This window comes from Streptomyces chlorus (assembly GCF_042655885.1).
GTDB lineage: Bacteria > Actinomycetota > Actinomycetes > Streptomycetales > Streptomycetaceae > Streptomyces > Streptomyces chlorus.
Map to the genome: position 1 here is coordinate 1 of NZ_JBHSOA010000032.1, position 57,671 is coordinate 57,671.

43 protein-coding genes and 2 pseudogenes (1 of these 45 running past the window's edge) are annotated in these 57,671 nt (G+C 71.9%); 16 read left to right on the forward strand and 29 right to left on the reverse strand.

Features of this window, described 5'->3' with window-relative positions; all coding sequences use genetic code 11:
* Positions 1-386: 386 nt before the first annotated feature.
* Complete coding sequence (locus tag ACFPZI_RS15540; RefSeq protein WP_381363451.1) at positions 387-836, forward strand: PTS sugar transporter subunit IIA; 450 nt, start codon at positions 387-389, stop codon at positions 834-836.
* A 79-nt stretch (positions 837-915) separates the two neighbouring features.
* Positions 916-2,586 carry a phosphoenolpyruvate--protein phosphotransferase gene (gene ptsP / locus ACFPZI_RS15545; RefSeq protein WP_381363453.1) on the forward strand — a complete coding sequence of 557 codons (1,671 nt, stop codon included), beginning with the start codon at positions 916-918 and terminating at the stop codon, positions 2,584-2,586.
* A 137-nt stretch (positions 2,587-2,723) separates the two neighbouring features.
* On the opposite strand, the gene ACFPZI_RS15550 is transcribed toward ptsP, so the two are convergent.
* On the reverse strand, positions 2,724-3,611 hold the full coding sequence (locus tag ACFPZI_RS15550; RefSeq protein ID WP_381363454.1) for a hypothetical protein: 888 nt from the start codon (positions 3,609-3,611) through the stop codon (positions 2,724-2,726).
* 101 nt (positions 3,612-3,712) lie between these two features.
* Complete coding sequence (locus ACFPZI_RS15555) at positions 3,713-5,680, reverse strand: acetoacetate--CoA ligase (protein ID WP_381363456.1); 1,968 nt, start codon at positions 5,678-5,680, stop codon at positions 3,713-3,715.
* A 212-nt stretch (positions 5,681-5,892) separates the two neighbouring features.
* On the opposite strand from ACFPZI_RS15555, the gene ACFPZI_RS15560 reads away from it, so the two are divergent.
* Entirely contained in the window at positions 5,893-8,253 is a 2,361-nt protein-coding gene (locus ACFPZI_RS15560; RefSeq protein ID WP_381363458.1) for a glycoside hydrolase family 31 protein, read from the forward strand.
* Positions 8,254-8,314: 61 nt separating this feature from the next.
* On the opposite strand, the gene ACFPZI_RS15565 is transcribed toward ACFPZI_RS15560, so the two are convergent.
* Together ACFPZI_RS15565 and ACFPZI_RS15570 are read right to left on the reverse strand one after the other, a co-directional pair.
* Entirely contained in the window at positions 8,315-8,851 is a 537-nt protein-coding gene (locus ACFPZI_RS15565; protein ID WP_381363460.1) for an NUDIX domain-containing protein, read from the reverse strand.
* Positions 8,852-8,895: 44 nt separating this feature from the next.
* Positions 8,896-9,705: a M15 family metallopeptidase gene (locus ACFPZI_RS15570; protein WP_381363462.1), complete on the reverse strand. Its 810-nt coding sequence runs from the start codon at positions 9,703-9,705 to the stop codon at positions 8,896-8,898.
* Positions 9,706-9,815: 110 nt separating this feature from the next.
* Here ACFPZI_RS15570 and ACFPZI_RS15575 point away from each other — a divergent pair.
* Positions 9,816-9,991, forward strand: a pseudogene (locus ACFPZI_RS15575) (PhlB family protein); the annotation flags it as partial.
* 35 nt (positions 9,992-10,026) lie between these two features.
* Positions 10,027-10,216, forward strand: a pseudogene (locus ACFPZI_RS15580) (lipid-transfer protein); the annotation flags it as partial.
* 127 nt (positions 10,217-10,343) lie between these two features.
* Here ACFPZI_RS15580 and ACFPZI_RS15585 read toward each other — a convergent pair.
* From ACFPZI_RS15585 to ACFPZI_RS15605, 5 genes are read right to left on the reverse strand one after another with little or no spacing between them, the layout of a single operon-like run.
* The gene (locus ACFPZI_RS15585) at positions 10,344-10,949 is read right to left on the reverse strand and encodes a GTP-binding protein (RefSeq protein ID WP_381213474.1); all 606 of its coding nucleotides are present in this window, start codon (positions 10,947-10,949) and stop codon (positions 10,344-10,346) included.
* Complete coding sequence (locus ACFPZI_RS15590; RefSeq protein ID WP_381363464.1) at positions 10,930-14,625, reverse strand: hydantoinase B/oxoprolinase family protein; 3,696 nt, start codon at positions 14,623-14,625, stop codon at positions 10,930-10,932. The genes ACFPZI_RS15585 and ACFPZI_RS15590 overlap by 20 nt, the downstream gene beginning before the upstream one ends.
* 24 nt (positions 14,626-14,649) lie before the next feature.
* Entirely contained in the window at positions 14,650-15,045 is a 396-nt protein-coding gene (locus ACFPZI_RS15595) for a DUF742 domain-containing protein (protein WP_332426092.1), read from the reverse strand.
* A gap of 9 nt (positions 15,046-15,054) precedes the next feature.
* Positions 15,055-15,489 (reverse strand): roadblock/LC7 domain-containing protein, encoded by a 435-nt coding sequence (locus ACFPZI_RS15600; RefSeq protein WP_381363466.1) that lies wholly within the window; start codon positions 15,487-15,489, stop codon positions 15,055-15,057.
* Between the two features lie 12 nt (positions 15,490-15,501).
* Positions 15,502-18,477 (reverse strand): nitrate- and nitrite sensing domain-containing protein, encoded by a 2,976-nt coding sequence (locus tag ACFPZI_RS15605; RefSeq protein WP_381363608.1) that lies wholly within the window; start codon positions 18,475-18,477, stop codon positions 15,502-15,504.
* Positions 18,478-18,895: 418 nt separating this feature from the next.
* On the opposite strand from ACFPZI_RS15605, the gene ACFPZI_RS15610 reads away from it, so the two are divergent.
* The gene (locus ACFPZI_RS15610) at positions 18,896-19,414 is read left to right on the forward strand and encodes a hypothetical protein (protein ID WP_381363468.1); all 519 of its coding nucleotides are present in this window, start codon (positions 18,896-18,898) and stop codon (positions 19,412-19,414) included.
* 89 nt (positions 19,415-19,503) lie between these two features.
* Here ACFPZI_RS15610 and ACFPZI_RS15615 read toward each other — a convergent pair whose 3' ends face one another.
* The 9 genes from ACFPZI_RS15615 to ACFPZI_RS15655 form a co-directional block, all read right to left on the reverse strand.
* Positions 19,504-19,902: a hypothetical protein gene (locus ACFPZI_RS15615; protein ID WP_381363470.1), complete on the reverse strand. Its 399-nt coding sequence runs from the start codon at positions 19,900-19,902 to the stop codon at positions 19,504-19,506.
* Positions 19,903-20,215: 313 nt separating this feature from the next.
* The gene (locus ACFPZI_RS15620; RefSeq protein ID WP_381363472.1) at positions 20,216-24,865 is read right to left on the reverse strand and encodes a hypothetical protein; all 4,650 of its coding nucleotides are present in this window, start codon (positions 24,863-24,865) and stop codon (positions 20,216-20,218) included.
* Positions 24,866-24,987: 122 nt separating this feature from the next.
* Positions 24,988-25,869, reverse strand: a complete 882-nt coding sequence (locus ACFPZI_RS15625; RefSeq protein ID WP_381363609.1) for a hypothetical protein — start codon at positions 25,867-25,869, stop codon at positions 24,988-24,990.
* A gap of 160 nt (positions 25,870-26,029) precedes the next feature.
* Positions 26,030-27,556: a hypothetical protein gene (locus ACFPZI_RS15630; protein WP_381363473.1), complete on the reverse strand. Its 1,527-nt coding sequence runs from the start codon at positions 27,554-27,556 to the stop codon at positions 26,030-26,032.
* Positions 27,557-28,059: 503 nt separating this feature from the next.
* Positions 28,060-28,938, reverse strand: a complete 879-nt coding sequence (locus ACFPZI_RS15635) for an SGNH/GDSL hydrolase family protein (RefSeq protein ID WP_381363475.1) — start codon at positions 28,936-28,938, stop codon at positions 28,060-28,062.
* Positions 28,935-30,296: a glycosyltransferase gene (locus tag ACFPZI_RS15640; RefSeq protein ID WP_381363476.1), complete on the reverse strand. Its 1,362-nt coding sequence runs from the start codon at positions 30,294-30,296 to the stop codon at positions 28,935-28,937. The genes ACFPZI_RS15635 and ACFPZI_RS15640 overlap by 4 nt, the downstream gene beginning before the upstream one ends.
* A complete protein-coding gene (locus ACFPZI_RS15645) occupies positions 30,293-31,417 on the reverse strand; it encodes a glycosyltransferase family 4 protein (RefSeq protein ID WP_381363478.1) in 1,125 nt (374 codons plus the stop codon). The genes ACFPZI_RS15640 and ACFPZI_RS15645 overlap by 4 nt, the downstream gene beginning before the upstream one ends.
* A 161-nt stretch (positions 31,418-31,578) precedes the next feature.
* Positions 31,579-32,997 (reverse strand): HEAT repeat domain-containing protein, encoded by a 1,419-nt coding sequence (locus ACFPZI_RS15650; protein WP_381363480.1) that lies wholly within the window; start codon positions 32,995-32,997, stop codon positions 31,579-31,581.
* 364 nt (positions 32,998-33,361) lie between these two features.
* The gene (locus tag ACFPZI_RS15655; protein WP_381363482.1) at positions 33,362-33,754 is read right to left on the reverse strand and encodes an ankyrin repeat domain-containing protein; all 393 of its coding nucleotides are present in this window, start codon (positions 33,752-33,754) and stop codon (positions 33,362-33,364) included.
* A gap of 314 nt (positions 33,755-34,068) precedes the next feature.
* On the opposite strand from ACFPZI_RS15655, the gene ACFPZI_RS15660 reads away from it, so the two are divergent.
* Positions 34,069-34,263, forward strand: coding sequence for a hypothetical protein (locus ACFPZI_RS15660; RefSeq protein WP_381363483.1), 195 nt, complete (start codon positions 34,069-34,071; stop codon positions 34,261-34,263).
* A gap of 52 nt (positions 34,264-34,315) precedes the next feature.
* On the forward strand, positions 34,316-36,046 hold the full coding sequence (locus ACFPZI_RS15665; RefSeq protein WP_381363484.1) for a hypothetical protein: 1,731 nt from the start codon (positions 34,316-34,318) through the stop codon (positions 36,044-36,046).
* 62 nt (positions 36,047-36,108) lie between these two features.
* Here the strand turns inward: ACFPZI_RS15665 and ACFPZI_RS15670 are convergent, their stop codons facing one another.
* The gene (locus ACFPZI_RS15670; RefSeq protein ID WP_381363486.1) at positions 36,109-37,608 is read right to left on the reverse strand and encodes an SCO1417 family PLP biosynthesis transcription factor; all 1,500 of its coding nucleotides are present in this window, start codon (positions 37,606-37,608) and stop codon (positions 36,109-36,111) included.
* Between the two features lie 98 nt (positions 37,609-37,706).
* On the opposite strand from ACFPZI_RS15670, the gene yczE reads away from it, so the two are divergent.
* The 4 genes from yczE (at position 37,707) to ACFPZI_RS15690 (ending at position 41,174) form a co-directional block, all read left to right on the forward strand.
* Complete coding sequence (gene yczE / locus ACFPZI_RS15675) at positions 37,707-38,372, forward strand: membrane protein YczE (protein ID WP_381363487.1); 666 nt, start codon at positions 37,707-37,709, stop codon at positions 38,370-38,372.
* Complete coding sequence (locus ACFPZI_RS15680) at positions 38,369-39,136, forward strand: glycerophosphodiester phosphodiesterase family protein (protein ID WP_381363489.1); 768 nt, start codon at positions 38,369-38,371, stop codon at positions 39,134-39,136. Before yczE ends, ACFPZI_RS15680 begins: the two co-directional genes overlap by 4 nt.
* A gap of 47 nt (positions 39,137-39,183) precedes the next feature.
* Positions 39,184-40,533: an MFS transporter gene (locus ACFPZI_RS15685; protein ID WP_381363490.1), complete on the forward strand. Its 1,350-nt coding sequence runs from the start codon at positions 39,184-39,186 to the stop codon at positions 40,531-40,533.
* Between the two features lie 266 nt (positions 40,534-40,799).
* Positions 40,800-41,174, forward strand: a complete 375-nt coding sequence (locus ACFPZI_RS15690) for an RNA polymerase-binding protein RbpA (RefSeq protein WP_003977404.1) — start codon at positions 40,800-40,802, stop codon at positions 41,172-41,174.
* A 162-nt stretch (positions 41,175-41,336) separates the two neighbouring features.
* Here the strand turns inward: ACFPZI_RS15690 and fxsA are convergent, their stop codons facing one another.
* The 4 genes from fxsA to ACFPZI_RS15710 all read right to left on the reverse strand — a co-directional run bounded on the left by fxsA (position 41,337) and on the right by ACFPZI_RS15710 (position 45,631).
* The gene (gene fxsA / locus ACFPZI_RS15695) at positions 41,337-41,918 is read right to left on the reverse strand and encodes an FxsA family membrane protein (RefSeq protein ID WP_381363492.1); all 582 of its coding nucleotides are present in this window, start codon (positions 41,916-41,918) and stop codon (positions 41,337-41,339) included.
* A gap of 107 nt (positions 41,919-42,025) precedes the next feature.
* Positions 42,026-42,913, reverse strand: a complete 888-nt coding sequence (locus tag ACFPZI_RS15700) for a polyprenol monophosphomannose synthase (RefSeq protein WP_381363493.1) — start codon at positions 42,911-42,913, stop codon at positions 42,026-42,028.
* A 532-nt stretch (positions 42,914-43,445) separates the two neighbouring features.
* Positions 43,446-45,077, reverse strand: a complete 1,632-nt coding sequence (locus tag ACFPZI_RS15705; RefSeq protein ID WP_381363495.1) for an amidohydrolase — start codon at positions 45,075-45,077, stop codon at positions 43,446-43,448.
* 113 nt (positions 45,078-45,190) lie between these two features.
* Entirely contained in the window at positions 45,191-45,631 is a 441-nt protein-coding gene (locus ACFPZI_RS15710; protein WP_381363496.1) for an Lrp/AsnC family transcriptional regulator, read from the reverse strand.
* Between the two features lie 266 nt (positions 45,632-45,897).
* Between ACFPZI_RS15710 and ACFPZI_RS15715 the strand changes: the two genes are divergently transcribed.
* Entirely contained in the window at positions 45,898-46,332 is a 435-nt protein-coding gene (locus ACFPZI_RS15715; RefSeq protein ID WP_381363498.1) for a hypothetical protein, read from the forward strand.
* Positions 46,333-46,836: 504 nt separating this feature from the next.
* Here the strand turns inward: ACFPZI_RS15715 and ACFPZI_RS15720 are convergent.
* A complete protein-coding gene (locus ACFPZI_RS15720; RefSeq protein WP_381363500.1) occupies positions 46,837-48,012 on the reverse strand; it encodes an acyl-CoA dehydrogenase family protein in 1,176 nt (391 codons plus the stop codon).
* Between the two features lie 328 nt (positions 48,013-48,340).
* Here ACFPZI_RS15720 and ACFPZI_RS15725 point away from each other — a divergent pair, with 328 nt between their 5' ends.
* Positions 48,341-49,576 carry a glycoside hydrolase family 18 protein gene (locus ACFPZI_RS15725; RefSeq protein WP_381363501.1) on the forward strand — a complete coding sequence of 412 codons (1,236 nt, stop codon included), beginning with the start codon at positions 48,341-48,343 and terminating at the stop codon, positions 49,574-49,576.
* 68 nt (positions 49,577-49,644) lie between these two features.
* On the opposite strand, the gene ACFPZI_RS15730 is transcribed toward ACFPZI_RS15725, so the two are convergent.
* The 3 genes from ACFPZI_RS15730 to ACFPZI_RS15740 form a co-directional block, all read right to left on the reverse strand.
* The gene (locus tag ACFPZI_RS15730; protein ID WP_381363503.1) at positions 49,645-50,301 is read right to left on the reverse strand and encodes a TetR/AcrR family transcriptional regulator; all 657 of its coding nucleotides are present in this window, start codon (positions 50,299-50,301) and stop codon (positions 49,645-49,647) included.
* A 116-nt stretch (positions 50,302-50,417) separates the two neighbouring features.
* Positions 50,418-50,576, reverse strand: coding sequence for an SCO1431 family membrane protein (locus tag ACFPZI_RS15735; RefSeq protein ID WP_381363505.1), 159 nt, complete (start codon positions 50,574-50,576; stop codon positions 50,418-50,420).
* Positions 50,577-51,019: 443 nt separating this feature from the next.
* Positions 51,020-52,405, reverse strand: coding sequence for a peptidase C39 family protein (locus ACFPZI_RS15740; RefSeq protein ID WP_381363507.1), 1,386 nt, complete (start codon positions 52,403-52,405; stop codon positions 51,020-51,022).
* A 367-nt stretch (positions 52,406-52,772) separates the two neighbouring features.
* Here ACFPZI_RS15740 and ACFPZI_RS15745 point away from each other — a divergent pair, with 367 nt between their 5' ends.
* Together ACFPZI_RS15745 and ACFPZI_RS15750 are read left to right on the forward strand one after the other, a co-directional pair.
* Positions 52,773-53,393: a hypothetical protein gene (locus ACFPZI_RS15745; RefSeq protein ID WP_381363509.1), complete on the forward strand. Its 621-nt coding sequence runs from the start codon at positions 52,773-52,775 to the stop codon at positions 53,391-53,393.
* Positions 53,394-53,823: 430 nt separating this feature from the next.
* Complete coding sequence (locus ACFPZI_RS15750) at positions 53,824-55,695, forward strand: AAA family ATPase (protein ID WP_381363511.1); 1,872 nt, start codon at positions 53,824-53,826, stop codon at positions 55,693-55,695.
* A 97-nt stretch (positions 55,696-55,792) separates the two neighbouring features.
* Here the strand turns inward: ACFPZI_RS15750 and ACFPZI_RS15755 are convergent, their stop codons facing one another.
* Entirely contained in the window at positions 55,793-56,989 is a 1,197-nt protein-coding gene (locus ACFPZI_RS15755; protein WP_381363513.1) for a hemolysin family protein, read from the reverse strand.
* Positions 56,986-57,671, reverse strand: partial view of a hemolysin family protein gene (locus ACFPZI_RS15760; protein WP_381363515.1) — the 3' portion only. The gene runs 658 nt beyond the window's last position; the window shows 686 of its 1,344 coding nt (coding positions 659-1,344); its start codon lies beyond the right edge, outside the window — the gene reads right to left on this strand; the stop codon is at positions 56,986-56,988. Before ACFPZI_RS15760 ends, ACFPZI_RS15755 begins: the two co-directional genes overlap by 4 nt.

Below are 57,671 nucleotides of genomic sequence, written 5' to 3' on the forward strand. Positions count from 1 at the left end.
TCAAGGAACGGACGCTTCCTTTGTACTCACCCTCTCGGGCTTTCCTCCGGGCGCTTCCCTTCGATGTTTCCAACACTATCAGCGTTTCTCCTGCTCCCTGACCACTGTCCTGCGAACACGCAGAAGCTGACCCCGGGATAGGATCTGACGAGTTGGATTTGCTGCGAGGTAGTGACGCGAGATCACGCCGTCCAGCCCCAGGCAGGTTGTCGACTGTACACGGGGCTGCGGATCGGGTGCAAATCAATAAGAAGAAGTGGTCTAGACCTCCAATCGGTCCTCTCGCACGGAACCGGTACTACCTATGCCATACGCTGCATCGCAGTGCGCCGTCCGAGACCGACAGTGACGGGCCCCTACCGATCTCCACCCCTGGGAGGCTTCCCATGACCACCGTGACATCCCCGCTCGCAGGACGGGCGATCGGACTCGGCTCCGTGCCCGATCCCGTCTTCTCCGGGTCCATGGTCGGCCCGGGTATGGCGATCGACCCCATACGGGAGCCCTCCACTGCTGTCTCCCCCGTCGACGGTGTCGTGGTCTCTCTGCACCCGCACGCGTTCGTCGTGGTCGACGAGAGCGGTCACGGCGTGCTCACCCATCTCGGCATCGACACCGTGCAGCTCAACGGTGACGGCTTCGAACTGCTCGTCAATAAGGGCGACACCGTGACCCGCGGTCAAGGTGTCGTGCGCTGGGACCCTGCCGCAGTCGAGGCCTCCGGCAAGTCCCCGGTGTGCCCGGTCGTGGCCTTGGACGCCACGGTGGAGGCACTCTCCGAACTGCGCGACGACGGCGAGGTGAAGGCCGGCGAACCCCTCTTCCTCTGGAAGTGACGCCGGTGCCGTCACTCGACGGCAAGCAGGTCAACCCACACGGCGGCGGATACCGCCGCAACTACCGGAGACAGGTGAGATGGAGACAACGCTGCGAGGCGTCGGTGTGAGCCATGGTGTGGCGATCGGCGAGGTTCGACACATGGGAACGGCGGTCCTCGAGCCCCCGGCCAGGCAGATCCCGGCTGAGGAGGCGGAGCGTGAACAGGGGCGCGCCCGCAAGGCCGTGGAGGCAGTGGCGGCCGATCTGATGGCGCGCGGCAACCTGGCGGGCGGCGAAGCCCAGGCGGTACTCGAGGCCCAGGCCATGATGGCCCAGGACCCCGAGCTGATGACGGACGTGGAACGTCGTATCGCCGAAAGCAGCACCGCCGAGCGCGCGGTGTACGACGCGTTCGCCGCGTACCGCGAACTGCTGGCCGCTGCCGGTGAGTATCTTGCGGGCCGCGTGGCCGACCTCGACGACGTGCGGAACCGTATCGTCGCCCGGCTGCTCGGGGTTCCGATGCCAGGTGTCCCGGACAGCGACGAGCCCTATGTCCTCGTGGCCCGTGATCTCGCACCGGCGGACACAGCGCTGCTGGACCCGACCCTGGTGCTCGGTTTCGTGACCGAGGAGGGGGGACCCACCAGCCACAGCGCGATCCTGGCTCGGGCGCTCGGTGTGCCGGCCGTGGTGGCCCTGCCCGGTGCCGGTGAGCTCGCCGAAGGGACACTGATCGCCGTCGACGGCAGCACCGGTGAGATCTTCGTGAACCCGAGCGAGGAGAAGAAGGGACAGCTCGAGGCCGCGGCAGCCGAGCGCCGGGCGGCGCTCGGCACGTCGACCGGGCCCGGTGCGACCTCCGACGGTCACACGGTGCCGTTGCTGGCGAACATCGGCGGTCCGGCGGATGTGCCGGCCGCGGTCGAGGCGGGCGCGGAGGGCGTCGGTCTCTTCCGTACCGAGTTCCTCTTCCTCGACGACAGCAAGAACGCTCCCTCCGAGGAGAAGCAGGTCGAGGCCTACCGTCAGGTGCTCGAGGCGTTCCCCGAGGGCCGTGTGGTGGTGCGGGTGCTGGACGCGGGCGCGGACAAGCCGCTGGACTTCCTCACCCCGGCGGACGAGCCGAACCCGGCACTGGGCGTGCGCGGTCTGCGGTCGCTGCTCGAACACCCCGAGGTGCTGCGAACCCAGCTGTCGGCGCTGGTCAAGGCTGCGGAGGGGCTGTCCGTCCACCTTGAGGTGATGGCCCCGATGGTGGCGGACCGCGCCGATGCCAAGGCCTTCGCCGACGCGTGCCGTGAGGCGGGTCTGCACGCGAAGTTCGGTGCGATGGTCGAGATTCCGTCGGCCGCGCTGCGGGCGCGCTCGATCCTGCAAGAGGTGGAGTTCCTGTCACTGGGGACGAACGACCTCGCGCAGTACACGTTCGCCGCGGACCGTCAGGTGGGTGCGGTGTCCCGGCTGCAGGACCCGTGGCAGCCCGCGCTGCTCGACCTGGTGGCGCTGTCGGCGGAAGCCGCGAAGGCCGAGGGCAAGAGCTGTGGTGTCTGCGGTGAGGCCGCCTCCGACCCGCTGCTCGCTTCGGTGCTGACCGGTCTGGGTGTCACCTCCCTCTCCATGGGTGCGGCGTCCATTCCCTTTGTGCGGGCAGCGCTGGCGAAGTTCACTCTGGCGCAGTGCGAGCGGGCCGCGGCGGCGGCCCGTGCGACGGACAGTGCCGAGGAGGCCCGCAGGGCCGCTCAGGCGGTGCTGTCGGGCGAGTAGTAGGGCAAGAGCGGGACGCGTCTCGGGCTCACTGACGACCGCCGCCGCTGTTCCCGGAGGGGCGCTCCGCTCAAGGGGCGCCCCTCCCTGGTTTCCGTTCTCCTTCTCCGTTCTGCGTTCCCCTTTCCGTTCGGGGCTCAGTGGTGGTGGGTCGGGTTCGGGTCCTCCCCGAGGTCGGGCGGCTCGCAGTAGTCGACGTTGGACTCGGGCGGGATGAGATCTCCCGATTCGACGTCGGTGCAGTAGGCGTCGAAGACCTCCCCCGCAGTGAGGGGCTCGAGGCCATGGGCGCGCAACCGCCAGCCGTGGATGCGGTCGGGGGTGCCCAGGGCGGTGGTCCGCATGACGAGCCCGCCCGGACTGTCGGTGGCGAGACCGACGGCCAGCACCGTGGTGAATTCGAGGATCTCGGCGTCGTCCAGTTCCAGGCGTCCGCCGTTGTCGTCGGCGTGGAGGACGGCGAGCAGGGTCTCGGGTGGTCCGGAGACGCTGCAGACGAGGTGCCGGCTCCCGGGACCTGCCGTGTCGAGGATGCGGACGATCAGCTGGGAGGCGCGGGCGAAGGCCTCGCGGCCCAGGTCCTCGCCGCACGAGGGGCAGGCGCCGAGACGGGCGAGGAGCATGGTTGCGTACTCCCAGGTCGCCTGGCGGACGCCCTCGTCGACGAGGGCGGGCAGGAGGTCGGTCAGAGGCTGTCCCTCATAGGGGACGGTGGCTCCGGTGACCGCGAGTTCGGCCGTGAAGCGGGTGCGGCTGGTGTGGCTGTCCGGGTCGAGGCCGCGTTGTGCGCAGAACTCCGTGTACTCCTCGGGGTCGAAGAGGGCCAGTGTGGTGTGGCTGCCCTGCAGGACACGTGCCCTGAGGACGGCCTCCACGTGTTCGAGGTATGTTCCGTGATCGTCGAAGATGAAGCTTCGGTAGTGCCGCATGGCGCGGAAGTCGTGCTCGTCGGTCAGCAGCCCGATGGTGCCCGCGATCTCGCGGCGCAGGACGCGTCGCATGGTTCGGTGGTCGGTGTACGTCATGTTTCCCCCTGCACAGTCGATCAATGCTCACTCACGGTAACCGTGGGCACTGACAAAGGCGTCCGGGCCGGACGGCTGCGGACCGGGCGGGCAGGGTGAGGTCAGGCGCGTTTGCGGGCCAGGTCCTCGTAGAACGTGAGCAGATCCAGATTGTCGACGGAGCCGGCGTTGACCGCCTTCTCCAGCGGTGTGCCCTGGAGAAGGCGCTTGACCGGGACCTCGATGCGTTTGCCGGTCAGGGTGTGCGGGACGCCGGGTACCTCAATGATCTCGTCGGGGACGTGGCGCGGGGACAGTTCTTCGCGGATGGTCCGCTGGATACGGCCCTTCAGTCCCTCGTCGAGCACGGCGCCCGGTGCCAGGTGGACGAACAGGGGCATCCAGTAGCCGCCGTCGGGCTGTTCGATGCCGATGACGAGGGATTCCTTGATCTCGGGAAGGCGCTCGACGGCCTCGTAGATGTCCGCCGACCCCATGCGGACGCCCTGACGGTTGAGCGTGGAGTCGGAACGGCCGTGAATGACGACGGAACCTCGGGAGGTAAGGGTGATCCAGTCGCCGTGCCGCCAGACGCCGGGGTAGGTGTCGAAGTAGCTGTCGTTGTAGCGGCTGCCATCGGGGTCGTTCCAGAAGTGGATCGGCATGGACGGCATTGGATTGGTGACCACGAGCTCGCCGACCTCGTCGGTCAAGGGCCTGCCGCTCGGGTCCCAGGACTGCAGGTCCGTACCGAGGCAGGGTGCCTGCAGCTCGCCGACGTGGACGGGGAGGGTGGGTACGGCGCCGGCGAAGCAGGAGCACACGTCCGTACCGCCGCTGACGGAGGCGATCCACAGGTCGTCGCGCACCTCGTCGTGCAGCCAGCGGAAGCCGTCGGGCGGCAGGGGAGAGCCGGTGGTGGCGACGCACTGCACCGCTGAGAGGTCGAAGTCGCGCGAGGGGTGCACGTCCGCCTTGCGGCAGGCCATGACGTATGCGGCGGAGGTGCCGTAGAGGGTGGCGCCGGTGCGTTCGGCGATCCGCCACTGGGCGCCTGTGTCCGGGTAGCCGGGGCTGCCGTCGTACAGGACGATCGTCGTCCCGGTGAGCAGGCCGGAGACGAGGAAGTTCCACATCATCCAGCCGGTCGACGTGTACCAGAAGAAGCGGTCCTCCGGGCCCAGGTCGCAGTGGAGTCCGAGCTGCTTGAGGTGTTCGACCAGGATGCCGCCCTGGGACTGGACGATCGCCTTCGGCAGTCCGGTGGTGCCGGAGGAGTAGAGCACCCACAGGGGGTGTTCGAAGGGCACCTGCTCGAAGACCGGTTCGGTGTCCGCGGAGGTGAGGGTCTGCCAGTCGAGTGTCCCGTCCGGGGCGTCGGTGCCGAGTAGGGGGATGTGTACGACGGCGCGCAAGGTGGGCAGTTCACGGCGCAGTTCGGCGACGACGTCGCGGCGGTCGTGCTCCTTGCCGCCGTAGCGGTAGCCGTCGACGGTGAACAGGACGACCGGTTCGACCTGCTGGAAGCGGTCGAGCACACTGCGGGCGCCGAAGTCGGGCGCGCAGGAGGTCCACACGCCGCCCACGGCCGCGGTGGCCAGGAAGGCGACGACGGCCTGCGGGATGTTGGGCAGGTAGCCGCTGACGCGGTCGCCGGGGCGTACGCCGAGGGCGCGCAATTCGGCTGCCAGGGAGCCGACCTGGCGGCGCAACTCGGCCCAGGTGACGGGCCTCGGGTCGTGGGTCTCGTCGACGTGCAGGAGCGCCGGTTCGTCCGCGCGGGTCGCGGTCGCGCGGAGGGCGTGTTCGGCGTAGTTGAGGGTGGCACCGGGGAACCACTGGGCGCCGGGCATCGAACGGTCGCCCAGCACGCGCGCGTAAGGGGTCGAGAAGCGGACGTCGAACCACTCCGTGACGGCCTTCCAGAAGGTTTCCGGCTCGTCCACGGACCAGCGGTGCAGCTCCGCGTAGCCACCCTCGGCGGGGGCGCCGTGGTGCTCGGCCGCCCACGCGTGGAACATGGTGATCCGGGCACGGGCGATGCGTTCCGGATCTGGCTGCCAGAGCGGCTGGGGGTTCACGGTCGACATGGGCGGCTCCCGGACTGTGCGCGTCGTGTGCGTCCTGCGCGCACGGGCTGGGGGGTGCGCGTGACGCGGCTGACAGGGACGATGCCACGTGATCGTCTTCCGTACCAGGGCGTGGCCCACATAGTCCCGGTCGTGAAGATGTGGTCCGATCATGAGTGAACGGCAGTTGAACGACACACGTGCGAGGTGCGGGCAGTGGCAGGGTGAGCACCATGGACGGTCGTGACCTGGTGCGTTCGGTGAGATCGGTCGGCTCGATGGGGACGGCACAGGGTTTGCGTACCGTACGAGCAGCGTGGCGCAGGCGGCGGGCCGATGCCACCGGGCTGCCACCGCGCGGGGCGGAGCGCGCGCGCACTCCCGGGCCGGTACGGGAGGTGGAACCCGGGCCCGGGGGCGGGGTCGTCCGGTTCGGCCGTTCCGAGCTGCGGATCCGCGTCGCCGTGAACGGGGCCGTCTTCTGGGGCTGGGACGGGGCGGCTCCGGAGCCGTCGTACGCGCTGGCAGGGCGCTGTCCCGACCCGGATCCGCGGGCGGTGCTGGAGCCGGACACCAACGGCGGCTGGCGGGTGGTCGCCGAGCGGGTGACGGTCACCGTCTCGTGGCACGGCGCGGTGGAGGTGCTCACTCCGGGGGGCGTGGTGCTGCGTCGGGAGCTGCCGCCGCGGTGGTGGGAGCCGGTGGCAGGGGGTACGGCGCGCTGGATGCAGCGGTCTGAGGTGCGTGCCGACGCCCGGTTCTTCGGGCTCGGGGAACGGGCCTCGGGGCCGAGGCTGCGGGACGGCACCTACCGGCTGTGGAACACGGGTCCCGGTCTCGGTTTCGAGCCCGGCGACGATCCGCTTCCCCTCACGATGCCGGTGCAGCTGGTGCTGGCCGACGCGGGCACGCATCTCGCGTTCCACGACTGTTCGTGGGACGGCACCGTCACGCTGCGGGAAGGCGTGGAGGGTGCCGGCTCCGGGCACGACCGGGCGGGGACCAGCGAGCTGCGGATGGACGGGGGGCCGCTGCGCTGCTGGGTGATGGTGGGGACTCCCGCGCGGGTGCTGCTCGCCTGGGCGTCACTGACCGGTGCGCCCGCGCTGCCGCCCGCGTGGGCCCTCGGCCATCATCACGTGCGGTGGGGTGACGGCAGTGAGCGGGAAGTGCGGCGGGTCGTCGCCGGCTATCAGGAGCACGGGCTGCCGCTCGACGCCGTCCACCTCGGTAGCGGCCACCACGACGCCCACCAGGGGTTCACCGTGGACCAGGAGCGGTTCCCCAAGCTGCCGGCCCTCGCCGACGAGCTGCGGCGGGACGGGGTCCGGCTGGTGTCGGTCGTCGGTCCGGCGGTCCCTGCCGGGGAGGGCAACGCCGTGTACGACGCGGGGGCGGCCCGGGACGCGTTCGTTCGGGACGCCTCGGGAGATGTCGTCCAGGGTGTGTCCTGGCCCGGGGGCGTGGTCTTCCCCGACTTCACGCACCCGCGCGTGCGCGCCTGGTGGGGCGGTCTGTACGCGGAGCGGCTGGAGCAGGGGTTCGCGGGCTTCTGGCACGACATGAACGAGCCGACGTCGTTCGCCGCGTTCGGGGAGCCGACGCTCCCCCGCTCGGCCCGTCACGCCCTGGACGGGCGGGACGGTGATCATCGTGAGGCGCACAACGTGTACGCGTTGTGCATGGCCAGGGCGGCCCACGAGGGGCTGCGGGCGCTACTGCCCGAGGAGCGGCCGTTCCTGTTCTCACGCTCGGGGTGGGCCGGCATGCAGCGCTACGGCGGGAGCTTGTCGGGGGAAGTGGCCACGGGCTGGCCCGGGCTGCGGGCGTCACTGGCCCTGGTCCTGGGGCTCGGGCTGTGTGGTGTCCCGTACGCGGGGCCGGACATCGGCGGCACCGGCGGGAACCCATCTCCCGAGCTGTATCTGCGGTGGCTCCAGCTGGGCGTCCATCTGCCGCTGCTCCGCACCCGCGCGGGGGCGGGGCACAGGGAGCCGTGGGAGTTCGGTGCCGAGGTGCTGGTGCACGCGCGCACGGCTCTCGTCGAGCGCCGGCGGCTGCAGCCGTACCTCGTGACTCTGGCGCATCTGGCCCGACGTACCGGTGCTCCCTATGCGCGACCGCTGTGGTGGTCGGCGCCGGAGGAGCGTGCGCTGCGCGACTGCGAGGACGCCTTCCTTCTGGGCGACAGCCTGCTGGTGGCGCCGGTGCTGGTTCCGGGTGCGGAACGGCGTACGGTGCGGTTGCCCGGCGGGCGCTGGTACGAGACGGCGACGGGTCGGGCGTTCGACGGGCCTGCCCAGGTACTGGTCGACGCGCCCCTGGACCGCATTCCGGTGTTCGCTCGCGCGGGCGCCGTCATTCCCGTGTACGGGGAGGACGGCGGGCTGGAACTGGAGGTGTGGGCGCCGGCCAGGGGGCAGACCGGTGGCGGGACGGTCGTCGCGGACGCCGGCGACGGCTGGGAGGAGCCGGGCATTGAGCGGTACACCGCCCGCTGGGCGGGGTCCCGGATCGTCGTCGAGCGGGAGGGCGAGCACGGCACCGGCGGTCTGCCCCACCCGGTGCGTGTCCGCGGGCTCGGGCCGAACTGAGCGGGGCGGGGAAGAGCCCGGCCCCTGCGTGCCCGTGGGCCGGCCGGGCTGAGCCGTGGGGTCAGATGTACCGGCCCTCGAACCAGGCCCGCACGGCACGTGTGTGCAGCGGGAAAGCAAGTTCCTCCGCGCGGCGCAGCAGGTGCCAGCCCTCCGTCTCGTCCGTGGCGTCCGACGACGGCAGCCCTTCCGCGGGACGTTCCGGGAGCAGCCCGAACAGCAGCAGGTGTCCGTCGGGCGAGCTCATGGCCTCGGCGAGCCGTACGTCCCGGCTCGCCGCGTCGATGCCGGTCTCCTCCTGGAGTTCGCGGACGACGGCCTGGCGCCAGTCCTCCCGGTCGTCGATGTAACCGCCGGGCAGGGCCGTGCCTCCGCGCGCGGGGGCGATGGTCCGGGTGATGACGACCAGGGCGGTGCCCTTCGGGTCGTACACGGGCTGGAGGGCGACCGCGACCGGCAGCGGGTTGCGATAGGCGACGGTGCCGCATGCCGGGCAGGTGCGGGGCCGGCCGGAGACGCCCTCGCCGAAGGGCGTGCCGCAGCTCGAGCAGTGGGAGTCCGGCACAGGATCGGGGCCGGGGGTTTGGGTTCTGGGCACGCGCGGACTGTAACCGATCAGGGCGAGGGCGTCTCCGGGGCCGTTCAGCGGTGGCCTGCGAGCGGCCTCCGGGACACCGGGAAGTCGAAGTAGGTGTCCGGATGGGCCTCCGGCTTGAAGGTGTAATGCCACCATTCCTCGGCCAGGTTCACGAAGCCGAGACTCTTCAGGGTGCTTTTGAGGAGCACCCGGTTGGCCCGCTGTTCTCCCTGTATGCGGGGGTCAAGGGTGTGGCTGAGGGTGTCGAAGCAGTCGTAACCGGTGCCCATGTCGACGGAGTTGTCGGGGAACCGCTCGTCCTGGCCCGCGAAGCAGGGTGTGAGATGTTCTCCGGGGCGGTACGGGCGGGTCGGCGTGGCGGGGAGCCGTACGACGGTGAGGTCCACGGTCGAGCCGCGGCTGTGGCCGGACTTCTCGGCGATGTAACCGTCGGCGAACAGCCGGGACTTGTCGACGTTCGGGTAGAACTCGGCCTTCATCGCCTGGTCGTCGGGGTCCTTGGCCCAGCGTACGAAGTGGTCCACGGCGCGTTGGGGCCGGTAGCAGTCGTACACCTTCAGGGAGTAGCCCCTGGGCAGCAGCTTCCGCTGAGCCTCGTGGAGGGCTCGGGCCGCGGGGCGGGTGAGGATGCACAGCGGCTCCCGGTAGCCGTCGATGCGCTCGCCCACGAAGTTGTGCAGGGTGAAGTAGCGGACCTCCTGGATGATCGTCGGATCCACACTGCTCAGCGCCACGAAGTCCTTCGGGGCCCTGGGCTCCGGCGTCGCCGGGGCGGACGCTGCGGGGGCGGTCGTCGCTGTCAGCGCGGCGAGTGTGGTGACCAGAGCGCATACCGCGGCGGAGAGTTGTGTCATGTCTCCTGCATCTATCAGGAGGCGGGTTCAACGGGGAAGCACCCTGCCCTTGTTCGCTCATCCGTGGCACGCTCCTGACCATCCGTCAGGAATGCTGGACGAGGGTGATGGAGGTGCCGTTGTCGCGCCGCGGCCGGGTGTGGTCGTACACAGTCGCCCGGTACCGGCCTCCGTCACCGTCGCCGAGTCGGCGGTGGGCATGGAGGTGGAGGTCGTCGCCGGCGTACTCCGTGAGGACGGGGAGACGACCTGGACGATCTGGCAGTTCAAACCCACGGGGGTGACCGGGCGACGGGAGAGGTGGCGGTGCTCGGCGCCGGTATGCACCTGTGGGGCAAGTGGGGCGTGGCTTCGTCGAGTACGGCGTGGCGGCGGCCCCCGCGGCGCTCGCCGACACCGGCTGCAGTGGCGGGACATCGACTCGGTGGTGGACGCGGACACCGTGCGTGCCGGCTGTCCGGGGTATGCGGCCGGGGCGACGTTCGCGAAGGCGCTGGGCCGACAGGGGGCCGGCCGGTCACGCTGTCCCTGGCCACGGTGCTGTGCACACCGGACAGTGTGACGGACGACCGACAGGTCGCCGTCTGTCTCGCCCCACTGAAGAAGGCGGCGAAGTCCTTGGACGGGGCGAGCCGGGTTCAGGTGGTGACGGCCTGGCGGCGCTGCGCTGCCTGTGCCATGGCGTGCTGGACGACACCGATGAGGACCGTCTTGACCGACTCCCGGTCCCGGGCGTCACCCATCAGGAGCGGCACGTCCGGGTCGAGATCGAGGGCCCGGCGGATGTCATCGGCCGGGTGGCGTACGGCTCCCTCGAAGCAGTTGACGCCGACGAGAAACGGTATGGAGCGCCGCTCGAAGTAGTCGATGGCCGCGAAGCAGTCCTCCAGCCGCCGGGTGTCGGCAAGGACGACGGCACCGAGGGCTCCCTCGGCGAGCTCGTCCCACATGAACCAGAACCGCTCCTGGCCGGGCGTGCCGAAGAGGTACAGCACCAGGTCCTCGCGGAGCGTGATGCGGCCGAAGTCCATGGCCACGGTGGTGGTGTTCTTGGCCTCCACCCCGCTGAGGTCGTCGACCGGGCGCCCCGCCTCGGTGAGCAGTTCCTCGGTGCGCAGCGGCCTGATCTCGCTGACCGCGCCGACGAGCGTGGTCTTGCCCACGCCGAAGCCGCCGGCCACCAGGATCTTGAGCGTGACGGGCTCGACCGGGGGCTTGCCGCGCTCAGAACGCCCGAAGATCATCGTACTTTTCTCCTGCTCGGTGGGGGTCGGGCGGTGGACCGTAGCCGCCACCGCCGGGGGTCTCGATGACCAGCACGTCGTCGGGGCGGACGTCCGCCGAGTCGCTGCCGTCCAGTGCGGTGACGGTGCCGTCCGCGCGGTCGATCCGGTTGGCGCCGGGCGCGCCGGGCGCGCCGCCCGCCATGCCGTACGGGGGGATCCTGCGGTGCTGGGACAGCGTGGAGACGGTCATGGGTTCCAGGAAGCGGATGCGGCGGACCGCGCCGTCCCCGCCGCGCCATCGGCCTGCTCCGCCACTGCCCGCGCGTACGGCGAACTCGTCGATGCGGACGGGCAGGCGCCACTCCAGGACCTCGGGGTCGGTGAGGCGCGAGTTGGTCATGTGGGTCTGTACGACGGACGCGCCGGGAAAGCCCTCTCCCGCGCCCGAGCCGGAGGCGACGGTCTCGTAGTACTGATGGCGGGCGTTGCCGAAGGTGACGTTGTTCATGGTGCCGGAGCCCTCGGCCTGGACACCGAGCGCCGCGTAGAGGGCGCCGGTGATGCTCTGGGAGGTCTCCACGTTGCCCGCGACGACGGCGGCCGGTGGCTGGGGCGCCAGCATGGAGCCGGGCGGCACGATGATCCGCAGCGGCCGCAGGCAGCCGTCGTTGAGCGGGATGTCGTCGGCCACCAGGGTGCGGAAGACGTACAGGACGGCCGCGTTGACGACCGAGAAGGGGGCGTTGAAGTTGGTGGGCAACTGCGGTGTGGTGCCCGTGAAGTCGATGGTGGCGGAGCGGTCCGCGCGGTTCACGCGTACGCGCACGCGGATGACGGCCCCGGAGTCGGTCTCGTAGGCGTACTCGCCGTCGTCGAGGGCGTCGATGACGCGGCGCACCGATTCCTCGGCATTGTCCTGGACGTGCCGCATGTAGGCCTGGACCACGTCGAGGCCGAAGTTCTCGATCATCCGGCCGACCTCGTCGACGCCCTTCTGGTTGGCGGCGATCTGGGCCCGCAGGTCGGCGAGGTTGGTCTGCGGGTTGCGGGAGGGGTACCGCGCGTCGGTCAGGAGGCGGTGGGTCTCCTCCTCGCGGAACCGTCCGTTCTCGGCGAGCAGCCAGTTGTCGAAGAGGATGCCTTCCTCGTCGATGGTGCGGCTGTCGGCGGGCATGGAACCCGGGGCGATGCCGCCGATCTCGGCGTGGTGGCCGCGTGAGGCGACGTAGAAGAGAACACTTCGGTCACCCTGCGTGGTGTCGGCGGGCCCGGTGCCGAAGACCGGGGTGATCACGGTGACGTCGGGGAGGTGGGTGCCGCCGTGGTAGGGGTCGTTCACGGCGTAGGTGTCACCCGGGCGCGTGGTGGAGCCGCGCCGCCGGATGACCTCCTTGACACCGATGCCCATCGAGCCCAGGTGGACGGGAATGTGAGGGGCGTTGGCCACCAGGTTTCCGTCCGGGTCGAAGAGGGCGCAGGAGAAGTCCAGGCGCTCCTTGATGTTGACGGACTGGGCGGTGGACTCGAGGCGGGCGCCCATCTGTTCGGCGATGGACATGAAGAGGTTGTTGAAGACCTCGAGCAGAACCGGGTCGGCTTCCTGGTCGGATTCGGTGTCGGATTCGGTGTCGAGATCGGAACTCTGCGTAACCGCGACGCGTTCCATGACCACATGCCCGTCATCGTTCGGAGCGGCCCGCCAGCCTTCGTCGACGACGGTCGTGGAGCCGGCCTCGGTGATGATCGCCGGTCCGGTGACCGTCTCCCCGGGGGGAAGGTGCTCTCTGCGGTGGAGGGGGACGTCGCGCCAGGTGCCGCCGGTGTGGAGGCGGACGGGGCACGGGGCGGACGGGCGGCCTTCGTAAGGGGCGAGGGCGGAGAGATCGGGGGGTTCGGTGATGCCGGTGGCTTCGACGGAGAGGGCTTCGACGACGATCGGACGGTCGAGCGTGAAGGAGTACGTGGCGCGATGACGTTCTTCGAAGGCGCGGCGCATGGCGGTGGGGTCGTTCAGTTCGACGGTGAGGGTGGTGTCGGTGCCGTCGTAGCGGAGCTGTGCCCGGCGGGTGACCTCGATCCGGTCCTCGGGGATGTCCTCGGCAAGGAGTTCGGCGCGGGCCGCCGCTTCCAGGTCGTCGGCGATCCGGTGGATGCCGGGCATCGCGGCGGACTCCAGGGGTGCCTCGGCGGAGCGTTCGCGCATGGCCGTGGTGTCGGCGAGGCCCATACCGAGTGCGGAGAGGACTCCCGCCATGGGCGGCACGAGGACGGTGCGAATGCCGAGGGAGTCGGCGACCATGCACGCGTGCTGTCCGCCCGCACCGCCGAAGGTGGTGAGGGCGTAGCGGGTGATGTCGTGGCCCTTCTGGACGGAGATCCGCTTCACCGCGGCGGCGATGTTGGCGACGGCGATCCGCAGGTAGCCCTCGGCGACCTGCTCCGGGGTGCGGTCGTCGCCGGTCTGCTCGCGGATCTCGCGCGCGAGGCCGGTGAAGCGGTCGCGGACGAGTCCGGCGTCGAGGGGCTGGTCGCCGTTCGGGCCGAACAACGCCGGGAAGTGGTCGGGCTGGATGCGTCCGAGCATGACGTTGGCGTCGGTGACGGCGAGCGGTCCGCCGGCCCGGTAGCAGGCGGGGCCGGGGTCGGCGCCCGCCGAGTCCGGCCCCACGCGGTAGCGGGAGCCGTCGAAGTGGAGGACCGAGCCGCCGCCGGCGGCGACGGTGTGGATGTCGAGCATGGGCGCGCGCAGCCGTACGCCGGAGATCTGTGTGGTGAAGACGCGTTCGTAGTCCCCCGCGAAGTGGGACACGTCGGTGGAGGTGCCGCCCATGTCGAAGCCGATGACCTGGTCGAAGCCGGCGAGCTGCGACATACGGGCCATCCCGACGATGCCGCCGGCCGGCCCGGACAGGACGGCGTCCTTGCCCCGGAACTGCGCGGCTTCGGCGAGGCCGCCGTTGGACTGCATGAACATCAGCCGCACGCCGTCGAGTGCGTCGGCCACCTGCCGGACGTAACGGCGCAGTACGGGCGAGAGGTAGGCGTCGACGACGGCCGTGTCACCGCGCGGAACGAGCCGCATCAGCGGGCTGACCTCGCTGGACAGCGAGATCTGCGGGAAGCCGATGCGGGCCGCGAGTTCCCCGACCGCCTGTTCGTGGGCGGGGTGGAGGTGGCTGTGCATGCAGACCACGGCAACGGCCCGGATGCCGTCGTCGTGGGCCCGGCGCAGCGGCCCGCCGAGGGCGTCCAGGTCGGGGACGCGCAGGACGGTGCCGTCGGCGGCGACACGTTCGTCCACTTCGACGACCCGTTCATACAGCAGCTCGGGCAGTTCGATGCGGCGGGCGAAGATGGCGGGGCGGTTCTGGTAGGCGATGCGCAGGGCGTCGCGGAAGCCGCGGGTGACGACCAGGAGGGTGCGTTCGCCGGTGCGCTCCAGGAGGGCGTTGGTGGCGACCGTGGTTCCCATGCGTACGGACTCGACGGGCTCGCGGGAGCCGGCCAGCAGTTCGCGGACACCCGCGACCGCCGCGTCGGCGGTGGGTTCCGCCCCACCGGGAGGACGACCGGGCCGGTCGAGGGCCGGGTTGTCCGACAGCAGTTTGCGTGTGAGGAGCCGTCCGTCGGGTCGACGGGCGACGATGTCGGTGAAGGTGCCGCCTCGGTCGACCCAGAACTGCCAGCCTGTCACGTCAGTACTCCGCTTCCGCGCCGCTCACAGCGCCCGGAGGCCGTTGATCACATCGCGCAGAATACTCTCGTCCGGCAGTTCGGCAGGGGGAACAGGCCGGTTCACGTGGACGGATTCGAGGTCGACGAGATCGCCGACGAGGACGCGTACCACTCCGATCGGCAGGTCGAGTTCCGCCGCGAGTTCGGCGACCGTCTGCGGAGTGTCACGGCACAGTTCGACGATGTCCACGTGTTCCGGGGAAAGTGTGGGGTCCGTCTCCGGATCGTCCGCGTCGGGTTCGGTGACGACCACCGCGATCAGGTCGAGGCGATGCTGGGCCGCACTCGAAGTGCGGCCCCGCGTCATGGCATACGGACGGACGACCGGTCCGGCCTCGTCGTCGAACCAGTGGCTTCTTCCCTCACCGTCAGCACTCATGTCGTCCCACTACCCACCCGGGGGCAGATCGGTACGCGGTTCGGTTCCCAGATGCGGACCCACCCGCTTCACGAGGAGGGTCATCTCGTAGGCGACCTGCCCGACATCCGAGTCGACGTCGGCGAGAACGGCGAGGCAGCTGCCGTCCCCGGCGGCCGTGACGAACAGGAACGCCTCGTCGAGTTCGACGATGGTCTGGCGGACACTGCCTGCCTCGAAGTGGCGGCCCACCCCCTTGGCGAGGCTGTGGAACCCGGAGGCGACGGCGGCCAGATGCTCGCTGTCCTCGCGGGTCAGCTCCTGGGAGGCCCCCGTGGCGAGGCCGTCGCCGGAGAGCACGAGGGCCTTTCGGATACGCGCGACGCGGGCCACCAGGTCGTCGAGGAGCCAGTTGAGCTCCCCCTTGCCGTCGTCGGCGTGGCCGGTCGTGTGCGGTGCGGTCATCGACCGTCCCCCTTAGTCGTTCCTGGTCGTTCCTCGTGGTGCTGTCCCGCCGGGGGCGCCTTCGCCCTCGGCGTTCTCCTCACGACCGCGCTGCCAGCCGCGCTGAAGCGAGGCCATGCGGCTGCGTACTTCCTCCGCGTCCCGTTCGACGGGCTGGGATCTCTCCTCGTTCCGTCGTGGCGCGCTCCGTTTGAGCTGGGGGGCGAGGCTGGCCTGCCGTACGCGCCGGGGCAGCGATGCGGTGTCGGCCGGGCCGGCGCCCGTGTCCTGCGGGGCGCTGCCGGAGCCTGGCTCCGCCGCGGAGTGTTCCTGGCGGGCGGCCGGCGCGATCGTGGAGTGTCCGGAGCCGCCCGGAGGGTCACCGGCGGCCGGGGCGGGTGGGCCGTCGTCCCGGGCGGAGCCCTGGGCCGACTGTTCCGCGGGCCGGTCGTCGGCGCGTGCACCGATCCGGGGACGGGAGGCCGCGCCCCGCCTGCGGGCGGGCAGGGGAGGCGGTTTCCCCTCGTCGGGCGGTCCCGGTTCCCGGTGCGGGGAGGGTTGCCCACCGCGGCGGCGAGTCGGCAGCATGGGCGCAGGTTCCTGCTCAGGGCGGGCGGACGACGTGCCGGTGTCCTGGTCCGGCCGCTCCCGGCGGACGTGCTCGTCGCCGACAGGACGTCCGTGCGAGCTGACCAGCTTGGGCGTTCCCCTGCGGGGCGGCGGGACCGGGGCACCCGCCCGGCCGCGCATGCCCAGGTCCGGTCCGTCCGTGTCCAGGCCCGGTCCGTCGTCGTTGGCCTTACCGATGCCGGTGGCCTGTGGGTGGGGCTCATGGCGGCGGCCCGGCCGCTCGTCCTTGGTGCGGGACGGGGAACGTCGGTGACCGAACAGGCCGCCGTGCTCGTCGTCCTCGTCCCCCGGCGCGCCCGGATAGTCGTCGAGGGCGTCCAGGTCGACAGGGGCCTCGAGTTCGACCGGACCGTTCAGGAGCGAGGCGGGCAGTCCGGGCAGCTGGACGGGCGCCTGGGAGAGCGCGAGACGGCGGCTGTCCTCCGGTTCCCTGTCCTTGGCGCGCCGGGGCCGGTCGAGGCGGAAGCCGACGCCGTTGGTGTCCGGGACGTCGTCGGTGAGGAGTACGTCCGGGATGAAGACGACCGCGGTGGTGCCGCCGTAGGGAGACGGCTGCAGGGAGACCCGGACGTTCTGCCGCTGTGCGAGTCGGCTGACCACGAACAGTCCGAGCCGGTCGGTGTCGGAGAGCTCGAACTCCGGTGTCTCGGCGAGCCGCAGGTTGGCGTCGAGCAGCGCCTCGGCTGCCATGCCGAGACCGCGGTCGTGGATCTCCAGGGTGAAGCCGTTGGCGACGCGCTCCCCCAGGACCTGAACGGCGGTATGCGGCGGGGAGAACACCGTGGCGTTCTCTAAGAGTTCGGCCACCAGGTGGGTCAGGTCGGCGACGGCGGGGCCGGTGACGGCGACCCGCGGCAGCCGGCGGACCTCGATGCGCTCGTAGTCCTCGACCTCGGCGACGGCCGCGCGCACGACGTCCATGAGCTGGACGGGTTTGCGCCACTGCCGGGAGGGCGCGGCGCCGGAAAGGATCACCAGGCCCTCGGCGTGCCGACGCATGCGGGTGGTGAGGTGGTCGAGGCGGAACAGGTCGGCGAGTTCCTCGGTGTCCTCGGTCCTGCGTTCCATGGTGTCCAGCAGGGTGAGCTGTTTGTGCAACAGGACCTGACTACGACGGGCGAGGTTGACGAAGACATCCGAGACCCCGGAGCGCAGTTCGGACTGTTTGACGGCCGCCTCCACGGCTGCGCGCTGCAGGGTGTTGAGGGCCCGGCCGACCTCGCCGATCTCGCTCCTGTCGTACTCCAGGCGCGGGACCTCGGTCTCGACGTCCACCTGTTCCCCCGCCGAGAGGCGGCGCATCACGCTGGGCAGTCGCACACCGGACGCCTCGTGGGCCTCCAGGCGCAGCTGCCGCAGGTCGCGGATGAGGCCGCGGCCGACGCGCACGGACAGGAAGAGCGAGACGAGCAGGGCGATCAGTCCGAGGAGGCCGGCGACGACGGCCTGGGTGATGACGCCCATGGCGACGGGTCGAACGCGGTCCTGGTAGCGGTCGGTGGCCTGGTAGTTGAGGGTACCGAGCTCGGCGAGCACATTGTCGGCGGCGGTGTCCCAGCTCTTGGCGGTGACGGAACGGGGCGTGTCGGATTCGGAGTTGATGACCGCCTGCTCAGCGGAGCGCAGCGGGGCGGTGGAGGCGTTCTCCCAGAACCACTCGTAGCGCTCGCGTTCCGTCGACGGCAGCGCAGGCAGGCTGATGTCGTACATCAGCCTGCGCTGGGCGACCAGGTCGGAGACGTCACGGGTCTCGTCGCGGGTGAGCTTGCCGACCACCAGGGCGGAGCCGAGCAGGGCGTCCTCTCGGGAGAGGAGTTCATGGGCGCGGCTGAGGTTGAGGAGGGCGCGGCCCTGCTGGTCCATCTCCACGTTGTCGATGCCGTCGAGGGAGGTCAGGAGGGTGTAGCAGGAGTCCACGAGAAGGTTGTACTGGTTGAGGGCCTCGAAGCGGTTCATCGTGCCCTGCTCGATGCTGGCGCGCAGGGAGTCGATGCCGTCGAACGCGTCCAGGACAGCGGTGAGCCGGTCCTCGCCGCCCGTGCTCAGCCCGTCGCGGACGTCGGGGTTGTCCGCGTTCTTGTGGACCTTGGCGATGGCGCCGTCGGTGGCCGTGCGAGTGGTGCGGAGCGCAGAGAGCGTGTCCGAGGCCCGCGGATCGGCGAGATGGACGAGGGTCTGGCGGCGTTCCTGCTGGAGGACGCGGACGGTTTCCTCGATCGGGTAGCCGATGTCCTCGACCGCGGCGGAGACCCGAAACAGCTGAGTGACCGTCCGTCCCGTGAATACCGTGGCGAAGCCCCAGATCGCCGTCAGGGACACCAGCGGCACGAGAAGCAGCGCCACGATCTTCCGGCGGATGGACTTCCCGCGAAAGCGCATGGACTCCCCCAGCTCGACCCCCACCGGCAGGGGGTACGCATGTACGTCACCAAACGGCGCGAGCCTACTACTGGCTCACAGGTAACTCGAAGACTCTTCCGGAGGCAGAGCTTCCGTACGGGCCCGGGAGGATGAGGAGTTGTCCGCTCATTGGGGGAGATTGCCTCCCCGAAACCGGTGGCGGCCTGGAAGCCCGTTCCGGCGGGCACACACGGTTATTTGGCCGGAATTTTTCGCCGATGGGGAATCTTCATAACCCGCCGCTCGTCCTTCTCTGCAGGAAATGGGGGCGGAATCGGCCCCAGGAGCCGCACCCTGCACCCGGGCGGTGTAAAACAGCGCAAGCCGGGCAGCCACAGGAGAATCGGGTCTTCGGACAGGGATGAGCGGTCCGCCGACGGTGGGGAGCAACACGGTGATGAGCACGGCGCAGCGGCAGGAGGCGTCCGGGAAGGACGTGGCCGCACAGGGCACGGCACGGCGGGACACCGATGCGCGGGACCGCGATATTCGGAGTGAGCGGGAACCCGCTCAGGAGCGGCCCTACTACCGGCCGTTGTGGAGAGAGGAGCCAGCGAAGCGGCGCAGGCTGCCCGACCCGGTGCGGACGGCAGCCGTGCGAGCGGTGCTCATCATCTCGGTGACGCTGATACAGGCCATGGTGGCGTTCCTGTGCACCTTGGCCGGGTCGTGGCTGGCATTCCCCATGGTGCTCAGCAGCGTCGCCAGCACCGTGGTCGCCACCTGGGCCGCGCTCGACGTCTGGGTAACGCGCCAGGTGTGGAATCAGCGCAACGGCGTGGTGTCGGCACCGAGCAGCACCGCCCGTGCCCTGCGGCGCGAGCGGCGCAGGGCACGACGGCAGGCCCAGGCCGCGGAGCGGGCCCAGAGGCGCATACGCCGACAGGGCGGGAGGGGGCAGTTGTCGCATCCTTGAGGGAGCCGAGGTCGTCGAGCGGGCGAGCACTGACCTGTGAACACGAACGGGCGGGCCCGAGGGCCCGCCCGTTCGCCGGCTTGTGCCGGTCAGGCCCTGGCGTACTCCCAGCCGCCGCAACTGTACGGGGTGCCGCTGGATGTGTCCTGGAGACAGGCGCGGATCTGCAGGGTGGTGCCCTCCGCGAAGGACAGGTTCCATTTCCCGACGGTGGCATAGCCGCCACCGTGGTAGTAGGAGTGGGTGGCGGAGCTGGAGTTGTAGCGCCATTGGGCGGCGACGCCGTGGCCGTCGCTCTTCATGTCGAGGGCGGAGAGGATCTCGCCGTCCGCGGCGAACTCGGTCTTCGCGCTCGGCGAGGTGATGGAGTTGTAGGCGCTGTAGACGGAGCCGGCGGCATGTGCCGGGGCGGTACCCAGGGCGAGCGCCGAAGCGGAGGCCGCAGCTATCCCGAGGACAGTCGTCAGACGACGGTAAGTCGTGCGCAAGGCAGAGTCCCTCTCTTCGGACAACTGATCGATCCTGAACTTACCGCAGGGAAAAGCGGGTTGATAGCCGGATTTCTCCGTGCCCGGCGGTGCGGCAGGAAACGGGAAGGTCGTTGGACCGTTACAGGTCATCTCGCTGTGCGATCGGCTCGCCCGACAGGCGAGCCGACCACGTCCGCCTTCGGCTGTGGTCGGCGGCACGGGTATCCGGCTCCGACGCCGCTACGAAACGCAAGAGCAAGCACGTTCTCCCTGTCACAAGCACCGGCTGCACCCGCGCCGCGGAGCCGCATATCGACACAGTCCCGCGCCCCTAGGGGGTTGCAGGTACCGGCCGTTTGAACATCCGGGTGGCCGTGATCTCGCTGTGCACGGCTTCCTCGTCGGAGGTCTCCCGCGGCAGGCCCGGCCTCAAGTGCTCCTCGACACTGATGTACTTGAGGCCCGCTCGCAGGTCGGCGTCGTTCCGCAGACGGATGACCAGGGGGAACTCCGCGAGTGCCGTCGTGTCGAACAGGCCCGTGGTGTAGAGGAGTTGCACACCGAGCGCGTCGGCCACGGCCCTCTGGAGCTCCAGCAGGTAGGTGGCGTTGGCGCGGCCGATGGGGTTGTCGAGGAACAGGGTGCCGGCGTGCCGGTGCCGGTCGCGGCCCCGGTCGTTGGAGCGCAGCGCGGCCATCGTGCAGTACAGGGCGATGGCCGCGGTGAGCAGCTGTCCTCCGGAGAACACGTCGCCCATCTGTCCGACGGGAACCCGCTCGGCGCGCAGCACGGCGTCCGGTTTGAGGATCTCGACGGCGATGCCCCTCGGCCGGAGGGCGGCGGCGACTCCGCGCAACAGCAGGGACATGCCGTCGCGGCGCAGGTCGGAGTTCTTGCGGACGGCTGCGCGGGTCGCCTCGTCGACGACCTCGCCGAGCCGCTCGGTGAGGGTCGCCTGGTCGGGTTCCTCGAAGCGGATACGCAGGAATTCCTGCCCGGACCACTCGCCGAGCCCTTCGGGCAGCCGCGACAGCCGCTGCGCGGAGCGCAGAGTGGCGAGGGCCGATTCGACGAGCCCTCTGAGCCGGTCCACGATCGAGTCGCGGTTGCGTTCCAGCTGTTCCAATTCGTCGGTGAGGACCCGGAGCCGGGGCGCGAAGGCGTCCGCCCACTTCTGGGCGTGCTCGGGCAGCGCCGAGGCGGGCAGCTCACGGATCTGCTGCCGGGCGGGGGTGCGAACCTGCTCGTAGCGTGTGGAGTTGGCGTGCCTGACAAGAATGTCGCTCGCCTCGCGCACCGTGGACTCGGCAGCGGACAGGTCGGCGGCGCAGCCGCGGAGTGACCTGCGGGCCTCCGCGGCGGACCGGCGGGCCTCCTCCGGGCTGCCGGGATAGGGCTCTGGCTGCTCCGGTTCCTCCTCGGAGGTGTGTTCCCGCAGCAGGTCGCGGAGCATGGCGGCGATCTCGTCGAAGCCCTCGGCCGCGTCCTCGGCGCCGCGGTGCGCGCCGAGGAGATCGCCGTGGATCTCCCTGGCGCTGTCCAGCTCCTCCGTCCGGGAGGCCAGTTCGGCCGTGACGGTGCGTAGCAGCGCCTGTGCGTGCTCGGCGTCGCGCGACACCATCTCCTCGGGGAGCGCGGTGTGCTGCCCACCGTCCACGGGCGCCAGTCGCTCGGCCTCGCCGCGCAGCCGCCCGAGCTGCTCGCTCGCGCTCGACATCCTGGTCTCCAGGAGCTGCACCAGTTCCTCGGCGCGGGCGGCGGCGGCCTGCCGGCTGGGACCGTCCGAGCCGTCGGGTGACTCGAGCAGCTGCTCCGCGCGGTTGCGGACCTTGTTGCTCAGCCGGTCCAGCTCCGCGCGGGCCGCGCTCTCGTCGCTCTCCGCACGGACCTGCTCGGCGCGCAGGTCGGCACCGACTCCGACCTTCTCGTACACCTGGGACGCGGCACGGTACGCCTCGCGCAGAGCGGGCAGGGAGATCCGCGGCGGCTCAGTGCCGGCCCCGGGCACGTCGTCGGGTACATCGTCGGGGGCGCCCGCGATCTCGGAGCGCTCGGCGCGCAGCGCACGCGCGGTGCGCCGGGCATCGTCGGCTGCCCGCTGCGCGCCGCGCCGGTCCTCGTCGGCGGTCCGCGCGCGCTCCAGGCAGGCCTGGGCGCGGGCCTCGGCCTCGGCGGCGTCGTCGGCCAGTTCGCGAAGTTTGGCCTGCCAGCCTGCCCGTTCGCGGAGCCGGAAGGCGAGTCCCGCGAGGGCGTCGGCGGCGCGCCGGGCTTTCTGCGCGGTCTCCTGGAGCTCGTCACGTACCCGGGCGGCCTCGGCCGCGGCCTCCTCGGCCTCCGCCCGCACGTCGCGTGCCTCGGCCAGCTCCGCCTCGGACTCCTGGGCGAAGGCGCGGGCATCATGCGCCGCACGGGCCAGTTCGGTGAGCCGGCCGACCGGGCAGCCGGTGCGCCAGGAGGTGAGCCGCGCGGTCAGTTCGCGGTCCTTGGCGAGCCGTGCCGCGAGCGCCCGGATCTCCTCGTCGCGTGCGGTCGCACGGGCGCGCAGTGTCTGCCGTTCCTCGTCGGCGGCGTGTTCGTCGTGCATGGCCGGGTTCGGCGGTACGAGGAAGACGTCGCCGGTGTCCGCGCCCGATGCCGGGGTCGGCGCGAGGAGGGCGGCAGCCGTGCCGACGGCGACCGCGGAGCGGGGCAGCAGGGCGGCGTCGCTCAGGGCCGCGCGGGCGCGGGTGTGGGAGTCCGGGTCGGTGATGACCACGCCGTCGACCAGTTCCGGGCGGGCGGCCAGCACGCGCGCGTGGTCGGCGGGGTCGACGGCCTGGGCGAGGTAGCGCCAGCCGGGCAGGGCGGGAATGCCGTGCTCGCCGAGGAACTCGACCGTGGCCAGCACGTCCGGCCCGGGCGGCAGCAGTCCCCCGTCGCCGAGGGCGCCGAGGATGCGGGCGTCGTCGGCGGCGGCGGTACGCAGTTCGAACAGCTGGCGTTCGGCGGAGGAGACCGCTTCCTCGAGCAGTTCGCGCAGGTCGTCGGTGAAACGGTCCAGTTCCGTGGCGGTGAGGGTGCCTTCGGTGGCGGGGCCGCCGCCCGGTCCGGCGTCCGTGTCGGGGCGGGGCCACGGAACGGAGGGGCGGGACTTCGTTCCGGGCAGACCGAGGAGCTCGGCCGGCCGTTCCTCCGCGGCGAGGGCCTGTGCGGTGCGCAGCTCGCCCTCGTGGGCGCGGCCGGCCGCCGTGGCCGCGTCCGCCGCGCGGGCGGCGGTGAGTTCCGCACGGGCCTCGGCGGCGGCGGCTTCGCGCGCGTGCTCGGTCGCCCGGTGGGACGTCTCACGGGCCGCGTCCCAGGCGGTGACCGCGGTCTTCTCCGCGTCGCTGGCCGCGAGCGCGGCGCGGGCCGGGTCGGCGTCGGGGGCTCTGTCGTCGATCCAGCCGGCCCGGACGGCCTCTGTGGTCTCCTGCTCGACCTCGGCGAGCCGCTGCCTGAGGTGGCCGATCTCGCTGCGGGCGCGCTGTGTCTCGGTGGCGGCGGCGGTGGCGTCGCGGTGGGCGGTGTCGCTGACCTCCTGGAGGGCGGCGGACCGCTCCTCCTCCTCGTTGGCGAGGTTCTCGGCGTTCCGCGCGGCCGTGTGCAGGGCGCGTACGAGGTCGACGGCGGCCTTGGCACGGGCGGCGAGCGCGGGCGCCGCGTCCCGCTCGGCCTCCTGGATCGCGGCGGAGACCCTGGCGGCCCTGTCGGCGGCGGCGCGGTGGCGCAACGCCACCTCGGCAGCCTGCCAGGCCGCGTACAGGGTGCGGGCGTCGGCGAGTTCGCGCTTCTGGGCGGCGGCGGACTTCTCGGCCGCCGCCAGCGCCAGGGAGGCGTGCCGGTAGGCGATCTCCGCGGAGATCAGCGCGCTGTGCTCGCGGGCCGTCCCGGCCCGGGTGACGGCGTCGGCGGCGGCGGTGACCCGGTGGGCGAGCTCGGCGGCGCGGACGCGTTCCTGGCGGCCGCGCGCGGAGAGCCTGCGGGCCAGGGTGCGGGTGCGACGCTCGGCCGCGGTGTGGATCTCCCGTGCCCGGGTACGGGCGCCGGTGGCTTCGACGATCCGGCCGAGCAGTTCGACGGACCCGGCGGTGAAGTCCCGCTCGGCGATCAGCTCGGCGCGCCGGCCCAGTTTGTTGCCGAAGCCGCCGACCAGGTCGGCGAGTCCGTCGGTGTCACGGGTGTCGGTGACGGCACGCAGCAGCAGGTCGGTGAAGTCGGAGTCCTTCTTGACCGCGAAGAGGCCGGCGGCCTCGCCCTCGTCGGCGTTCATCTCCCGCTGGTAGCGGAAGAGTTCGGGGTCGAGTCCCAGGTCGCCGAGGTGCTCGGTCCAGCGCTCGTGGGTCTCCTCCCAGTACACCTCCAGGTGCGGATACGTCCTGCCCGCCTCCGTGAGCGCGTCCCGGAAGCCCTTCATGGTGCGGCGGCGGCCCCGCGCGCCGGACTGGCCGTCGGCGGGCAGCCGTACGGCGGTGGCCTCGGCGACGGGAAGGTTGTCCAGGCTGAGCCCCGGACCGGGTCGCAGCGAGTACCAGGCCTCGGCGAACTTCCTCGGGTCGTTGGAGACCTGGCGCCCACGCCATTCGCTGACCTTGCCGACGACGACGCACTCGCCGGTCAGCACATGCTGCCACTCCAGGGCCACATGGCCGCAGTCGTCGGCCAGCAGGAATTTGCGCAGCACGCCGGAGCTGGCGCCGCCGAGGGTATTGCGGTGGCCCGGGAGCATCACGGAGAAGATCAGTTTCAGCAGAACGGACTTGCCGCCGCCGTTCTCCAGGAAGAGCACCCCGGCGGGCGCGGGCCGACGGGGCGGGCCGACGGGCTCCTCCGCGAAGAACTCCGCCTGCGTCGGCGCGGGTTGCGGCACGGTCTCGCCGACACCGCGCAGGTCAAGCACGGTGTCGGCGTAGCGCGCACCGGCGGGCCCGATGGAGTAGAGGCGGACCCGGGACAGCTCGTACATGGCGGACTCTCGAATGTCTTCGGCAGGTCGGGGTGGTTCGGGACAGAGAGGGAACGGGAAGGGGGATGTGGAGGGGACAGCGGGTTCGGACAGCGGACGTGGCACAGTAGTGCTGGGGCGGCTCAGGTGGAGTGGAAGGGCAGACCGGCGTCGGCCACCAGGTCCAGGTCCTCTCCACTGTCCGCGGGCAGCAGGGTCGGGGTGCCGTCGGTGACCGGGACGACGCCCAGCTCCAGCAGTTCGGCCAGGGCCGCGCTGCCGGCCAGGTCGCACACCTGGAGCTGGTAGCGGGCCGTGGTGCGGTAGGTGCCGCCGTTGTCGTCGCCGGTGCGTTGCAGGAAGCCGGAGTCGGTGAGAAAGGTGACGGCCTTGGCGACGATGCCGGTGGTCGAGCCCGCGAGCCTGCGGGCGTCCTTGGTGGCGCCGGTCGCGCTGCGTCTCGCCCAGATCCGCCAGGCCGTCTCCAGCCCGGGGGCGTCGCTGGCCGGGTCGGTGTTCTCGCCCTGTTCCGCGGCCCGCTCCTCGAGCCGGTGGCAGGTCTGGCGCACGAAGGCGTCGACGCCGTTGACGGTGACCCGCCCGATGTAGCCGTCGTCGGCGAGGTCCTCGGGGCGCGGGAACGCCATGACGGCGACGGCGAGGTGCGCGAGTCCGTGCAGGAACCTGTCTCCGCCGTCGGCGGAAGTACGCCGCGCGTAGTCGCCCATACGGACGGCGAACACCGAGTCCTCGGCGGCGGTCACGGCCATTCCGGCACGCGGGGACACCTCCAGGACGATCAGCCCGAGGCCCGTGGCCACGGCGTCGGCGAGCCGCGCGAACGGCGGGTCCTCGCGGTAGCGGCGCAGCAGGTCCGCGTACTCCTGGTCGCGGGCCGGCTGGAGCTTGGGCTGAAGGCCGAAAGCGACGAGCCTCGCCGCGTCGGCGGCGTCGGCGGGGGTGACGGCGCCGCTTGCCGGTGCGACGGCGGGCTCCGCCTCGCTCCACTCGGCATACTCGGTCACGGACACGGTTCCTCCTCGCACGGGACAACGACGGGGGCGGCAGGGACGGCGGGCAGGGCGGTGACGGCGCCGCGGACCGTATGGGCAGTGCGGGCAGTGCGGGCGGCTGCCCCGGGGCCGCCGGCCGCGGCCGGCTCCCGGGTCCCCGGCGGAAGGCTCATCACGCCGCCTCCGTCCGGTCCGCCGCCATCCCCGCCGCGTCCAGCAAGGCCGTGCCGACGACGAGGTCGGCGCCGCCGAACTCGGGGTCGTCCAGCTCGACGCCGTCGTCCACCGCGAAGAGCAGCCGCCGCTCGCCCTGGCGGTAGGCGGTGCCCACCGGAGGGCTGGCCGCATGGACCGCCAGCAGTGCCACCAGGTACGGCAGTTCGGAGTCCTGGCGGCGTGCCTCTGCGAGCAGTCCGGACAGCCGGCGGGGCGCGTCGGCCGGCAGTTCCAGCAGCGTGGTCGCGGCTGCCAGCTGCTCCTCGGTGAAGCGGCTGTCGTCCGGTGTGGCGATCAGATCGGGTTCCGGCATCTCGGCGCCCAGGTGCTCCCGCTCCACCGGCGGGGTCAGCAGGATGTCGACGAGATCGGCGACCCGGACGGACACCGGCGTACGCAGCCCGGTGCCGCGGGCGAAGAAGGTGTCCGTGACCCGGACCGCCTGCTCCAGGGGCAGCGGAAGCAGCGGCGCCAGGAGGTGCCCGTAGAGGTCCGTGCCCGAGGAGGACGCGGGGGTGGCGAAGGCCTGTCGGTCCTGTTCGGCACGGAACAGCGGGCCGGCCTCCAGCAGCCGGGACTGCAGCTGGGTGTGCCTGCGGATGCAGTCCTTGACGATGTCCACCAGCTCGGCGGCCCTGCGCTTGTGCTCCGGCTCCTCCGACTCGTCGCGGGCCCTGCGGATGTTGGTGAGGATCGCGTTCTCGTGGCGGTAGCGGTCCGCGACGTGGTCCAGGGCCTCGGCGATCATGTCCGGGATGGCAGTGAGCCAGTCCACCGCGCGCACATTGCGCCGGGTGGCGTCCAGGGCGCGGCGCAGGGATTCGGAGTACTGCACGGTCCGGTAGCGGGCCTGCTCAGCGGCGAGCTGGGCGTCGGCGAGTCTGCCCCGGCTGATGAGCACCTCGAGCTTGACCTCGGCGGCGATCTGGGCACTGGTGACGTCGGTGTCCAGGGCGCCGACCAGGACGTTGACCGCCTCGTCCGTGGTGCGGAGGTAGACGGTGCCGCCCGGGCCGGGGACCTCCTCGATCAGCTTGAAGTCGTAGTCGCGGCGGACGTAGGCGCCGTCCGCGCCGAACACGCCGTACACCGCGCGGAAGCCGCGGTCGACGCTGCCGACGTTGATCAGGTTCTCCAGGACCCAGCGGGCCACCCGCTCGTGCTCATCGGCGGGCCGGCGCGGGGCCTGGGCGGCGATGCGCGGGAGGAGCCGGGCCACTATCTGGTCGTGGTCGGCGCCCGTGTCGAAGTCCATGTTCAGCGTCACCAGGTCGATGGCCGCCAGGGCGATCTCCGCCATGCCGTACACCGAGTACTCGCCGGCCAGGTTGGCCTTGCGCGCGTCGAGGTCGTGCAACGGCGCGGTGCAGGCGAGCGCGCGCAGCCGCCGGGCCAGCCCCTCGTCGGCCGCCGGGCCCAGCGCGGGCCGCTGCCCCGCGCTGAGCTGGGGCGGAGCGCTGTCCGTCGATGCTGGTGAAGTCACGGTGCACAGACTAGGTCCTCGGTCTGACAACAACCCAAACGACGCAGATGTGTCACGCTGTCGCGGTTGTCACACACCCTGTTCCTCCTCCCCAGCCTGCGCCGGTGCACCTGTGCCCTGCGCTCGAGCGAGTCGTCGAGGTATCCCGTCGGCAGCGCCCCGGCCTGCTCCCGCTCCCCGGACCGCAGAACCCGAAGGGTGTCTGCATTACGCGCCATATGCGGTTCGTGGAGTCGGCGGAACTCGCCCATCCCATGGAAAGCGAGCCCCGGTTCGGCGAACACACCGCGCATCAGTTCGTTCATGCGGTCGCCGCCGGCCGGCGCCACCAGTTCCCGGTGGAAGTGGATGCCGGCCGTGCCCACTCCGTCCCGGTCGCCCTCACGCGCCTTCCGCGCCGCCCCGGAGAATGCGTCGGGCCGGTGGGCGGCTCCGGGAGCCCTCGTACGACGGCGCACGCGACGAGACGGCGGGTGCGGTGGGTGTCCTCGACGTCCTCCGCTTCACTGCGGTAGGGCGCCGCTGAACCCCTGCGAGGTGCCCGGCCGTTGCTCCCCCGCCGACAGCGCGGCCAGTGCCGCCGACACCGATGCGGAGGCCCGCAGGTCGAGCCGGATGCTCGTGCCCCGCGCGCGGTGCCGCAATTCGTCGGCGGCGAGCGCGAGAAGCTGGGGCAGCAGGTCGGTGCACCGGCGGGCCACCCATCCGGTGCCGGCGGTGGCCATCCACCACAGGTTCGCCCCCGGGGTGGGCGCTGCGGACTGCGGCTCGGGCGAGGGCGCCGGTCCGGTCACGAGGCCGCGTTCCACCAGCAGCGCGTGGAACCTCACGGCCAGTTGACGGTGCCCCCGCTCGCCGGGATGCATCCGGTCCACGCTCCACATCGCGCGGTCGGTGACCCAGTCGCCCTCGCCGGCGTGCAGGTGCACCGCGTCGTACCGGTCGGACAGCGCGTGGACGACGGTATTGACCGCACGCTGCCGCCGGGCCAGCGGCCTGGCCAGTACCCCGGGCAGGCCCATGACGCCGCCGGGGTCGGGCAGGCACGCGGTGAGCAGCACGGCACCCTGGGCGGTGCAGGCCTCGTACACCCGGTCCAGCCGTCTGGCCACGGCGTGGATGTCGAAGCTCTGGCGCAGGGTGTCGTTGACCCCGACGACGACCGAGACCAGGTCGGGCCCCAGATTCAGTGCCACGGGCAGCTGCGCTTCGAGCACGTCGTGCGTCTGCGCCCCGCTCCTCGCGAGGTTGGTGAACCGCGCGGGCTCCTCGCCGAGCGACCCGGCGAGCAGCGCGGCCCAGCCCCGCCATCCGCCGTCGGTGCGATCCCCCACGCCCTCGGTCAGCGAGTCCCCGAGGGCCACGAAACGCACGGGTCTCACAGCGGGCCTCCCGGCAGCACCGCGGGTACGTGCCGGCCCGGCGCCATGCCCTCCCGCGCGCCCTCCCGGACGCCTTCCCCCGCGCTCTCCCGCGCGTCGTCCCGTACGGCTGCCTGCCGCGGGGCCTCGTGGGCGTCGAGGAATGCCGCCACCGCCGCCGCCCACCCGAAGCATTCCGCACGCGCGCGTGCCCCCTCACGCCGCTCCGTCTCCGTCCGTCCCAGCAGGAGTTCGACGGCGTCCGCGAACGAATCACCCCGGTCTCCTGCGGTCGCCCCGGAGGAGCCGATCACCTCCGGCAGCGCGGACGAGGTGCTCGCCACCACGGGCGTGCCGCAGGCCATCGCCTCCAGCGCGGCGAGCCCGAAGGTCTCCGCGGGTCCCGGCGCCAGACACACGTCGGCGGAAGCCTGGAGGGCCCCGAGGAACGTCCGGTCGAGAACGTGGCCCAGGAAGACGACGGGCAGTCCGCGTTCCCGCGCGCGCTGTTCGAGCCGCGTCCGCAGCGGCCCGTCCCCGGCCACCACCAGCACCGCCTGCCGTCCGCGCCGCCGCAGCACCTCGAGCGCGTCCAGCGCCGTACCGGGCCGCTTCTCCACGGACAGCCGGGTGCAGGTCACCAGCAGTGTCTCCGCCGCGCGCGCGTAGCGGGCCCGCACCGAGGGGTCGAGCAGCGCGGGATGCCGCTCCGACAGGTCGACGCCGAGCGGTGCCCGTACGACGTTGCGGGCCCCGATCCGGGCGAACTCCCGCTCGGCGAACTCGGTGGTGCACACCACGCGCGCGTACGTGCGGGCGGTACGGATGTTGAGGGCGTCGGCGGTGCGCCGCGCGGCCCCCTCCGGCATCCCCCAGGTGCGCAGCACGCCGTCGGCGGTCTCGTGGGAGACCATGACCGCCGGCACCCGGGCCCGCCGCGCCCATCTCCCGGTCCAGCGCAGGGTCGTACGGTCGGACACCTCGAGCCGGTCGGGAGCCAGTTCCTCGAGCAGGGCGGTCAGCCGCCGCTTGTCGGTGAGGACGCGGTAGCCGCCGGTGCCGGGCAGCAGCGGTCCCGGCAGGGTGATCACACGCCCCTGCTCTGTCTCCCGGTCGCTCGCCCGGTCGCCGGGGACGACGAGCACGGACTCGTGCCCCGCCGCCCGGTAGCCCTTGCCGAGCTCCCGCAGCGCGGTGCGCAGTCCACCGGAGGCCGGTGCGACGAAGTTCGCGAGCCGTACGATCCGCAGCGGACCTTCGGCTCCCTGGGCACCGTCCGCCGACGCCGACGGCGTGCGGACCGCCGGGGCTGCGGCAGACGGGGATCCGGCAGACGGAGAACCGGTCGGCGGAGCGCCCGTTCCCGCGGTCCCGTTCATGCCGCCACCGCCGTCCGGCGCCCGGTCAGCACATCCGCGTAGTGGCCGATCAGCTGATCCCCGACGGCGGCCCAGGTACGTCCCTCGACCATCGCGCGCCCCGCCGCCCCGTAGGAGGCCCGCAGTCCGGGGTCGGCGGCCAGGGACCGGACCGCGTCCCGTACGGCGGCGGCGTCGCGCGGCGGCACCAGGAACCCGGTGCGCCCGTGGACGACCAGGTCCAGCGGGCCGCCCACGGCGGGCGCGACCACGGGTATGCCGCTCGCCATGGCCTCCTGCACGGTCTGGCAGAAGGTCTCGAAGGGGCCCGTGTGGGCGAAGACGTCCAGCGAGGCGAAGATGCGGGCGAGTTCGTCGCCGGTGCGGCGCCCCAGGAAGACCGCGCCGGGCATGGCCTGTTCCAGGTTCGGTCTGCTCGGTCCGTCGCCCACGACGAGCACCCGTACTCCGGGCAGGGTGCTCGCCCCGGCCAGCAGCTCGACCTGCTTCTCGGGGGCGAGCCGGCCGACGTAGCCGACGATCAGCTCGCCGTTCGGGGCGAGTTCCCGGCGCAGCGCCTCGTCGCGCAGGCCGGGTCGGAAGCGGACGGTGTCCACGCCGCGCGGCCACAGCTTGACCCTGGGGATGCCGTGCGCCTGGAGGTCGTTCTGCGCGGCGCCGGACGGGGCGAGGGTGAGGTCGGCGGCCGAGTGCACGGACCTGATGCGGCGCCAGGCCGCGGCCTCTCCGGCGCCCATGTACGTGCGGGCGTACCCGGCGAGGTCGGTCTGGTAGACGGCGACGGCGGGCAGTCCGAGACGCGAGGCCGCCGCCATGCCACGCACCCCGAGCACGAAGGGGCTGGCCAGATGGACGAGATCGGCCCGGTGCTCGGCGATCGCCGCGGTGACGCGTCGGCTGGGGAGAGCGACGCGGACCTGCGGGTAGCCCGGGAGCGGAAGGGAGGGGACCCGGACGACGGGGCACGGAGCCTGGTCGTCGGGCTCGTCGCCCACGGTGGCGGGGGCGACAACGACAGGGGCGTGACCGCGGTCGACGAGGTGCCGGGCGGTCTGGAGCGCGCAGTGAGCCACGCCGTTCACATCAGGGGGAAAGGATTCGGTCACGATGACGACTCGCATACGGGTGTTCTCGCCGTGCCGGACGTGGCCACGTCAACGTGGATCTTTCCGGTGGGGGAACGTCCCATGAGCGTTGCATCGCACACCCACGCGGGCGAACGCCATCCATGCGCGCCTGACCCACGGGTCATCCCTTGTTCACACTGCGCGCGCCCGGACGGTCACACGACGGTCTCCCCGGGGCCGATCCGGCTGCGTACGGCGGTCTGCACCTCGGCTTCCTCCGCCGGGTCGGCGGCGAGCCTGCGCAGGCGCTCGACGACCCGGGTGTCGCCGGTCTCGGCGTGCCGCGCGGCGATCTCGCGGGTGGACTCCTCGCAGTCCCAGAGACACTCGACGGCGAAGCCGCTGCCGTAGGAGGGATCGGTGGCCGCGAGGGCGCGGGCGGCCCGGCCGCGCAGGTGGGAGGAGGCGGTCTCGCGGTAGATGTGGCGGAGTGCAGGAGCGGCGCAGGCGATGCCCAGGCGTCCGGCGCCGTCGACGAGGGTCCACAGGGTCGGCGCGTCGGGGCCCTCACCCCGCACCGCCTCGCGCAGGGCGGCAAGGACCAGGTCGCGGTCCTGGACACCGCCCCGGCAGGCAAGGACGCGGCCGGCGGCGGCGCCCAGGGCGTCGGGCCGGCAGGCCCAGCGGCGCGCGCGGTCGACGGCGGCGAGACTCCGCATCCGTTCGAAGGCGTCGACGGCGGCCTCCACGACGGGCGCCGGCCCGGTGGCCACGGCGCGCTCGATCAGGGTGAGGGCGTCCGGATCGTTGCCGTCGGCGAGGTAGCGCAGGGCGGTGCAGCGGGCTCCCTCCGTGCCGCCCTCGGCGGCACGGACGATCTCGGGCCGGTCCTCGGGGCCGGCCACGGCGGTGAGGCAGCGGGCGGCCGGGACATGCAGGGCGGCGCCGCGCTCGATTCCTTGCTGGGCCCATGCGAACACGGCCTGCACGCTCCACCCGGGGCGGGGCCCGGTGGGGCGCATCTGCCGCTGCCAGCGGTCGAAGCAGCCGGCTTCCTGGGCGGCCCGCACACGCGTGGCGACGGATTCGCGCGGATCGTCGGCCCACAGGCGCCAGGGGCGCGGTTCGAAGGCGTCGCGGACGGTGGTGGCCAGTTCGGCCTCGCCCTCGGGGTCGGTGGCGAACCGCGCGAGCACGGGGGTGGCGAGGGCGCGCAGGCCCGCGTCGTCGTCCCGGAGGGCCAGCTCGTCCAGGGCCCAGGCCCAGTTGGCGCCCTGGGCGGCGTACCTGCGCAACAGGGTGAGTGCGTCCCGCCTGCCGTAGGAGGCCAGATGTCCGAGCACGGCGAGGCCAAGGCCGGTGCGTGACTCGTCGGTGTCGAGGACGTCCTCGGCATCGAAGAGGTGGGCCTCAATGGCGTCCAGTTCGCCGTGCAGGTCGAGGTAGAGGCGGGCGTAGTAGAGGGAGCGGTTCTCCACCTGCCAGTCGTGGCGCGGGTCGTGGAGCACGCAGTGGTTCAGCGCCTCGATCGTTTCGGAGCGCGGGGCGGTGAGCGCGTGCAGCGTGCCGTCGCCACGACCCCGTTGGAGCAGGCCAAGCAGCGTACCGCTGGGCGCTATGACCGGATCGAACATGGGAAACAGCCTCACATCAAGCGTCGACGCAACCGGGGACCTGCATTACCTGGCCGCGTGCCAACACGTCGGGGCGCCCGCCGTTTCCTGCTTGCTGTAGACCATCTTCCTCTGCCTCTCGTCGGTGGCCCATGCGGGCCGCATCACGGCCCGCGCGGTGCGGCAACATCTGCCCAGCCATCACGTCCGTGAATCACGTCGTCATGATGACCCGGCGGTCACATCTGCCGCGACCGAATTCCGGCGGCCTCGTACCGCCTCCCCCGTTTACTGTGTGTTTCCGCTGCCGTTCCCGTGTCTTCGCCGGTCGGAGCGTGCGCGTCTGTGCGATTCAGTGCCGTTCAGCGCGTTTCGCCGGTGCGCTTCAGTGCACGCCGAACAGCTCGAGCAGCTCCGCGCGGCCGAACATCCGGGCCGTGTCGATCGCCGAGGGAGTGCCGGCGGCCGGATCGGCACCGCCCTGCAGGAGGGCCTTGACCACTTCGGTGTCGCCCTTGAAGGCGGCTCCCGCGAGCGGGGTCTGTCCCCGGTCGTTGATCCGGTCGGCGTCGGCGCCGCGCTCCAGCAACGCACGGACCGCGTCGGCGTGGCCGTGGTAGGCGGCGAGCATCACGAGCGAGTCGCCACGGTCGTTGGTGAGGTTGGCCGGCACGCCCGCCTCGACGTAGGCCACGAGCTCCTCGGTCCGGCCACTCCGGGCCATGTCGAAGATCTTGGTCGCCAGCTCCACGACCTCGGGGTCGGGGGCTTCAGTCATATCGGCCGGACCGCCTCTCACCACGGATCATTCCGCATATCGGAAACAGGGCGTACGTCTGCGAGCGGTGCAGAGCCGTACAGGTGAATCGCCAGGGTACTGGCTCGCGCGGCACATGGGCCGACGTGCCCGAGGTAAAGATCACGGCAGGCTCGACCGTGCGCAACCGCCCACGTCGTTCAGGCCGGGAACAGTCCGCCGACCGGGCGAAATCAACTGATCTTCACCCAGTTGCACCTTTTATCGTATGGATACATTCTGTGATTCTGGAAGTACTCATGGTGACTGTCCCCCCGTGAACCAGGAGAACTCACATGATCCTCTCGATCTCAGGCGTCGTCCTGCTCGGCATCGTCCTCTTCATTTTCTGCCGCAAGGACGACCTGAAGCTGTTGCACGCCGTGGTGGCGATGCTGTTCGGCTTCTATCTGGCCAGTACGGCCATCGCGCCGAGCATCAAGGCCGGCGGCGAGAGCCTGGCCGGCCTTCTCGGCGGCATCAAATTCTGACTCAAGCCCCCCAAGCCCCCGCCCGCCCGTATCCCACGCCCTGGAGGCAGCAGTGGCCCGGCGCCCCCTCCCCCGCATCCTGAGCAACCGCGGCGCTCACCTCGCCCGGAGCCGGGAGCTGGCCCGGACGGCGGCCGACAGCGCCACCGACGTCCTCCACCCGCTGATCACGATCGTGCGCGGACTGCACCGGCTGGCCTCGGCCGGGCGGCGCAGGTTGCTCGACACCCCCAAGGACCGGCGCGGCGCGCTGCTCTTCCTGGCGGCGTCGGTGGTCCTGGTCGTGCTGCTGCTCCCGTACGGTCCGCTGCTCGCCGTCATCACCCTGATGGCGACAGCGGCCTGGCAGGGCCGGGACCGCGCCCCGGCCGCACCCGAGGGCCCCGACGAGACGCAGACCCAGCGCCTGAAGTCGCTGTACGACGCCCTGGCGCCGTACTTCTCCTCGGCCGGTGACCCCGACCCCCTGTACGCCCACGGCGGCTCGTGGGAGAAGGCCTTCCCGGCGTACGAGTTCGACGGCACCGGCCGCATCACGCACCTGGTGATCGCCTACCCCGCGTACTACACCGACGGCGAGGCGGAGTCCCGCGCGCGGATCGAGCATCTGCTCGCCGCCAAGTCGGGGCGCGGTCGCGAATACCACTTCGCCTGGGACGAGGAGGGCAACCAGCTCACGGTCCAGGTCCTCGCCCCGCTATTCGCCGACATCGCCGCCCAGCGCTTCGTCACGTCTCCCGGTGAGACGGTCCTGGGTTTCACCGACCCCACACAGGTGCGCCGAACCCTGCCGCTCACCCACGGCGAGGAGCAGCGCGACGTCCCCCCGGTCGTCTGGCGCACCGGCATCCGCTCCACCGAACCTCACCTGCTGGCGGCCGGGCAGCCCGGCAGCGGCACTTCCACCCTGCTGCGCTCCGTCGCCCTCCAGGCGCTGCGCCACGGCGACGTGGTGATCATCGACGGTGGCGGCACCGGCGAGTACGCGTGCCTGACCGGCCGGGACGGCGTGCTCGCCGTCGAGTGCGGCCTGGCGGGGGTGCTGGAGAGTCTCCAGTGGGCCGCGCACGAGACGGAGCGCCGTCTGATCGCCGCCAACCGCGCCCACCAGGCGGGCGATCCGCCGCCCGAGGACACCAAGCGGCCGCTGTGGATCCTGCTGGACCGCCCGAGCACGTTCACGCACCTCGCCGCCGCCGACGGCCGGGAGGACCCCCAGTCGCTGCTCCAGGTCCCGCTGCGGCACGGCCGCCCGGCGAACGTCACGGTCGTCGTCGCCGATCAGCTCGACAGCCTGGAGACCCTCAACGACGCGGTACGGCAGCACGCACGCGCACGTGTCGTCCTCGGGCCCGCGACTCCGGAGCAGGTGACGGCCGTCCTGGGCGCTCCCCCGCACACCACACCCCTCGATCACGTCCCCGCGGGTCGCGGCTACGCCCGCCTGGGCACGGGTCCGGTGCACCGCCTCCAGGTCCCGGTCACGCCGAACCCGTACGACGACACGACCAGCGCCCACCATCGGCAGGCGGTACTGGACCTGCTCCCGGCCCGCTCCGCTCGGGACGACGCACAGACGGAGCCGGAGCGGACGGCCCCGGAATCCGACCCCGTGCGCAGAGCCCCGGCGGACGCGGCGCTCATGGGCAAGCACTCCCTGGAGAAGAAGCCCGTGGACCTGCCTGCCGTGGACAAGACCGTCACAGACACGTATGCGGCGGACACGGACAAGGCCCCTCTGGAGCCGGTTCCCGCGGAGGCGGCCGCCGCCGAATCCTCCTGACGGCCCGCCGCGCACCAGCGGGCACACCCGCGCCGCCCCGGGCGCAGGCGCCGCTCCGTCCGCTACGCCACGAAGATGCGTGGCATCTCCACCCCCGACGTCCCGCCGTTCTCGACTATCCGTGCCGCCGCGGCCAGCCGTACCGCCGCCTCCTCGGCCACCGCGCCGCCCACGGTGAAGGGCAGCCGCACATACCCCTCGAACGCCCCGTCGACCCCGAAGCGGGGCCCTGACGGTGCCCGTACTCCGACCCGTTCTCCGGCCTCGGCGATCCGCGATCCCGAAAGCCCTCCGGTGCGCACCCACAGGGTGAGCCCGCCCCGCGGAACCTCGAACTCCCAGTCGGGCAGCTCCCGGCGCACCGCCCCGACCAGCGCGTCCCGGTTCTCCCGGGCCTGTGCGCGCCGTATCTCCACGGCCCGCTCCCAGCCGTCCGTGCCGAACAGCCAGTTCACCGCCAGCTGTTCCAGGACGGGCGTGCCCAGATCGGCGTACGCGCGCGCGGCGACGAGACTGCGGATCACGTCGGGGGCCGCGCGCACCCAGCCGATACGCAGACCGGCCCAGAAGGCCTTGCTCGCCGAGCCGACCGTGATCACCGTCGACCCCGCCGGGTCGAAGGCGCACACGGGGCGCGGCATCTTCACGTCCGGGTCGAGCCAGAGCTCGCTCATCGTCTCGTCGGCGACCAGCACCGTCCCCGCCGAGCGCGCCGCGTCCACGAGCCGGCGGCGCTGGTCCTCGTCGGCGAGCGCGCCGGTCGGGTTGTGGAAGTCGGCGACGACGTACGCGATGCGCGGTGCCGCCTCGCGGAGCACCTGGCGCCAGCGATCCATGTCCCAGCCGGCCAGCCCTTCCGCCATGGCCACGGGGATCAGCCGGGCCCCGGCCTCCCGCATCAGCTGGAGGATGTTGGCGTAGGACGGCGACTCGACGGCGATGCGCTCGCCCCGTCCGCCGAAGAGGTGGCAGATGGCGTCGATGGCGCCCATCGCCCCGGTCGTCACCATGATCTGCTCAGGCATGGTCGGGATGCCCCGCGCGGTGTACCGGTCGGCGATCGTCGCGCGCAGCGCGGGCAGTCCGGCCGGGTAGTCGCCGTGGGTGTGTGCGTAGGGCGGCAGTTCCTCCAGAGCGCCCTGCACGGCGCGGGTGAGCCAGGGCTCGGGCGCGGGCGGCGCGGCGCAGCCGAGGTCGATCATCGAGCCGAGGGCCTCGGGGGGCAGCGGTTCCAGCCCCCGCGCGGGGACCGGGTTTCCGGCCGGGACGGCGGTCCAGCTGCCGGCACCGCGCCGTGACTCCAGGAAACCCTCTCCGCGCAGCGCCTCGTAGGCGGCCGCCACGGTGGTGCGGCTGACGGAGAGGGCCAGGGCCAGTTCCCGCTCGGCGGGCAGCCTGGCGGCCACGGGGACGCGCCCTTCGAGCACCAGGAGCCGGATGCCGTCGGCGAGGGCCCGGTAGGCGGGCGGGCGGCGGGTGCCGGGGCCGGCCGGGCGGTCCTGCTGGGAGTTGAGCAGCCGGGCGAGCTGCGCCGCACCCACCGCTGAGGTCCACTGCGCCATCCGAATCAGTCCACCTTCCCTGAATTGGCCATGGATGAGATCTCCATCCACGCCACAGGGTGTCATGCGTCGGTCCACTTCCACCACAGGGGGTCACCTTGTCCAGCCACCCGCCCCGGCACGGACATCTCGCACGGCGGCTGTTCCAGCTGTACGCCGGACTGGCGCTGTACGGCGCGAGCTCGGCGCTGCTGGTCAGGTCCGGGCTCGGCCTGGAGCCGTGGAACGTGCTGCACCAGGGCCTGTCCGAGCACACTGGCCTGTCGATGGGCGTGGTGCTGACCGTCCTGGGCGCGGCCGTGCTGCTGCTCTGGATCCCGCTGCGCCAGCGCCCGGGGCTGGGAACCGTCTCCAACGTCCTGGTGATCGGGGCGGCCATGGACGCGACCCTGACCGTGGTGCCCGAGGCGCACGGCACGGTCGTCCGAGTGGCGATGACGGCGGCCGGCATCGTTCTGAACGGCGCGGCGACGGGGCTGTACATCGCGGCGCGCTTCGGGCCCGGTCCGCGCGACGGGCTGATGACGGGCCTGCACCGGCGCACGGGGGTATCGATCCGGCTGGTGCGCACAGTGATCGAGGTCATGGTGGTCGCCACGGGCTTCCTCCTCGGCGGCACCGTGGGCGTGGCGACCCTGCTGTACGCGGTGACGATCGGCCCGCTCGCCCAGCTGTTCCTGCGGGTGTTCGCCGTTCCCCGGGCATCCGACGGCAGCACGGTCGTTGCCACAGGTCAACCGCGCGGGGCGATACTGCGTCCGTGACTCCACGGATACGCCACCCGTACCTCGACCATCCCGGCCCGATCGCCTTCGCCCACCGCGGTGGTGCGGCGGAGGGCCTGGAGAACACCGCGCGCCAGTTCCGGTGCGCCGTCGAGGCGGGCTACCGCTACATCGAGACCGATGTCCATGTCACCCGCGACGGCCGGCTCGTCGCGTTCCACGACGCGACCCTGGACCGGGTGACGGACGGAGCCGGCCAGATCGCCGACCTGCCCTGGCGGGACGTGGAGCAGGCGCGCGTGGCGGGCCAGGAGCCGGTGCCCCTGTTCGAGGAGCTGCTCACCGCCTTCCCCGAGGTGCGGTGGAACGTCGACGTCAAGGCCGAGCCGGCCCTCCTGCCCTTCCTGGACCTGATCGAGAGGACGGACGCCTGGGACCGGGTCTGCCTCGGCTCGTTCTCCGAGGCCCGCGTGGTGCGCGCCCAGCGGCTGGCCGGGCCCCGCCTCGCGACGTCGTACGGCACTCGGGGGGTGCTGAACCTCCGGCTGCGCTCGTGGGGGGTACCGGTAACGGTGCGCCGGTCGGCCGTCGCCGCCCAGGTACCGGAGGCCCAGTCCGGCGTCCCGGTGGTGGACCGCCGCTTCGTGCGCACCGCCCATGCGCGCGGGCTCCAGGTGCACGTGTGGACGGTCAACGAGCCCGAGCGGATGCACCGGCTCCTGGACCTGGGGGTGGATGGCATCATGACCGATCACATCGACACACTGCGCAAGGTCATGGAGGACCGCGGCATCTGGGTCTGACACCCTGCCCGGCCACCGAGCGCGTTCACGGGGAAGCGAGGGCACGGGTGGGCAACGACACCGTGCGACCGTCGGTGGCGGACGAGGCGGCCGGCCGACGGTACGAGCAGCGCGGCTGGTACGTCTACGACTGGGCATGCTCCGTGTACTCCACGAGCGTGCTCACCGTGTTCCTCGGCCCCTATCTGACATCGGTCACCGAGGCCGCCGCAGACACGGACGGGTTCGTACATCCGTTCGGCATTCCGGTGCGCGCGGGGTCCTTCTTCGCGTACGCGGTCTCCCTGTCAGTGATCCTGGCGGTGCTCGCGATGCCGCTGGTGGGCGCCGCCGCCGACCGCACCGGCCGCAAGAAGCCGCTGCTCGCGGCCGCCGCCTACACCGGGGCCGCCGCGACGGCGTGCATGTTCCTCCTCGACGGCGAGCGCTATCTGCTGGGCGGCGCGCTGCTGGTCGTGGCGAACGCGGCGCAGTCCGTGGCGATGATGCTCTACAACTCCTACCTGCCACAGATCGCGACGCCCCAGGAGCGGGACGCGGTCTCCTCGCGGGGCTGGGCCTTCGGCTACGCGGCGGGCGCCCTGGTCCTCGTCGCCAATCTGATCCTCTACACCGCGCATGACAGTTTCGGGCTCTCCGAGGGCATGGCGGTTCGGATCTGCCTGGCGTCGGCGGGCCTGTGGTGGGGTGCCTTCACCCTGGTGCCGCTGCGACGGCTGCGCGACCGCCGCGCCCCCGCGCGGGAGGCGGGCGCCCCGACCGGCTTCCGGCAGCTCGCGGCGACCCTCCGCGACATGCGCCGTCACCCGCTGACACTCGCCTTCCTCCTGGCGTACCTGGTCTACAACGACGGTATCCAGACGGTGATCTCGCAGGCCTCGGTCTACGGCTCGAAGGAGCTGGGGCTCGGGCAGTCCACTCTCATCGTGGCCGTGCTGCTGGTCCAGGTGCTGGCGGTGGTGGGCGCGCTGGCACTGGGTCGGCTGGCCCGGATCCACGGGGCGAAGCGCACGATCCTCGGCTCGCTGGTCGCCTGGACGGTGACACTGGCCGCCGGATACTTCCTGCCCGCCGGGGAGCCGGTGTGGTTCTTCGTCCTGGCCGCGGGGATCGGCCTGGTCCTCGGCGGCAGCCAAGCGCTGTCCCGGTCGCTGTTCTCGCACCTCGTGCCCCCCGGCAAGGAGGCCGAGTACTTCTCGGCGTACGAACTGAGCGACCGCGGGATGAGCTGGCTCGGGCCGCTGCTGTTCGGGCTGACCTACCAGCTCACGGGAAGCTACCGGGACGCGATCATCTCGCTGGTGGCCTTCTTCGTACTCGGTTTCGCGCTGCTCGCGCGGGTGCCCGTGCGCCGGGCCATCGTCGAAGCGGGGAATCCCGTTCCGGAGAGGATTTAGCACTCGGGACGAAAGGGCGGTAGTGTACGCGTTTGGCCTGCCAGGTGTACCGTTACTGCGCGTCAAAGATGCCGAAACGCTGTGTCATACCTGCCATCAGGTGTGACAAACCAGGCGCCGGTGGGTACTGCACTGGTTGAGAAGGCTGCGGCTACGACGGCGACACATGGCCCGGAACGGGAATCTTTACCGCCGACCGGACGTTGACCGGATGACGACGACAGCGACACCTGTCCTGTGGGCGACAAGCCCGGGAGGCACGATTCATGAGTGAGCGAGCTCTTCGCGGCACGCGCCTCGTGGTGACCAGCTACGAGACGGACCGCGGCATCGACCTGGCCCCGCGCCAGGCCGTGGAGTACGCATGCGAGAAGGGGCACCGCTTCGAGATGCCCTTCTCGGTCGAGGCGGAAATCCCGCCGGAGTGGGAGTGCAAGGTCTGCGGTGCCCAGGCACTCCTGGTTGACGGCGACGGCCCCGAGGAAAAGAAGGCCAAGCCCGCGCGTACGCATTGGGACATGCTGATGGAGCGACGCACCCGAGAGGAACTCGAAGAGGTTCTCGAGGAGCGTCTCGCCGTTCTGCGCTCCGGTGCGATGAACATTGCGGTTCATCCCCGGGACAGCCGAAAGTCGGCTTGATCCCGGCGAAGGATCCGGCCGGGAGAACTCAGCACAGCAGCACACAGGACCGCGGGCGCCGTACCTAGTAGGTACGGCGCCCGCGGTCCTCTGTGCGTCCGGCTGATCTGTCGGCGCCCGGCGCCCCTGCGGCTCTCAGACCTCGGCGGCGCTCAGTGACTCTCAGCGGGAGAGCGGCGGGCGGGGCCCTTGCGGGAAGTCGCCCGGCGTGGCCCCGGGCTCGTCCCGGATCACCTCGCCCTGGACGACCTTGCCGTCGGGCCGGTGGATACGCGCCTGTTGGAAGGCATCGCCCAGGGAGCCCCCGGCGGCCTCGCGAAGTTTGCGCTCGAGGGTGCGCTCGGCGTAGCGGCTCAGGGCCTTCTGGACCGGGGGCACGAGCAGGAGCAGACCGACCGCGTCGGAGACCAGGCCGGGAATGATCAGCAGCAGTCCGCCCAGCATCATCAGGCCGTTGCCCTCGCTGTTCGGGCGCGGCTCGGTCAGCACGCCGTTCTGCTGCTGTTGCAGCGTCTCGGTGAGGCTCTTGAAGGCGCGCCGGCCGGCCCGCTTGATGGCCACCGAGCCGAGAACCAGACCGGCCAGCAGCACCAGGAAGACCACCAGCCCGTTCGACGCCCCGGCGACGATCGTGAGCAGCCAGATCTCCAGCACCAGCCACGCGGCGACGCCGAGCGGCAGGAAGGTACGCAGCCTGGAGCGCCGGGGCCGGGCGGGGTTCGGGGTCTGAGCGCCAGTCGTCATACTCCCAGTGTGCCGAACGCCGGCTCAGTACGGGATAAGCGGGCCCTCCGGAACAGCGGGCCCCAGGGACGCGCGACGCTGGGACAGTCCGAACGGACAGGCCGGTCCTACGGCTTGACCTGCTCCGTATGCCCGGACCGCTCGGCCTCCGTCGGCCCGGCAGCCTGCTCTGCCCGCTCGCTCGGCTTCGGCGGCCCGGCCCGCTTGTCGTCCTCGCGTCCGAAAACCTTGCCGACCCTCTCCCCCACGCCCCACGCCGTGACCCGCCACAACGCCTCGACGAGAATGTCGCGGCTCATCTTCGAATCGCCGAGTTCCCGCTCGACGAAGGTGATGGGCACCTCGACGACGTGGTAGCCGGCCTTGACCGTGCGACGGGCGAGATCGACCTGGAAACAGTAGCCCTGGGAGGCCACCTCGTCCAGGCCGAGACCCTCCAGGGTCTCACGCCGGAACGCGCGGAAGCCGCCGGTGATGTCGCGCAGCGGCAGATCGAGCGCCACGCGCGAGTAGAGGCTGCCGCCGCGCGAGATGTACTCACGGGACTTGGGCCAGTTGACCACCCGGCCACCTGGCACCCAGCGTGAACCGAGCACCAGGTCGGCGCCCTTGAGCGCGGTGAGCAGACGGGGCAGCTCCTCGGGCTGGTGGGAGCCGTCGGCGTCCATCTCGACCAGTACGCCGTAGCCGTGCTCCGCGCCCCAGTGGAAGCCCGCGAGGTAGGCGGCGCCCAGGCCCTCCTTGCCCTTGCGGTGCAGCACTTGGACCTGGTCGTCCTCGGCGGCCATTTCGTCGGCGAGCGCGCCGGTGCCGTCGGGGCTGTTGTCGTCGGCGACGAGAACGTCCGCCTCGGGAACGGCCTTGCGCACCCGGCCGACGATCGCCTTGATGTTCTCCGCCTCGTTGTAGGTCGGAATGATCACCAAAGCCTTGCCGAGCGGGCCGAAAGTCCTCCCCTGGGCCTCCGCCGCGCGGGTCCCGTCGCCGTCGTTCACTGAAGCCCCTTCATCTCCTGTGCAGAGTCCCACCATAGTGGTCACAGCAACCTGCGATGACGTGAAAAGACGTTCATATGATGCTGTTGGTTTCCGAGGGTCTTCCGAGGATCGGGCAGCAGCGTGCCATTCCGTGTACGGCGGAGGGGTGCCCGGCGCCCTTCGGGCCGACCTGGGACCCGCTGGCTGCGAGTCGACCTGAAGCCGTTGTCTACTGAGCGACCGGGCCCCACCCGGGGGCACACCTTCCCGACCCGCCGGAACGTTCCCTCGGCGCGCCGACGCTGAGCCGGCTCCCAGTGGCGATGGACCGTGCGGCACACCGTCCCTGGCCCGGCGGCGCCGCCGCGAGTGAGCGGAAGTTCCCCGGTCGGGCGTCGGTGTCCCCGGCCGAACCTACCGGCCCCCCGCCGCTGCCTGTCAACAACCGCTCGACCTGCGCCATGTGGTTCTCATGCCTGGTCAGCGGGGAGACGCGCAGGTCGCACGACGGGGGCACGCCACATGATCGTCACCGAGCGACCGGCGTAGATCACTCGCCCGGCCGTACGAAGACCGTGCGTCCGCCGACCACCGTGCGCCGGCAGACGGGCAGGTCACCGCCCGGGGTCAGGTCCGGCAGGCCGGGGGTGCCGGAGCGGGGGTCGGTGGACCACCGTGCCACCCGGTCGTCGGGTGCCTGCACCACGAGAGCACCGGTGTGCCAGACGGCGTAGTCGGCGGGCGCGCCCGGCACCAGGACGCCCCCGTCGTCGCGCCCGATCGCCCGCCAGCCGCCGCGCGTGTGCGCGGTGAACGCGGCGCGCACGGAGACGCGGTGCTCCGGCGTGCGGTGGAAGGCTGCAGCCCGGACGGTGCCCCACGGGTCGAGAGGGGTGACCGGACTGTCGGAGCCGAAGGCGAGCGGGACACCGGCGCGCAGCAGGGCCGCGAAGGGGTTCAGGGTGCGGGCCCGCTCCGTGCCCAGGCGCCGGGCGTACATGCCGTCCTCGCCGCCCCACAGGGCGTCGAAGGCGGGCTGGACGGAGGCGGTCAGGCCGAATTCGGCGAAGGCGGCAATGGTCGAGGGGGTGAGCATCTCGGCGTGTTCGACGCGGTGCCGGGCGGCGCGGATGCGGTCGAGGCCGACCTTCTCGGCGGCGGCGCGCACTCCCCCGGTCACCGCGGCGACGGCGGCGTCGCCGATGGCGTGGAAGCCCGCTTGGAGGCCCGCCTCGGTGCAGTCGACGACGTGGGCGGCGATCGCGGCGGCGTCCAGGTGGGCGGTGCCGGTGTGGCCGGCGTCGGCGTACGGGGCGTGCAGGCACGCGGTGTGCGAGCCGAGGGCGCCGTCGGCGAACAGGTCGCCCGCGGCGCCGGCCGCGCCCAGGTCGCGCGCCCTGGCGACGTTCCGCTCGGCCCAGTAGCCGACGACACGCGGGCCGGGTCCCTCGGCGGCGAGCCGCAGCAGGCCGGTGAAGTCGTCCTCGGAGGAGATCTCCGGGCCGCCGCACTCGTGGACGGTGCCGATGCCGAGCGAGGCGGCGTGCGCCAGCGCGGCGCGCTGGGCCTCGGTGCGCTGGGCGGGGGTGACGGCACCCAGGGCGGCGGCGCGTACGGCGTGATGGGCGTCGCCGGTGAGAGGCCCGTCCTCGCGGGTGACCTCGCCGGCGCCCTCGCGGGCGACGAGGTCGAGCAGCGCGGTGCTGACCACCGCGGAGTGGACGTCGATCCGGCTGAGGTACAGGGGGCGCCCGCCGGTGGCCGCGTCGAGTTCGGCGCGGGTCGGTGGACGACCGCCGGGCCAGCGTGCGGCGTCCCAGCCGTGGCCGAGCAGGACCCTGTCGGCCGGTCGGGCGACGGCGAACTCCCGCACCCGGGCCAATGCGGCCTCCAGGGAGGGCGCCTCGGACAGATCGAGGCCGGTGAGCGCCAGTCCGGTGGCCGTGGTGTGCACATGAGCGTCGGCGAACGCCGGGGTGACCAGCGCCCCGTCGAGGTCGATCACCTCGTCCACCCCGTCCGCGAAGGAGTCGGCGGCACCCTCGGAACCGACCCAGGCGACCTGACCGCCCTCGACGACCATCGCGGTGGCGAAGGGGTCGGCGGGGCTGTGGACCTCTCCGCGGCGGAGCAGGACGGTGCGCGACGGGTCTGTGTGCGGCGGGGCGGTGCGTTCGCTCATGGCCACAGTCTCGCCCCTCGGAGGGCCCGGCCCGCACCCAGGGCCGCTCTGTTCACGCCTTGGGTGCGCCCCGTACGCCCGCGCACGCCGACGCTCCCGCGCGGGTGACGGTTTCAGACGCGCGGCGGCCGGGCTTCGTACGGCGTGGACAGGACCACGGTCGTCCGGGTGGAGACACCCGCCAGCGAGCGCACCCGCGCGAGCAGTTCCTCCAGTTGGTGCGGGGTGGCCACGCGCACCTTGAGGATGTAGTTCTCGTCGCCCGCGACGCTGTGGCAGGCCTCGATCTCGGGCGCGCCGGCGAGGCGGTCCGCGATGTCGTCGGGGGCGCTGGGGTCGAACGGCTTGACCGAGATGAAGGCGGTCATGGGCAGGCCGACGGCATCCGGGTCGACAACCGCGGCGTAGCCGCGGATGACGCCACGCTGTTCCAGTCTGCGCACCCGCTGGTGCACGGCCGACGTGGACAGGCCCGTGGCCTTGCCCAGGTCTGTGTAGCTCATCCGCCCGTCCTTGACGAGCAGCTGCACGATCTGTCGGTCCAGCTCCTCCATGGCGCAAGAACCTACAGTGCCGTTGATCCCATCGGATACCTGAGCTGTCCAGGTCATGGCCGGTTCGTGATGTGCCGGGCGTCCGTCCCGGGCCGGGCGGGGGACAAAGCCGTCGCAGGGGGCACCTGCGATCGGCGTGTGACGAACACCACAGCCTTCGAACGGTCTCCGTGATGTTCTCGTGATTACCCCCGACGGGGGACGGGAAGTGCTTGCTGTGGTCGAGGCCGCAGCGCCTTCACGGCCCAGCCCGAGGGGGAGAACCCATGCAGAGTCTTAAGCGCCCTGGTCGCAGCACGCCCAAGCGGCAGCAGCCGGTCGTCGAACTCGTCCCGGATTACGTCGATCCCGACGCGCTCGACGACGAACTCGACGCGTACGACACCTTCGAGATGTACCGGGTCGTGTGCCCGGACTGCGCGCAGCCAATCGCCCTGCTCGCGGACGAGGAGGTCCTGCCGGAGCACGCGTTGTGCGCCACGCCGTGGAACCCGTTCGGGCTGACGGTCTGCGCCGGTACGGGCCGCAGTGCCGACGACGCTCGGCCGGCGGACGAGTCCGCCACGCCCCAGGAGCAGGACACCGCCCTGCTGCTGACGCTCCCTCAGGGGCTTGACTGGCGCACCCAGCCGTTCTCGCACGTCGGGGGTCCGGCTTCGCGCCCGATGAGGGTCCCCGCCATACGGCGCCACGCGGCCTGAGCCGCCCCTGTCCGCCCTTGGCCGCCCCGTCCGGCGCCGAACGGCCCACGGACGCGCACCGGACGCACCCGGCGTACCGGCACGCGCGTCACGCCCGCCACGCGCACCGCGACCCGCACTACGCGGTGCGCCGCCGGATGCCGGAAGCCGGACCATCCGGTCGACCGGTCGGCCGTGAACGCACGCACTATTCGGGCGGTCGGTGACCTGCCCGGTCGCTCCCGCGTTGCCCAGGTATGACGACCCCCACGCGCTCGACGACCGGGCGTCAACGACTTGCCCTCGCCCCGCCACCCGAACCTCAGCCCGCACCGCAGCCCATGGTCCGCACCGCGGTCGCGCCGCTGACCGTACCCGCGGCGCCGCTGCCACTGCCCCAGCTGCCGGATCCACCGATCTACCGGGAACTGATGCGGGCCTGGGCCGACAAGGGCCGCACCCTGCCCGGACGGCACGACCCGGAGTGGGCTCGGCTCGCGGCGCCCTGGCGGGGGCTCGGTCAGTTCAGCTCGTCTGCGGCCCCGCGAGATGGCGGGCGATGACCATGCGCTGGATCTGGTTCGTTCCCTCGACGATCTGCAGGACCTTGGCCTCGCGCATGTAGCGCTCGGCCGGGAAGTCCGCGGTGTAGCCGTAGCCGCCGAGGATCTGGACGGCGTCGGTGGTGACCCGCATCGCCGTGTCCGTGCAGTGCAGCTTCGCCATGGCCGCCTGCTTGGCGAACGGCCGCCCGGCGTCCCGTAGTCGGGCCGCCGCAAGATACAGCGCGCGCCCGGCCTCGATCTGCGTGGCCATGTCCGCGAGCATGAACCGCAGCCCCTGGAAGTCGGCGATCGGCCGCCCGAACTGCCGTCGCCCGGACGCGTAACCGAGCGCCTCGTCGAGCGCGGCCTGCGCCAGGCCGATCGCGCAGGCCGCGATGCCGAGCCGTCCGCCGTCCAGCGCAGACAGGGCGATCGCGAAGCCCTGCCCCTCCTCGCCGATCCGCCGGCCGTCGGAAACCGGTACGCCGTCGAAGTGGACCTGCGCGGTGGGCGAGCCCTTCATGCCCATCTTCTTCTCCGGTACGGCCGCGCTCAGCCCTTCGGCGTCGCCGGGGACCAGGAACGCGGTGATTCCGCGCGGGCCCTCCTCGCCGGTGCGGGCCATGACGGTGTAGAAGTCCGCGATACCGCCGTGCGTGATCCACGCCTTGGTGCCGGTGAGCGCCCAGTCTCCCCCGCCTTCACGCACCGCCCTGGTGCGCAGTGAGGCCGCGTCCGACCCGGAGGACGGCTCGGAGAGGCAGTAGGCGCCGAGCAGGCCCCCGCCGAGCATCGCCGGCAGGTACTCGGCCTGCTGCTCCTTGGTGCCGTGGGCGGCGAGCGCGTAACAGGCGAGGGTGTGCACGCTGACCCCGAGGCCGACGGTCAGGCGGGCCGCGGCAAGCTCCTCGAGGACCTGGAGGTAGACCTCGTACGGCTGGTCCCCACCGCCGTACGCGGAGTCGTAGGGCAGGCCGAGCAGTCCGGACCCGGAGAGCAGGGTGAATACCTCGCGCGGGAAGCGGGCCGCGTCCTCCTCCTCTGCCGCCTTCGGGGCGATCTCGCGCTGCGCGATGTCGCGGACGAGCGAGATCAGGTCCCGCGCCTCGTCCGTGGGCAGTTGCCGGTCCACCGGCTGCGGGGCGTGGTCGGACATGGCGACGCTCTCCTCCCTGTTCGGGCACGTCGGCGGCTCTGCGCCTCGGGTTGGGGGCGACTCCGCCGGGTCGTTCCGGCGCCTGGCCAAGGGATCGGCCTCCGGGTCTCGGAGGCAGTCGGCCAGCCGCTGTGAGCTGTGAGTATGCCCGATCGAGCAGGGCACGTCACTTGTTAACGACCGCTTACTCGAAGAATTTTCCGGACGCTGAAATTGGTCCGCACCATTGACCGCACTGGTCTAGTCCTCCTACTGTTTCGCTCCACCGAGTCACCGCGTTCATGCCAAACGGCTCGCGTTTCCCCTCCCCCACGAGGAGACACACCGGATGCAATCCCCCCACCGCCACCGCCCTCTGCGGGCGCTCGTGTCCGCCGCCTGCGCCGCCGCGCTCGGCGCCGGACTGCTCGCCGGTGCGGGCACCTCGACCGCCGCGGCGACCCCGGCTCAGGAGGCCGCCGCAAGTTCCAGGATCATCGGTTACTTCACCGAATGGGGTACCTACGACCGCGTGTACCACGTCAAGAACATCGATACCTCGGGCTCCGCGGACAAGCTCACGCACATCAACTACGCCTTCGGCAACGTCACCGGCGGCAAGTGCGCGATGGGCGACAACTACGCGGCCACCGAGCGGGCCTACACCGCCGCCGAGTCCGTCGACGGCGTGGCCGACACCTGGGACCAGCCGCTGCGCGGCACCTTCAACCAGCTGCGCGAACTGAAGGAGAAGCACCCCGACCTGAAGGTGCTGTGGTCGTTCGGCGGCTGGACCTGGTCCGGCGGCTTCGGCGAGGCCGCGAAGGACCCGGCCGCGTTCGCCCAGTCCTGCTACGACCTGGTCGAGAACTCGCAGTGGGCCGACGTCTTCGACGGCATCGACATCGACTGGGAGTACCCGAACGCCTGCGGCGCCACCTGTGACACCAGCGGCCGGGAGTCCTTTACGGACCTGATGTCCACGCTGCGCGCCAGGTTCGGCTCCGACAACCTGGTCACCGCGGCGATCACCGCCGACGCCACGGTCGGCGGCAAGATCGACGCGGCGGACTACGCCGGCGCCGCCGGGTACGTCGACTGGTACAACCCGATGACGTACGACTTCTTCGGCGCCTGGGACGCCGCCGGTCCCACCGCCCCGCACTCGCCGCTGACCACCTACGACGGCATCCCGAAGGCCGACACGCACACCGCGGCGACCATCGCGAAGCTCAAGGGCCTAGGCATCCCGGCCTCCAAGCTGCTGCTCGGCATCGGCTTCTACGGCCGCGGCTGGACGGGCGTCACGCAGTCCGAGCCCGGTGGCACCGCGACCGGTCCGGCGACGGGTACGTACGAGCCGGGCATCGACGACTACAAGGCACTCAAGGAAAAGTGCCCGGCGACCGGCACGGTCGGCGGTACCGCCTACGCCAAGTGCGGCAACGACTGGTGGAGTTACGACACCCCGGCCACCGTCGCGACCAAAATGGACTACAAGGACCAGCAGGGTCTCGCCGGCACGTTCTTCTGGGAGCTGAGCGGCGACACCGCGAACGGTGAACTGATCGGCGCGATCAGGTAACCACGGGCGCCACGCCGGGGGCGGAGGTCCCCCGGGGGACCTCCGCCCCCGGCGTGGCGCCCGTGGTGTCAGGCGTCGCGACGGGCGGGCTCCGGGGCCGGGTGCGCGGGGTCCAGTTCCTCGATGGCGCGCATGGCTCCGCCGAGCGTCTTCACCAGCAGCTCGCACATGGTCTCGCGGGGCAGCCCGGGGCGGTCGATCCAGTCGAGGGTGGCGCCCTCGACGCTGCAGACCCAGGACAGCAGGCCCATCCGCGCCACGGGCGTGATGTCGGCGGTCCCGTACGCGCCTTCGGCGATGGTCGCGACGATCGCCTCGCGCACCCCGTCCCGGACGGCGTGCACCTCGGCGTCGAAGCCGACGCCGCCGCTGACGATCGTGCGGTACGCGGCCTGGTTGTGCTCGGCGTAGCGCAGATAGCTGTCGACGGTGCGGTGCACCCGCTGGGCGGGCGGCAGCTCGACACCACCCGCGGCGAAGGCGACCAGGCCGTCGACCGAGTCGCGGATGATGGCGAGGTAGTAGCCCCGCTTGGAGTGGAAGTAGTAGTAGATCAGCCCCTTGGCAACATGCGCCTGACGTGCGATGTCGTCCATGGAGAGCGCGTCGTACGACGTGTCGGCGAACAGTTTCCGGCCGATGGCGATGAGTTCGGCACGACGTGCCAGCGAACGCTCGGTGCTGCGCGCTCCGGGGCGCACGGCAGATTGCTGACTGATATTCAATCCTGACCTGGCTTCCTGCGGAGGACGGGACATCCGCAGTATGGCAGGTCGGCCCTCGCGGCAGGTCGGAGCGGTCCGGAGGCCAAAGCAGTCCGAAGGCCGGAGCGGCCCGAAGGTCAGAGGAGCCCGAGCTGCGTCACGAACATCGCGACGACCACGACGAGGGCCCATCCCATGACGTGCTCAAAAATCTTCGGGCCGTCCTCCCGAGGGCCGCCGGTGCGGGCACCGGGGACGGCGGCAGGGGCTGTGGCGGTGGCTGCGTTCGCGGTCATGGCTTCTCGCTGGTCTCGGGGGCCGTGGACTCCCCCACGGCACTGTCCACCTTGCCACCATGAGCGGCTTTTGCGGCCGAGAGCTTGGTCACACGGTACGCGCCGGTGCGGTGCGGCGGGCCCTCCGACGACCGTCGGACGACCGGACGGAGCCCGCCGCACGGACCGGTTGGCGCAGGTGCCGAGTCGCACGGCTCCTGGGTGCCAGTACACCGTCCGGCCATGTCCGGGGGCACGGTCATTCAGCCCGGCAGAGCGGCCTCGAGCCGCCCCGGCTCCTCCGTGCTCAGCCTGAGTTCCACAGCCTGAGCCGAGTCCTGGATGGAAACCGGGCGGCCGGCCCCCGGCACCGGGATCACTGCCTGGGAGCGTGCGAGCAGCCGGGCCAGGGCGATGCCGCCGTCCAGCCTGCGGTCGTGAGGCGGCCGTGGGGCCTCACATGGTCAGGCCAGTCCGAGCGACCGCAGAACGCGCTGCTGACGTGGTGTTGAGTTGACGGGCCAGAAGATGTAGCAGACTCCGCCCGTACCCCCTCTGACCTGGCCGTTTGCGCCATATCGCTTCGTCCGCAGCCAGATGTTCTCCCATTCGCGGCGCCGGTAGACGCGGCGGACCGACGCATTGTCCGGGGAGGCGGGATCGTTGGCGATGACGTCGCCGTCGGAAGTGAAGCCGATCACGGTCATGAGGTGCCCGGCAGTGCCGTACCCCGCTCCGGTCAACTCCTCCTCGCGGAAGGACTGGGACGTGATGACCGGGATGCCCGCCGCGATCAGCGTCTCCAGGTCGGTCAGCGAGCCGAGCCGGGTGACGACGCCCTGGAGGCCCTCGAAAGTGGCCGCGTAGGCCGCGTTGAACGGCCAGTTGCCGCAGCCCGCGTACTGGTGGTCGTAGGTGTGGCGGGCCGCGTGGCACACCTGCGGGTCGGCGTAGGACGGGTCGACCCAGGCCAGTTGCTCCTCGGTGAGCCGTCCGCCCCAGTACTCGACGATCATCTGCGAGGAGGTCGGACTGCACCAGGCCTCGCCGCCGTTGTCGTACTCCGGGTACTGGCCCTTGTGGATCTCCTGCGAGTAGCGCGGGACGATCAGTTCCCGGGCCGGGCCGGGGGCGGACGCCGGGACGGTGAAGCGGTCGGGGACGTCGGAGCCCATCGCACCGAGCCGCCACACGGTTGGGGTGAGCGAGGTGCCGGGACGGCGGTGGAGGGTCAGCCGCAGCCGGTACGAGACCAGGCGCAGGCCCGAGGCCGCGTCGTCGACGGCGAGGGTGTCGGTCCACACCGTGCTGCGGCCGTCGCTCTGGTCGTCCACCGAGGTACGCCGGATGTCCTGGTCGCCGGCCGCCCAGCGGCCCATCACGTACCAGGGCGTGTCGGTGCCGTCCGTGTACGCGCCCTGCAACTCGGCCTGGATCCAGGTGCCGTCGGGAGTGCGCGCGTTCCAGGAGACGACGGCCTCCGTCGCCGGCACGGTGAGCCGGTGGACGGGCGAGGTCCAGGTCGCGTACTCCCATGCGGCGGTGCGGCCGGTGTGCGGATCGATGTAGTCGGTGGTGCCGGCCGCCTTCGCGATCACCAGGCCGGGGCGGACGCCCGCGACGGCGCGGGTGCCCCCGGCGCTGCCGGCACGCCAGTCGCCGTACGAGGTCCAGGCCCGGTTGTCGACGCGGCGGGCCGCGGCCGCTTCGGGGTCCGCGGAGCCGCCTGCCGTGCCGGCGGGCAGGCCGGTCGCGGTGCCGGCGGACGCCGGGCCCGCGCTCGACGCGACGGCGGCGACGACCGCCGCAGCCAGGAGGGTTCTGCGGGACGGCTGTTCGGCTCTGCTCATGGGTGAAGGACCCCCCAGGTGTCGGAGTCGGGCTCGGAGTCGCTCCACCCGGTGGACGCGGGCCGGACGGACCGCGTCCACCGGGTGGAGCGACGCCCGCCCACTATGGACGCACCGGGGCGGGCCCCGCCAGCACCCCGGGCCGGGCCGCGCCGACCGTCATCGGACTCGACCAATGACACGCGCGGCGGCAGCCGGCGGTGGTTCGGCAGCTCGACTGATCAGCGGTTCGGCGGCTGTGCGGCTGTGCGGCTGTGCGGCTGTGCGGCTGTGCGGATCGTTCCGGGAGGGCAGGGAGGTTCTAGAATGAGACTCCGTCACCGTCTCTCCCCACCCCGCCCCGACCCGCCTCACCCCGGAACCAGTCATGCACGATCTCGTCTCCCGCATTCGCCGGCTCGCCCCCTCCTGCGGACCGGTCCGGCTGGTCGGTGTCGACGGACACGCCGGCTCCGGGAAGTCCACGTTCGCCGGACTGCTGGCCGACGCACTGGACGGCGCCCCCGTGCTGCGGCTCGACGACATCGCCAGCCATGAGGAGCTGTTCGGCTGGACCGGGCGGCTGCTGAGCCAGGTGATCGGTCCGCTCGGCCGCGGCGAGCAGACGTCCTACACCCCCTACGACTGGCGGGCCCGCGCCTTCGGACCGCCGCGCCCGCTGCCGCCCGCCCCGGTGGTCGTCGTCGAGGGCGTCGGCGCGGGGCGGCGGGCGCTGCGGCCGTATTTGGCGCTGCTGCTGTGGATGGACCTGCCCGCGGAGGCCTCCTGGTCGCGGGGGCGGGCGCGGGACGGGGAGGAGCAGCGGGAATTCTGGGACGGTTGGGTCGGGGCGGAGCAGCGGCACTTCACCGACGACCCGTCACGCCCCTTCGCCGACCAGCTGGTTCGGGAGCGCGGGAAGGGATATGAGGTGCTTCCCGGGCCTGCCGGGGCTGCTGATCCGAACCCACCCCTCACGCACGGTGACGAGTCGTCCGCGGTGTGTTGAACTTGCGAAGAACCTCTCCCGGGCAAGCCGCCGGAGTGCTCCAACTCCGCTTGACCGGGGGCCGTACAGGTCTTACGTTTTCAATGTGCGGCCATTCGGAGCCGCCCACAGACGCGAAGCCCCCGGTTGTTCCCCCGTGATCGGGGGCTTCGTTCTGCCTTCTTCACCTCTTCCGGACGCCGAGCGGCATATGACGATCACCCTCGGTCACAACATAGTGCGGACGCTCCCCTTCCCCCTGTCGTCCCGCTGCGGGTACGGCCCCCTACGGAGGTCGCGGCGCCGCAGGTACGATGCCTTCGGTGCGACCTACGGACGTTGCTTCGCGCACCGTGCAACTCCGGTCCGCGGCACAGCGGTTCGCCCCAGGGCAGCCGGCGGGCGAGGGCCGGTAAGGCATACCGACGGGGCACGGTTTGTGGGGGACGTGATGGACTTCGGCACGCAGGGCCCGCAGGCCCCTGCCGACCTCGCCTGGCTGCGGGGCGTGGACGCCTACACGATGGGCGCCTATCCACAGGCCGAGGAGGAGTTCCGGGCCGCGGTGCGGATCGACCCGGGGATGGCGGACGGCTGGCTCGGGCTGCACGCGCTGCGCGTCGACACGACGGCCTCGCTGCTGCGGATGTTCCGGCACCGGGGCCGTTTCGGCGAACAGCGCGCCCGGCACCGCCGCGCCCTCAACTCCTGGTACTGGCTCGGCTGGTGGGTGCAGCCGGTGCTGGAGAGCCCGCGCGATCTGCTGCTCGCGCACGCCTCCCACTGGCTGGACGGCCGCCATGTCCCCGAGCTGGACCGCGCCCTTGCCGGGCTCCCTCCGGTGGACACCGACCCGCAGGTCCGCTTCCTGCACGCCTGCCGCGCCTATCTGGTCAAGGACTGGGAGCAGTTGGTACGGCACACCGACCCGCTGCACGGTGATCCGCTGCTCGGGATCGAGACGGGTCTGTTCGGGGGGATGGCCCGGGTGCGTCTGGAGATGTACGGGCAGGCCGAACCGCTGCTGTCGGCGGCCCTGATGCGCTGCCGCAGCGAGCAGCCGCAGCGCAAGGAGCTGCGCTACTGGCTGGCGCGCGCCCACGAGGGCACCGGCCGCAGCGCCGCAGCGCTCCCCCTGTACCGGGCAGTGCACCGGGTCGACCCCGCGTTCATGGACACGTCGGCCCGGCTCGCCGCCATCTCCGAGGGGGACGGCTACGACGACGGTGCCGACCTCGGCGCGGTCGGGCTCGGCGGTGCGGGCGCGGATCTGCTGGACGGGCCGGACACCCTCGACCCGCTGTTCGACACCGAGGGCCGCGATCTGATGCTGTCCGAGCCGGATCCGCCGCCCGCGCCCCTGCCGCCGGTCACGGGCCCTTCGGTGCGCGCGCGGGCGGGCGACCCGGTGACGCCACTGCCGACCGGCCCCACCGATCCCGCCTTACTGGAGGAAGCGCTCGCCGAGCTGGAGCGCATGGTCGGCCTGGAACCGGTGAAGCGCCAGGTCAAGGCGTTGTCGGCGCAGCTGAACATGGCGCGGCTGCGGGCCGGGCAGGGGCTGCCGGTACAGCCGCCGAAACGGCACTTCGTCTTCTCCGGGCCGTCCGGCACCGGCAAGACCACGGTGGCCCGCATCCTGGGCCGGGTCTTCTACGCCCTCGGGCTGCTCGGCGGCGACCATCTCGTAGAGGCCCAGCGGGCCGATCTGGTCGGCGAGTACTTGGGACAGACGGCGGTGAAGGCCAACGAGCTGATCGACTCCGCGCTCGGCGGGGTCCTCTTCGTCGACGAGGCCTACGCACTCTCCAACTCCGGCTACGGCAAGGGCGACGCGTACGGCGACGAGGCGCTCCAGGTACTGCTGAAGCGGGCCGAGGACAACCGCGACCATCTGGTGGTCATACTGGCCGGCTACCCGGAGGGCATGGACCGCCTCCTGGGTGCCAACCCTGGTCTGTCCTCCCGTTTCACCACCCGCGTCGATTTCCCCTCCTACCGGCCCCTTGAACTCACCGCGATCGGCGAGGTGCTGGCCGCCGAGAACAGCGACGTGTGGGACGAGGAGGCGCTGGACGAACTGCGGTCCATCGCCGGGCACGTGGTGGACCAGGGGTGGATCGACGAGCTGGGCAACGGGCGCTTCCTGCGGACCCTGTACGAGAAGAGCTGCGCGTACCGGGATCTGCGGCTGTCGGCGTATCCGGCGTATCCGGGCACGCTGACCCGGGAGGACCTGGCGACGCTGCGGCTGCCGGATCTGATGCAGGCGTACGGGGAGGTGCTGTCCGGGCGGGGACCGCAGGACCCTCCGGCGGCGTGACACCGACGGATCCCCACGGCTCCTGCCCGGCACACCCGCCGGCATATCCGCCGGTACGCACTCCGGTGCTTGCTCCCGGGGTACCGTGCCCCTGATGTCAGCCGGTGAGCGCTCCCTTCTGGGCGCCGCTCCTGGGTTCGGTCACCCCGGCAGCCGCCCCCGTGCCGGGCCGCGCTCCACTGTCCGGTGGTGATCCGGTGCCGGGCCGCGTTCCGGGGTCAGGCCTCGATCCGGCGCCGGGCCGCGTCGCGCCGTTCGCCTGCGTGCCCGGTCTCTCGCGGTGCGCCGGGTCCCGGACCTCGCCCACCAGCAGTTCCAGGACGTCCTCCAGGGCCACCAGGCCCCGTACCCGGCCGGACGCGTCGGCCACCTGGGCGAGGTGGGTGGCGGCGCGGCGCATCACGGTGAGGGCGTCGTCGAGTGGGACTTCGGGCCCGAGGGTCGGCATGCGCCGCCAGAGCTCCTGCGGCACCGCCCGGTCAGGCTCCTCCAGGTCGAGTATGTCCTTGACGTGCAGGTAGCCCATGAAGGCGCCATCGGGTGCGGCGACCGGGAACCGGGAGTACCCGGTGCGGGCGGTCAGTTCCACGATCCGGGCCGGGGTGACCTCGGAGCCGACCATCACCAGTGACTCCCGGGGCAGCAGTACATCCGTCACCGGGCGAGAGCCCAGTTCCAGGGCGTCCTCCAGGCGCTCTGCCTCCTCGGGGTCGAGGAGGCCCGCCTGACCGGCGTCCTCGACGAGCCGGTTGAGCTGCTCGCTGGTGAAGACGGCCTCGATCTCGTCCTTAGGCTCGACGCGAAAGGCCCGCAGGACGGCCTGGGCGCAGGCGCCGAGGGCCACCGTGACGGGTCTGCACGGGCGGGCGAACCAGACCAGTCCGGGGCTCAGCCACAGCGCGGCCTTCTCGGGGGCCGCCATCGCGAGGTTCTTCGGAACCATCTCGCCGATGACGAGGTGGAAGAAGACCACCGCGGCGAGCGCGATGACGTAGCCGAGCGGATGAATCATGCCGTGCGGCAGACGCATCCATCCGAAGACCGGCTCCAGCAGGCGGGCGACCGTCGGTTCGGCGACCGCGCCGAGGGTCAGCGAGCAGACGGTGATGCCGAACTGGGCCGCCGCCATCATCTGCGGCAGATGCTCGAGCCCGTACAGGACCTGGCGGGCTCGTGCGGTGCCGAGCGGTTCGATCTGGCTGCGGCGCACGGAGACCAGCGCGAACTCTGCGCCCACGAAGAAGCCGTTGGCGAGGACGAGCAGCGCGGCGAACAGGAGTGGCAGCAGGCTCATCCGGCTGCCTCCACGAGCGGCGGAGCCGCCTCGGCTGCTCGGACCAGGCGGACGCGCTCGGCGCGGTTGTGTCCGACGCGGCGCACCGAAAGCCGCCAGCCGGGCAGTTCCGCGCGGTCACCGACGGCCGGGATCCGGCCGAGCAGATCGGCGACCAGGCCGGCGACGGTCTCGTAGGGCCCGTCGGGCACGTCGAGGCCTGTGCGGAGCAGAACGTCGACGCGGACGCTGCCGTCGACGTCCCAGGCGGGACTGCCGTCCTCCGGCGGAGCGGGGACGGGCTCGAGGGCCTCGCCGAGCAGGTCGTCGTGTTCGTCGAGGACCTCGCCGACAATCTCCTCGACGATGTCCTCCAGGGTGACGACACCGGCCGTGCCGCCGTACTCGTCGACGACGACCGCGATGGGCTGCCCGCTGCGCAGCCGTGCCAGCAGCGGCCGTACGGGCAGGGATTCGGGGACGAGCAGCGCGGGGCGGGCGATGCCGCCGACGGGGGTGCGCAGCCGGTCGGGCGGAGGCACCGCGAGGGCGTCCTTGAGGTGGACCATGCCGACGACCTCGTCGATCCGCTCCCGGTAGACGGGGAAGCGGGACAGGCCGGTGGCCCGGGTCAGGTTCACCACGTCCTCGGCGGTCGCGGAGTCCTGCAGGGCGCTGACCTTCACGCGCGGGGTCATGACGT

What these genes read in the sequence shown, in the direction of transcription:
- ACFPZI_RS15540 (WP_381363451.1), top strand. Translation starts at nt 387, where the DNA reads ATGACCACCGTGACATCCCCGCTCGCAGGACGGGCGATCGGACTCGGC.
- ptsP (WP_381363453.1), top strand. Translation starts at nt 916, where the DNA reads ATGGAGACAACGCTGCGAGGCGTCGGTGTGAGCCATGGTGTGGCGATC.
- ACFPZI_RS15550 (WP_381363454.1), bottom strand. Translation starts at nt 3,611, where the DNA reads ATGACGTACACCGACCACCGAACCATGCGACGCGTCCTGCGCCGCGAG.
- ACFPZI_RS15555 (WP_381363456.1), bottom strand. Translation starts at nt 5,680, where the DNA reads ATGTCGACCGTGAACCCCCAGCCGCTCTGGCAGCCAGATCCGGAACGC.
- ACFPZI_RS15560 (WP_381363458.1), top strand. Translation starts at nt 5,893, where the DNA reads ATGGACGGTCGTGACCTGGTGCGTTCGGTGAGATCGGTCGGCTCGATG.
- ACFPZI_RS15570 (WP_381363462.1), bottom strand. Translation starts at nt 9,705, where the DNA reads ATGACACAACTCTCCGCCGCGGTATGCGCTCTGGTCACCACACTCGCC.
- ACFPZI_RS15585 (WP_381213474.1), bottom strand. Translation starts at nt 10,949, where the DNA reads ATGATCTTCGGGCGTTCTGAGCGCGGCAAGCCCCCGGTCGAGCCCGTC.
- ACFPZI_RS15595 (WP_332426092.1), bottom strand. Translation starts at nt 15,045, where the DNA reads ATGAGTGCTGACGGTGAGGGAAGAAGCCACTGGTTCGACGACGAGGCC.
- ACFPZI_RS15600 (WP_381363466.1), bottom strand. Translation starts at nt 15,489, where the DNA reads ATGACCGCACCGCACACGACCGGCCACGCCGACGACGGCAAGGGGGAG.
- ACFPZI_RS15605 (WP_381363608.1), bottom strand. Translation starts at nt 18,477, where the DNA reads ATGCGCTTTCGCGGGAAGTCCATCCGCCGGAAGATCGTGGCGCTGCTT.
- ACFPZI_RS15610 (WP_381363468.1), top strand. Translation starts at nt 18,896, where the DNA reads ATGAGCACGGCGCAGCGGCAGGAGGCGTCCGGGAAGGACGTGGCCGCA.
- ACFPZI_RS15620 (WP_381363472.1), bottom strand. Translation starts at nt 24,865, where the DNA reads ATGTACGAGCTGTCCCGGGTCCGCCTCTACTCCATCGGGCCCGCCGGT.
- ACFPZI_RS15640 (WP_381363476.1), bottom strand. Translation starts at nt 30,296, where the DNA reads ATGAACGGGACCGCGGGAACGGGCGCTCCGCCGACCGGTTCTCCGTCT.
- ACFPZI_RS15645 (WP_381363478.1), bottom strand. Translation starts at nt 31,417, where the DNA reads ATGCGAGTCGTCATCGTGACCGAATCCTTTCCCCCTGATGTGAACGGC.
- ACFPZI_RS15650 (WP_381363480.1), bottom strand. Translation starts at nt 32,997, where the DNA reads ATGTTCGATCCGGTCATAGCGCCCAGCGGTACGCTGCTTGGCCTGCTC.
- ACFPZI_RS15655 (WP_381363482.1), bottom strand. Translation starts at nt 33,754, where the DNA reads ATGACTGAAGCCCCCGACCCCGAGGTCGTGGAGCTGGCGACCAAGATC.
- ACFPZI_RS15660 (WP_381363483.1), top strand. Translation starts at nt 34,069, where the DNA reads ATGATCCTCTCGATCTCAGGCGTCGTCCTGCTCGGCATCGTCCTCTTC.
- ACFPZI_RS15670 (WP_381363486.1), bottom strand. Translation starts at nt 37,608, where the DNA reads ATGGCGCAGTGGACCTCAGCGGTGGGTGCGGCGCAGCTCGCCCGGCTG.
- ACFPZI_RS15690 (WP_003977404.1), top strand. Translation starts at nt 40,800, where the DNA reads ATGAGTGAGCGAGCTCTTCGCGGCACGCGCCTCGTGGTGACCAGCTAC.
- fxsA (WP_381363492.1), bottom strand. Translation starts at nt 41,918, where the DNA reads ATGACGACTGGCGCTCAGACCCCGAACCCCGCCCGGCCCCGGCGCTCC.
- ACFPZI_RS15705 (WP_381363495.1), bottom strand. Translation starts at nt 45,077, where the DNA reads ATGAGCGAACGCACCGCCCCGCCGCACACAGACCCGTCGCGCACCGTC.
- ACFPZI_RS15710 (WP_381363496.1), bottom strand. Translation starts at nt 45,631, where the DNA reads ATGGAGGAGCTGGACCGACAGATCGTGCAGCTGCTCGTCAAGGACGGG.
- ACFPZI_RS15715 (WP_381363498.1), top strand. Translation starts at nt 45,898, where the DNA reads ATGCAGAGTCTTAAGCGCCCTGGTCGCAGCACGCCCAAGCGGCAGCAG.
- ACFPZI_RS15720 (WP_381363500.1), bottom strand. Translation starts at nt 48,012, where the DNA reads ATGTCCGACCACGCCCCGCAGCCGGTGGACCGGCAACTGCCCACGGAC.
- ACFPZI_RS15725 (WP_381363501.1), top strand. Translation starts at nt 48,341, where the DNA reads ATGCAATCCCCCCACCGCCACCGCCCTCTGCGGGCGCTCGTGTCCGCC.
- ACFPZI_RS15735 (WP_381363505.1), bottom strand. Translation starts at nt 50,576, where the DNA reads ATGACCGCGAACGCAGCCACCGCCACAGCCCCTGCCGCCGTCCCCGGT.
- ACFPZI_RS15740 (WP_381363507.1), bottom strand. Translation starts at nt 52,405, where the DNA reads ATGAGCAGAGCCGAACAGCCGTCCCGCAGAACCCTCCTGGCTGCGGCG.
- ACFPZI_RS15745 (WP_381363509.1), top strand. Translation starts at nt 52,773, where the DNA reads ATGCACGATCTCGTCTCCCGCATTCGCCGGCTCGCCCCCTCCTGCGGA.
- ACFPZI_RS15750 (WP_381363511.1), top strand. Translation starts at nt 53,824, where the DNA reads ATGGACTTCGGCACGCAGGGCCCGCAGGCCCCTGCCGACCTCGCCTGG.
- ACFPZI_RS15755 (WP_381363513.1), bottom strand. Translation starts at nt 56,989, where the DNA reads ATGAGCCTGCTGCCACTCCTGTTCGCCGCGCTGCTCGTCCTCGCCAAC.